Source organism: Streptomyces sp. NPDC103540 (assembly GCF_055584445.1).
This window is the reverse complement of sequence record NZ_JBVJMA010000010.1, coordinates 1-55,255: the sequence shown is the minus strand read 5'-3', so window position 1 is coordinate 55,255 and position 55,255 is coordinate 1. Positions and strand designations below refer to the sequence as shown.

Here is a 55,255-nt window from a genome sequence, read left to right as displayed (position 1 = left end):
CTCCGTCACCCTCGTGCCGACCGCGACCGGCCCCGCCTCGCTGACCCTCCTGGTGATCGGTGAGGACCCCGCCGGCCGACTGACCGTCCCCGAGATCCTCGACGCCGACGGCCACCACCGCATCCGGCTCCGCAGCGCCCGCAACCTCACCGAGGCCGCCCGCCTGCTCACCCCCGACGTGCACTGCGTGCTGCTCGACCTGTCCCCGTCCGGCGGAGGCAACGCGAACGGCCACGCCAACGGCCACGCCAACGGCGGCGGTGACGACGGCGACGACGGGCTGACCACCCTGCGCGAGGTGCTGCGCATCGCCCCGCGCCACGCCGTGCTCGTCCTCACCGCCGAGGCCGACGCCGAACGCGCCGCCGAGGCCGTACGCGTCGGCGCCCAGGACTTCCTCTTCCGCGACGAGCTCGACGGCCGGCTCCTGAGCCGCGCCATCCGCTACGCCGTGGAGAGAAAACGGGCGGACATCGCCCAGTACAAGCTCGCAGAATCGAAACTGCGCGCCCAGGAGAACGCCCGCCTCGAACGCGGCCTGCTCCCGACGCCCCTCCTGGAGGGCTCCGACCTCCGTTTCGCCGCCCGCTACCGCCCCGGCCGCAGCCGGGCCCTGCTCGGCGGGGACTTCTACGACGCCGTCCGCACCCCCGACGGCACCGTCCACGCCATGATCGGCGACGTCTGCGGCCACGGCCCCGACGAGGCCGCCCTCGGCGTCGAGCTGCGCATCGCCTGGCGGGCCCTGACCCTGGCCGGGCTGTGCGGCGACGAACTCCTGGCGACCCTCCAGCAGGTCCTGGAGGTGGAACGTCCCTGCGAGGAGATCTTCGCGACGCTGTGCACCGTCGACATCGCCCCGGACGGCCGTCGCGCCGGCCTGTGCCTGGCCGGCCACCCGGCCCCGCTCATATCCCGGCCGGGCCGCCCCGCACGCCTGCTCCCCTACGAGAACAGCGGCCCGGCGCTCGGACTGCTGCCCCGGGCCCGCTGGCCCCGCCGCCAGGTCGAGCTGGGCGGCACCTGGAGCCTCATGCTCTACACCGACGGCCTCATCGAGGGGCGGATCGGCGAGGGCCGCGAGCGCCTCGGGCAGGACGGCATGATCGAGATGATCAACCGCCACCTGAACGCGGGCCTGAGCGGCGAGGGCCTGCTGGAGGCATCCGTCACCGAGGCCCGCCGCCTCAACGGCGGCGAACTCACCGACGACGTCGCGGTCGTCCTGCTCTCCCGCGCGGCGGGCTGAGCGCGCGAACGCCCCCGGCGCGAACACCCCCGACACGACGGCCCCGACACGACGCCCCGGCGCCGACGCCCCGGCGCGAGCGCCGCCGGCGACCGCCCTCAGCGACCGCCGTTGTAGGGGCCGTAGGGCCCGTCACTGCTGCTGCCGCCCTTGCGGCGGCCTCCGCCCGAGACCTGCTTGAGCGCGGGACGCACGTCCACGAGGAACACGATCGTGGCGACCAGGCCCGCGATCTGCAGGAACAACATCCCGAGGAAGAAGTCGACGACGACCGTGATGCCCAGGATGACCATCCAGAAGGTCTTGGTCTGCTTGTCGGCCGCCCGGAAGGCGTCCTCGCGCGCCATCGCCGCCATCACGAAGGCCACGACGGCGAGCACCAGCATCGCGTAGCCGAGCAACGGGAGCACACCGTTGTTGAACCCCTGCATGAGCATCGTCTCGACCGCCTTCTCGCATCCGCCACGCCTGACTCCACGCTACCGCCGGAGCCGCTCTCCGAAACGACAACGAACCGGACACCATACGGGTGCCCGGCTCGTTCGGCCGTCAATCAGGCCTCCGCGCCGGCCTCCGCGGCCGGCTCGGCGGCCGCCTTCTTCGCCGCGCTCTTGCGCGCGGCGGGCTTCTTCGCGGCCGGCTTCTCCTCGGTCGCGGCGTCCGCCTCGGAGTCGGCGGCGGCCTCGGCCGGGGCCTCCTGCGCCTTCGCGGGCTCGGGCTCGACGACCTCCGCGATGTCCACGATCTCGTCGGCGACCTCGCCGCGCCAGGTGCGGACGGCCTGCTCGCCGTGCTCGGCGACCTTGTCGTAGGTCTCCTTGGCCCGGACGGCGTACTCGGCGGCCACGCCGACGCCGCGCAGCGCCAGGTCCTGGGCGGTCTCGCCCAGCTTCTTCGGGTCGATCGCCCCGAAGACCTCGGCGACCTTGGCGGTGACCGCCTCCTGCGCCTCCTTGGCCTTCTCCTGCACGACCTTCGGGTCGGTGTTCTTCACGGCCTCGATGCGCGCGGGGGCCTCGGCGCGCAGCTGCTCGATGAGCCCGGGCACCTTCTTGGCCTGCTGTACGGCGAGGTCGGCGGTGCCGGCGGCGAAGTAGAGCGGGGTGGGGTCGGTGAGGGTCTTCTTCAGGTCATCGGCGATGGCCATGTGCTGGTCCTCCCGGATCACAGTCGGTTCGTAGGGGGCATCACGGTGTCGCGGGGCCCGGGTCGTCGGTGCCGACGCCGCCGTCGTGGCCGACGTTCCCGCCGTGGCCGACGTTTCCGCCGTGGCCGACGGCTCCGTCGGGCTCGGCGGCCGCGCCGGACCCGGCGGATTCGGCCTCGTTCTCCTTGCGGAACGCGTCGTAGATCTGGAGCAGCACCTGCTTCTGCCGCTCGTTGATCGACGGGTCCGACAGGATCACGGCCCGCGTCTCCACCTCGTCGCGGTCGCGCTCGTCGAGGATCCCGGCCTGCACGTACAGCGTCTCCGCGGAGATCCGCAGCGCCTTGGCCAGCTGCTGGAGGATGTCCGCGCTCGGCTTGCGCAGCCCGCGCTCGATCTGGCTCAGGTACGGATTCGACACCCCCGCCGCGTCGGCCAGCTGCCGCAGCGAGAGCTGGGCCTGTCGACGCTGCTCACGGAGGTACTCGCCGAGGTTTCCGACGTTGAGCGATGCCATGCCCCGATCCTGCCCGAGCCCGCTAACTTTTGCAAGCAGTTGCTTGCAAAAGCTCCCGCCCGCCGCCGTCGCCGTCCCGCCCGCCGTCCCCCGAGCCGCGCCCGTCAGCCCGCCGACCCCTCCCCCAGCACCGTCAGGTCCAGCTCCGCGAGCCGCGACGGATCGCCCAGGACATCGATGGCGACGATCTTCCCGTCCACGACGGTGAACGCCATCACCGACACCGCGCGCCCCTTGCGGACCACGACCACCCCCGCGGCGCCGTTGATCAGCGCCGGGCGGACGTACGGCGCCAGCGAGCCGTACGCGACCGCCTGGCCCCCGACCGTACGGGCGCCCGTGAGCACCACCGAGAGCGGACTGCCGACACCCGCGTCGGAGCGCAGCACCACGTCCGGGTCGAGGACGGAGAGCAGCGCCTCGAAGTGCCCGTCGCGGGCGGCGGCGAAGAACGCGTCCACCGCCTCCCGCTGCCGCGCGAGGTCCGCGTCCGGGGCCGGCGCCTGCCCGGCCACCCGCCGGCGCGCGCGACTGGCGAGCTGCCGGGTGGCCGCCGGGGTCTTCTCCACGAGCGGGGCGATGTCGTCGAACGGCACGGCGAACATGTCGTGCAGGACGAAGGCCAACCGCTCCGCCGGCGCCAGCGACTCCATCACCACCATCAGCGCCAGCCCGACCGAGTCCGCGAGGAGCACCTCCTGCTCGGGGTCGATCCCCCGCACCGAGCCGATGAGGGGCTCCGGGACACGGGCCTCCAGGTGCTCGTCGGACTCCTCGCGCCGCTGCTCGCGCGAGCGCAGCAGGTTCAGGCACACCCGGGCGGTGACCGTCGTCAGCCACCCGCCGAGGTTCTCGATCCCCTCGGCGCCGGTGCGGTCGAGCCGCAGCCACGCCTCCTGGACGGCGTCCTCGGCCTCGGCGAGCGACCCGAGCATCCGGTAGGCCACCGCGCGCAGTCGCCCCCGGTGTTCCTCGAAGCGCTCCGCCGTCATCCCGGACGGCGCGGTCCGGCCCCCCGGCTCCTCCACGTGCCCCACTTCGGCCCCTCCCCCTGTCGACGGCCGGCGTCCGACCGCCTCACGATTGTCCGACGCCCCGTCAACCCCCTTGGCTAGGGCTCCTCTTACGCGCTCAGCGGTGCCCGTCCGATCACGACGGTGGCGTACAGCTCCTCCGACGTCACCGCCCGCACCTCCAGGCCGCCGGCCGTCAGCGCGGAGGCCGTCACCGGCGCCTGCCGGGCGCTGGTCTCGATCAGCAGGTACCCGCCCGGCGCCAGCCAGGCCGCGGCCCGGGCCGCGATCCGCCGGTGCACGTCGAGGCCGTCGGCGCCCCCGTCCAGGGAGACCAGCGGCTCGTGGTCGCGGGCCTCGGGCGGCATGAGCCCGATCTCCTCGGTCGGCACGTACGGGGCGTTGACCACGAGCACCCCGATCCGGCCCCGCAGGTCCGTCGGGAGCGCCGCGTACAGGTCGCCCTCCCACACCGATCCCCCGTACGGGGCCACGTTGCGCCGCGCGTAGGCCAGCGCGCCCGGGTCGATGTCGGCCACGTGCAGTTCGACCCCGCCGGGCACCCCCGCCGCCACGGCCGCGCCGAGGGCGCCGACGCCGCAGCACAGGTCCAGGACGACCGTGCCGGGCACGGCCAGCTCGACGGCCCGTTCCACGAGGAACTCGGTGCGCCGGCGCGGTACGAACGCACCCGCCCCGACCTCCACGCGCAGCCCCGCGAACTCCGCCCAGCCGACGACGTGTTCCAGCGGTTCGCCGGCCACCCGCCGGGCGACCATGCCCTCCAGTCGGCCCTCGTCGGCGGCGGCCTCGACCAACAGGTCGGCCTCCTCCTCGGCGAAGACGCAACCCGCGGCGCGCAGCCGTTCCACCAGCGTTGTCATGTGACTCCGTGTTCCCGATTCCCTCGCGTGCCCGACCGACCCAACGTACTCAACCGGCCCCGCCGGCCGACCCCACCCGCCGCCCGCTCAGAAGACGTCCGGGCACCACGGGCTGCGGGCCGTGCGGAACACCGACTCCGCGAGCGCGAGCGCCCCGGGCCGCACCTGCGTCACCCGGCCCAGCGCGCCCAACCGGACCGCGGACTCCCCGCCCAGGTACAGGGACCCCAGTTCCCTCGCCCCCAGCCGCAGGTCGACCGGGTCCTCCGTACGGGCGCACGTGCCGGCGCCCGCGTCCAGCCGGTAGCGGCCCCCGGCCGGGCCGGCGGGGTCCTCGACCTCCAGCACCAGCACCCCGGGCACGGCGTACGTCCGGGCCTGGAGGGCCCGTACGACGTCCAGCACCCGCACCCACAGGAAGTCGGCGGCGGTCACCAGCCGGGCGGTCCGCGCGTCGGGCAGCAGGCTCGGCAGCAGGTCGTCGGGCGCCCGACGACCGGTGCGGACCTTCAGCACCCAGTCGATGGAGCACAGGAACCGCCACAGCGCCCGCTCGGCGGCCGGGGTGACCGCGATCAGGTCGTTGACCTGGAGGGTGTTCTGCGGGAGCTTCGCGTCCGTCCAGTGGTCGTCGGCCACGTAGCCGACCAGGCCCTCCACCTCACCGGCCGGGTTGCGGTAGACGGCGTGCATCTGCGTCCGGTACGGGCGGTGCGAGACCTCCTCCAGCCCCGTCCGCAGGGACCACCAGCGGGCGTCGCGGTTCACGACCCCGTGCACGGCCGCCCGCAGCCGCTCGTGCAGCGCGGGACCCACCCGGCGCACCTCGGTGACGTCGACCAGGTCGACGCGGCCCTCCCCCGGGCCGAGGAGGGCGCGGTGGCGGTCGAGTCCGGTGCGCGGGACGTCGACCTCCCACTCGTGGTGCGAGGCGGCGGGCCCGAATCCGTAGCGGCCGTAGATCGGGTACTCGGCGGCGATGAGGGTGGACACGACGTCGCCGCGCGCGTGGGCGGCGGCGAGTTCGTCGGCCATCATCCGGCTCAGCAGGCCCTGGCGGCGGTGGGTGGGCAGGACGGTGACGTTCGTGATCGCGCTGGACGCCACGGCGGCCCCGCCGGGGACGGTCAGCTCCTGCGCGAAGGAGCGGAAGGTCGCCACGCAGCGGCCGGTCTCGGTGTCGAATCCGCCCAGGGTGCGGGCCAGGTCCCCGTACTTCGAGCGCGCGGCGACGTCGGACGCGGTGGCCTCGCCGGGGGTCAGGAATCCGGTGTTGACGGTGGTCAACCACGCGGGGAGTTCGGATGCGGCGATCGGCCGGACGTCAGCACTCATGGGGCGCACGCTAACCGTCCGTTCCGCCCGGGTCTCCCGAATTTCCGCCGGCCCGCCGGCCCGCCCGTCCGCCGGCCCGCTCGCCCGCCGGCCCGTCCGTCCGCCCGCTACGCCAGCAGGTCGTCCACCTGCGCCTCGCCCTCCCGGTAGCGGCGGGTGATCTCCGCGCTGGAGTCGTCCGCCATCCGCTGGAGCTGCTGGCGGCGCCGCGAGACCTGCTGCTCGTAGCGGACCAGCCGGCCCATCGCGTCGTGCAGTTCGGCGTCCGTACGGGCGTCCAGGTCGGACAGTTCCACGTCCGAGAGCATCTCCGCCGCCAGCAGCCGGAACTCCTCGTTGTGCGGGGTGCCGAGCGTGACGTGCCGGGCGGAGGCGCTGCGCCGCGACGGGGCGTCGGCGAGGATCTCCGACAGCCGGTCCACCACGGGCGCCTCGGGGTCCGTACGGCGGGCCAGCTCGGCGCGCAGGATGTCGATGCGGCCCTGGAGGAGCCTGCGCACGTAGCTCAGGTCGGCCTCGTCGCGCTGCGCGTCGCGGCGCATCGCCCGCAGCTCCGGCAGTCCGAGCGCGGTGGCCGGGGCCGGGGTCGGGGGCGCGTCGCCCCCGCCGGGGGCGGCCGGGGTGGTCGGCCCCGGCTCGTGGCCCGAGCGCTGCGCGGGCGGGCGCCCGGTGACGCCCGGCGGGTCCGCGGGCGCGTCGGACGGCGCGGGAGCGGCGGGTGAAGCGGGTGCAGGTGCGGAGGTACCAGAAGTGTTCATCGTTGCGTGTCCGTCCCCTCGACCGGTGCTGGGGGCACCGCCTGCGTGCATCGTGCCACTCTCCGTGGTGCCGACGCAGTCCCACTCCACCCGATCGGCCCCGGACGGGTGCACGCCTGGTACACAGGTGGTATGCGAGCAGTGGTGCAGAGGGTGGACGGCGCGAGCGTCGTGGTGGCCGGCGAGACGGTCGGCGAGATCGTCGGCGAGGGACTGTGCGTGCTGGTGGGGGTGACCCACGACGACACCCCGGAGAAGGCGGCGGTGCTGGCGCGCAAGCTGTGGTCCGTGCGGATCCTGGAGGCGGAGAAGTCCTGTAGCGACGTCGACGCGCCGCTGCTGGTGATCTCGCAGTTCACGCTCTACGGGGACGCCCGCAAGGGCCGCCGCCCCACCTGGAACGCCGCCGCGCCCGGACCGGTGGCGGAGCCGCTGGTCGACGAGGTCGTGGCGCAACTGCGGGCGCTGGGCGCGACGGTGGCGACGGGCCGGTTCGGCGCGGACATGCGGGTCTCGCTGACCAACCACGGCCCGTTCACCATCGTCATCGACGTCTGAGACGCCCGGGGCGCGTAGAAGGAGCGTAGAAGGCGCGTAGAAGGCGCGGAGGGGGTGCGTACGGGGCGCAAGGCCGTCCCGTACGCACCCCCCGGCCGTCCTACGGCGCCACGACGACCTCCTGCGCGGCGGCCGTCGTCCCGACCAGCAGCGGGGCGTCCACGGGAACGTTCCGCTTGACGAGCGCGAGCGCGATCGGGCCGAGCTCGTGGTGGCGCACGGCGGTGGTGACGAAGCCCAGCTGCCGCCCCTCCTCGCCGTCGGCGGCGAGGCGTACGGGCGCGCCGTGCGCCGGGAGCAGCACCTCGGAGCCGTCCAGGTGCAGGAAGACGAGCCGGCGCGGGGGCTTCCCCAGGTTGTGGACGCGGGCCACCGTCTCCTGACCGCGGTAGCAGCCCTTCTGGAGGTGGACGGCGGTGCCGATCAGGCCGATCTCGTGCGGGATCGTACGGTGGTCGGTCTCCAGGCCCAGGCGCGGCCGGTGCGCCTCGACGCGCAGGGCCTCGTGGGCGAGGAGTCCGGCGGCGGGACCGTGGGCGGCGGCGAAGGCCTCCAGGTCCGCGCGGGGCAGGAGGACGTCGCGGCCCCAGGGGGTCTCGCGGACGACGAGCTCCTTGTCGAGCTCGGCGATGGACCCGGCCGGGAGGTGCACGACGGCGAAGTCGGCGGTCCGGTCGGCGACTTCGACGCGGTAGAAGAACTTCATCGCCTCCAGGTAGGCGATCAGCTCGTCCTGGGTGCCGGGCTCCACGTGCGCCCACACCGTCTCGCCGTCGTCGACGAGGTAGAGGGCGTGTTCGATGTGCCCGTTCGCCGAGAGGATCAGCGCCTCGGTGGCCTGTCCGGCCGGGAGGTCGGTGACGTGTTGGGTGAGCAGCAGGTGCAGCCAGCTCAACCGGTCGGGTCCGCTGACGGCGACGACGCCCCGGTGCGAGAGGTCGACGAAGCCGCGGCCGGCGGCGAGGGCGCGCTGTTCGCCGTAGAGCTCTCCGTAGTGGGCGGCGACGCCCTCGTCACGGCCTTCGGCCGCTACGGCGCCGGGAAGATGGAGCAAGGGGCTGCTGGTCATGCCACCAAGCGTACGACCCCGCCCGGATCATGACGGGGGCCGTCGTGGACGACCGCCGGAGCGGGGCTCAGGGCGCGGCCGGGCCGGGGTTCGCCTCGGGGGTGGGGGCGGCGGCGCGGCGGCCGGCGGCGCACTCGGCGCACAGGCCGAAGATCGCGAAGTGCTTCATGTCGGTGTCGAAGGCGAAGGTGTCGCGGAGCTTCGCCGTGAACTCGGCCGCGATGTCCAGGTCCGCCTCGATCACCCCGGTGCAGTCGCGGCACACCAGGTGGATGTGGTGGTGCCGGTCGGCGAGGTGGTAGGTGGGGGCCCCGTGCCCGAGGTGGGCGTGCGAGACGAGCCCGAGTTCCTCCAGCAGCTCCAGGGTCCGGTAGACGGTGGAGATGTTCACCCCGGAGGCGGTCTTGCGCACCTCGACGAGGATCTCGTCGGGAGTGGCGTGCTCCAGCGCGTCGACGGCTTCCAGCACCAGCTGCCGCTGCGGTGTCAGCCGGTATCCGCGCTGCCGCAGGTCGCTCTTCCAGTCGGTGGTCACCACCCGGCCAGTGTAAGCGCGGGAAGGGGACCCCGGGCGTGCCCGTGGTCCCCTCGTCGCGGAGCGGGTCGGCTCAGCGGAAGAAGGCGATGCCGTCTTCCGGGAGCTCCGGGAGGTTGCGCGCCATGTCGGCGATCTCCTCCGGGGTGACGACCTTCTTCAGCTGGGCCGACATGTACGGACGCAGCTCGACCTCGGGGGTGGCCTTCTCGCCGACCCACATCAGGTCGCTCTTGACGTAGCCGTAGAGGCGCTTGCCACCGCTGTACGGGCCGGAGGCGGCCGTCCGGGCGACGGCGTCGGTGACCAGGTCGATCTGCGGCTTCTTGTCGGCGAGCTCGCCGTACCAGACCTCGACGACGCCCTGGTCGCGCACCATGACGATCTCGACCTTGCGGTCCTTGTCGATGCGCCAGTAGCCCGACTCGGACTCCAGCGGGCGCACCTTGTTGCCCTCGGCGTCGAGCACCCAGGAGTGGGAGGTGTACTCCAGGAAGTCCCGGCCGTCGTGGCTGAAGACGACTTCCTGGCCGAAGTTGCACTTCTCCTCGCCGGGGAAGTCGAAGACGCCCGCTCCCTCCCACGTACCGAGGAGGAAGGCGAGGGGGACGAGGCCCGGGTTCAGGTCGGACGGGATCTGGATCATGGTTGGCTGCTCAGGCGATCTGTGGGAGGGGTTCCGGGGCGGGCGGTCGGCCGCTTGCTCAGCGCTGACCCTGGTACAGCTTCTTGACGGCCAGGACCGTGAAGGCCATGACGCCGACGCAGACCAGGACCAGCAGGGAGGTGAAGACTGCCTCAAGCACGGGGTGCTCCTCGGAGGATTCGGTGCGGTGTACGGGCCGGTCCCCAAGCCTACTGGCCCGGGGACCGGAGCACTGTGTGAGGTAGCCCGTACCGCCCATCGGCCGGCAACGGGACCCGTCGGCTCAGTGCAGGAGCTGGTCCTGGAGGATCACCGTCTGGTGGAAGGGGACGGGGGCCACCTCGCCCTTGCGGCTCTGGAAGACCACCGCCTGGACGTCGCCGCCCTTGACGCAGCCCGCGACCAGCTGCTCGTCCCCGACGGGCGCGGCCTCGGTGAAGAGGGAGACGTCGGCCAGGTCCGGTGCCTCCTGGGCGTTCTTGGCCTTGCTCCAGGCGCTGTCGCCCTCGATCCGGTTGACCCCGTCGAGGTTCATGTTGATGCCGCAGCCCTCGAAGGTGTCCACGAAGCCGGAGGAGTGGAAACGCAGCAGGTAGACGCGGGTGCGGGTGCCGTCGGGCATGGTCCAGCCGCGGGCGACGATCTCGCGCAGGCCCTCGTCGGTGAACCCCTGCCGCATCTTCGCGCGGACGGTGGACTCGTACTCCTCCAGGAAGGTGTCGACGGACACCTTCTGGTCCTTCTCCAGCTTGAGCCCGGCGTCCGGCGTGGAGCCCTCGGGCGCGGGCAGCAGGAGCTGGAGGAGTCCGGCGTAGTGGACGCCCTCCGGGTTGTCCTTGGCGAAGGGCTGCGCGGCGCCGGGCGGCAGGGTGGGCTTGACGAGCGTCGGGTACGTCCAGCGGCCGTCGTCCCGCGTGGCCAGGCCGGGCAGGTCGGTGCGCTCGGGCTGTACGAGGCCGTACGCGACTCCCGTGCCGACCGCGCCGAAGACGAGCACCGCCGCCGTCCAGCGCAGGAAGGCGAACAGGGCCCGCCGGTCCCTGGGCGCGGCCGGGACGGGCGGCTGCGGGACGGGCGGCGCGGCGGGCGGCTGGGGGACGGGCGGAACCGGCGCCCCGACCGGCGCGGCGGGCGGCTGCGGGACGGTCCCGGGGCCGGCCGGGGTGGTGTTCTGCTCGGTCACACGGACTCCCCGGGGGACTTCAGGTGGGTCAGCTGGTTCTTGAGGAACTGCATGGCGTCCTGGGTGGACATCGGCTTGGGCCCGTAGGCACGGAAGTCGACCATCACGTCACCCTCGACGGCCACGCAGTCGATCGACTCGATCGACTCCTTCTTCTCCTCGCCCAGGGCGATGATGGAGCACTTGGCGTCGGGGAAGCCGTCCACCTTGGGAGCGTCGCGCCCCTCCCCGATGATCCCGATGACCTTCTTGGTGATCTCGGAGAACTTGCCCAGGGCCTGCGGGTCCGCCTGCATGATGCGGACCTCCGTGACCATCCGACCGCCGCCGCGCGTGTAGCTGCGCCCGGCGAGCCCCTTGAGCTTCAGCTCGGCCAGCGCCTCGTCGCGCTTCTTGCGTTCGGCGCCGGACAGCCCCTTGCGGGCGTCCTTGAAGCCCTGGACGGCGCTCTCGCCGGAGACGAAGAAGTTGTTGCCGTCGCCGGCGAGGTCCGGGCCGAGGGCGTAGGCGTCGGGGACCGGGAGGAGCTTGCCCGAGAGGGCGTTGGCGGGGACGGGCGCGGGCGGTTCGGGCGTCGGGGCCTCGTCGTCGCGGGCGCTCCAGTAGCGGGTGGTCGCGGTCCGGTCGGCGCCTTCGAGCGCGCCGACGGCCGCGGCGCCGCCGCCCGCGAGGACGGCGACGGCCACGCCGGCCGCGATGAGGGCCGGTGCCCTGCGCCGCCCCGCGCCGGCCGGCGCCGGGGCCGCCTCGGGAGCCGATGCCGGAGCCGATGCCGGGGCCGGAGCCGCGACGGGCGCCGGGGCGGGCGCCGTCGCCGCGGCGGGCGCCGCGTCCGGGGACTGCGGGAGGTCTTCGCGGGGCTCGGTCACAGTCGCTCCAGCTGTCGCTTGGCCAGGTCGACGACATCGCTCTGCGTGATCTTGCCGCGTCCGTCGTAGTAGCCGATGTCCATGACGATGTCGCCGCGGCGGGCGATGGCCCGGGCCCCGCGCACGGGGTAGTAGCCGGGCTTCTCGTGCACCTCGGAGTCCACCCACACGTGGCCCAGGTCCGAGGGCAGGCCGGGGATGGCCACGCCGGGGTTGCCGGCGTACTTCTTCTCGGGCATGTACTGCGAGTGCCCGAGCTGGAAGTCCTCCGCGCCGGAGCGGTCGTTGAACTGGAGCAGCCGGACCTGGACGACGACCCGGTCGTTCTCCGTCCACACCGCGGAGGCGACCCGCCGGATCCCGCTCTCGGCCAGCTCGGGCAGGGCGAACTGCGGCTCCTCGAAGAAGTCCGCGGCGAAGTCGTCGAGGGAGTCGTAACCCCGGCCCTCGGCCTTCGCTCCGTCCGGCACCGGAAGCAGGAGTTCGGCGAGGTCGTCGTCCGTCTTGTGGTGACGGTTGGCGTTGATCGACTTGTTCGTCGTGGCGTCGTCCGGTGCGAGCGCCTTCGGCGTGACGAGCCCCTGCTGCGCCAGCGGCGGCAGCGGAGTGGGCTCGCGGTGGTACTGGACGGCGTAGCCGGTCACCGTGCCGGCGAGGACGCCGAGCACGAGGGCGCCGGCGATGAGGAGCGTCGTACGCCCCTTGCGGCGCGGCGGCGCGGAATTCACCGTGTCGGGATCCACCGCATCGGGATTCACCGCGCCGGGATTCACCGGCGGAAATTCCGGAGTGTCCGATTCCGAACCCTTCTCGGCCGCATTCGACGGCTCGGGAACGGTCTGTTCTTGTTCCAAAGGAGGTCCCCCACAGGCCTGCGCGTCGGGTTCCGTTCACCCGCGCACACGCAAGACACCTTCACCTACGGAGGAGTTGTAAGCATTCTTATTACGTTCTTATATAGGCGGGTCGTCTTTTCCCGGACGCCGCTTTCCGTCCAGTTCGTCCCACCACTCATCGGACTTCGGATCGCCCGAGGGATCGTCCCACCAGCGGTCTTCCGGTCCCCGCCGGTTCGCGACCATCGCGGCGACGGGCGGGATGACCATGGCGACGACGCACAGGGCCACGGCCGCCTCCACCGAGAACAGGCGCACGAAGGACCAGGCGGAGACGAAGAGGAACAGGCATCCGCCCATGAGCAGGAAGTAGGCGCGCCGGCGCCTGGCGTACATGCTTCCAGCGTAGGTCCGGACGCGGACGGCGCGAAGGGCCGCACCCCGATCCAGTGGCGTCCAACCCCCGGGGGTGCGGCCCTTCGGCCGTTCTGCGTGCGGTGGCTCAGACCGCGATGGCCACGTCCGTCACGCCGCCGGCCTCGGCGACCACGACGGCGCGGTCGGCCTGGGCACCGGGGACGAGCGCGCGCAGCGTCCAGGAGCCGGTAGCCGCGTAGAAGCGGAACTGGCCCGTCGCCGAGGTCGGGACCTCGGCGGTGAACTCGCCGGTCGAGTCCAGCAGGCGGACGTAACCGCTGATGGGCTCGCCGTCCTTGGTCACCTGACCCTGGATCGCGGTCTCACCGGGCTTCAGCGTCGCGAGGTCGGGCCCGCCGATCTGTGCTCCACACATGTTCTCTGTCCTGTCCTAGAGAGTTGCTACGAGGGCGTCGCGTGCCCGGGACTACTTGTTGGGGCCGAGCTCGATCGGCACGCCGACCAGCGAGCCGTACTCGGTCCACGAACCGTCGTAGTTCTTGACGTTCTCCTGGCCCAGGAGCTCGTGCAGCACGAACCAGGTGAGCGCGGAGCGCTCACCGATGCGGCAGTAGGCGATGGTGTCCTTGGTGTCCAGGTCGACGCCCTCGGCCTGGTAAAGGGCCGTCAGCTCGTCGTCGGACTTGAAGGTGCCGTCGTCGTTGGCGTTCTTCGACCACGGGATGTTGCGGGCGCTCGGCACGTGGCCGGGGCGCTGCGACTGCTCCTGCGGGAGGTGCGCCGGGGCGAGCAGCTTGCCGGAGAACTCGTCGGGCGAGCGGACGTCGACCAGGTTCTGGACGTTGATCGCGGCCACGACGTCGTCGCGGAAGGCACGGATCGAGGTGTCCTGCGGCTTGGCCTTGTACGCGGTGGCCGGGCGGTTCGGGACGTCCTTGCCGTCGACCAGGTCGCGGGAGTCGAGCTCCCACTTCTTGCGGCCGCCGTCGAGCAGGCGGACGTCCTGGTGGCCGTAGAGCTTGAAGTACCAGTAGGCGTAGGACGCGAACCAGTTGTTGTTGCCGCCGTAGAGGACGACGGTGTCGTCGTTGGAGATGCCCTTGGCGGAGAGGAGCTTCTCGAAGCCCTCCTGGTCCACGAAGTCGCGGCGGACCGGGTCCTGGAGGTCGGTCTTCCAGTCGATCCGGACGGCGTTGGTGATGTGGTTCTTGTCGTACGCGGACGTGTCCTCGTCCACCTCGACGATGACGACGTCGGCGTCGTTCAGGTGGGCCTCGACCCAGTCGGCGTCTACGAGGACGTCGCTGCGGCTCATGGTGTTCTCCTCCGGGGCAGTGTGCGGCGGGCTGTGCTGGTGCTGCGCTGCGGGGCTTGATGGTGCGGGGTGCGTGCGCGCCTTGGCGGACGTCGCGCCGGGCCGTTCGCGGGGAGGCGTCGGGGGCGGGAGGAAGGTGCGGTCGGTGCGATCACGCGGGATGAAGGGCCGAGGCCGTCGATCCGGCCGGTGGAGCGGAAGGCTCACACCTCACATGGAGCGACAGAGCATGGCGGCGACGCGACACAGGTCTACTGCCCGCCGCTTCGTGAGGTCCGCCTGCTGATGCTTCATAGGCATGGATCGTAGGGAGGAATCGGCCGCCCTGTCACCGGTGTGTCATATTTCGAGACCGGATCGTCCGGATAGTGGGATGAGAAAGCCCCGGACGGCCGCCTGGCGGCCTTCCGGGGCTGTTCGAGTGGCCCGTTCATCTGCGGATCGGACCGAGTCGTCTCACGATCCGGCCAGGGACACGTCCGTACCGCTCAGGGTGAGGTGCACACCCGACTCGTCCGAGGTCAGCGCCGAGAGCTGGAGACCGGCCGGCAGCCCCTGGTCGAGGCGCCGGTCGAAGTCGGTCCGCTTGCGGACGGCGGCCTCGATGCCCGGCAGCCCCTCGCCCGGGACGGAGTCGGCCCGCACCCGGACCGTCTTGCCGCCGCCCTTGGTGTCGACGAGGGTGACCGTCGACACCACGCTCTTGGTGACGGTCTTGCCGAGGAAGTCCAGCGTCGAGGTCACCTTGACCTTGCCCGGCGCCCCGCCGTAGGTCAGCGTGGCGTCGCTCTGCGAGGCCTTGGTGAGGTCCTCGTAGGAGATCAGCGCCTTGCCCTCGGCGCGGCGGGCGGTGCCGCCCGTGTAGTCCCCGTTCAGCTTCACCTCGTGGAAGCCGGCCTCCAGCCGCGTCAGGCGCGTCTTGCGACCGTCCGCCTGGGCCTCCACGCCCTCCAGCTTCAGGTCGACCCGCTCCAGGTCGTGGCTGAGCGCCTGGGTGAGGAAGGGGAACCCGTGGATCTCCACCTCGGCGCTGCCCAACCCCTGCCGGGACTGGATCTTCTCGGCGAGCCGACCCTCGGCGTAGCCGACCGCCCAGCGGTCCACCCCCACGAACAGGGCGCCCAGCACCACTCCGATGATCACGACGACGCGCAGAAACCGCACGTGCCCCTCCCCCTTGCTAGTCGGTACTGCGTTCTAGTGGACCATGCCCGGGTGTCGGGGCCCTGTCAGGTCGGCGTACGTACGGGCGGGCGGGGGTGCGGGCGGGGGTGCGGGCGGGTCGGGGCGCGGGCGGGCCGCCGGCGATCAGACCACCACCCGCCCGATCAGGTAGACGGCGGGAGCGGCGACGGCCAGCGGCAGCGCGACACCGGCCGTCATGTGCACGAACTTCGACGGGTAGTCGTACGCCGCCACGCGCAGGCCGACCAGCGCGCACACGCCGGCGGCCAGCCCAAGCAGCGCTCCGCCCGCGCCGACCCCGGTCAGCCCGCCGACCGCGATGCCCGAACCGGCCGCGGCGGCCAGCGAGACCGCCACCGAGGCGGGGGTGGGCAGCGGCAGGGCCCGGGTGAACACGGCGACCGCGACGGCGACCGCGCCCACGGTGACGGCCTTCGTGTCGGCGGCCAGGAAGCCCGCGCACACGATCGCCAGGGCCGCCGAGGCGACCGAGGCCATCAGCCCGTACATCCGCTCGTCGGGGTCGGCGTGGCTGCGCAGCTGGAGCACCAGCGTGAGCAGCACCCAGGCGCCGAGGGTGCCGATGATCGCGCCGGGCCCGTACGTGTCGTCCACCGCGAGGACCGCCGCGTCGGCGACGAGCGCGCCGGCGAAGGCGAGGGCGATGCCCTGGCGGGCGGGCCACATGCCGTTGAGGCGGAACCAGCCGGCCGCGGTGAGGCCCTGGAGGGCGATCAGCGGCAGCAGGAGCGCGTACTGGCCGAAGAACGCGGCCAGGGCCATCAGCAGGCCCAGGGCGGCGGTCAGTATGGCCGACTGCGGACCCGGGTCGATGATCGGCGAGCGGCCCTCGGCGCGGGCCTGCGCGGGGTCGACGGCGCGCAGCGTGTTGCCGCCCAGGGTGGGCGGCGAGTACGCGTCGGGACCGGCGGCGGGGGCCGGCTCGGTGTCCCGTACGGGCGGCAGGTAGGCGGTCCGCTCGGCGGCGGGGCCGTCGTCCACGACCGGCGGCAGGTAGGCGGTCCGTTCGGCGGCGGGCTCGGTGTCCCGCACCGGCGGCAGGTACGCCGTCTCGGCGGCGGCGCCGTCGGGCGCCGGGACCACGGGGGACGGGTACGCCGGCTGCTCGGCCGGGAGGTCCCGTACGGGCGGCAGGTACGCCGTCTCGGCGGCGGCCGAGGCCTGCGGGGCCTCCTCGCGGAACCAGCCGTCCGGTGCCATCGGCTGAGGCTGCTGGGGCTGCTGCGGCTGCCGCGCGTGGCGGGGCTGCTGCTCCCGCACCGGCGGCAGGTAGGCGGTCTCGGCCGCGGCGTCGTCCCGTACGGGCGGCAGGTACGCGGTCTCGGCGCCCGCGCCCGTGGCGTCGGCCTGCGGCCACGGAGCGGCGGCCTGAGGCCACCCGGACTGCTGCACCGGCTGGGGCTGTACCGGCTGCTGCGGGGCCTGCTGCTGCGGCGCCGCGTCGCGGAACCAGCCCTCCGGTGCCATCGGCTGGGGCTGCTGATGCTGCTGCTGGTGCTGGTGGTGCTGTTGGTGCGCCTGCACGGGCGGCAGGTACGCGGTCTCGGCGCCCGCGCCCGTGGCGTCGGCCTGCGGCCACCCGTACTGCTGCACCGGCTGCTGCTGCACCGGCTGCTGCGGGGCCTGCTGCTGCGGGGCCTCGTCGCGGAACCAGCCCTCGGGCGCCGGCGCGGCGGCCTGCCCCGGGACGGCGCCCAGCGGCGGCTGCACCGGCTGGTAGCCGGTGTCCCAGGTGTCGGACGACCAGGTCTGCGTGGAGTAGGGGTCCTGCGGCGGCTGCGGCTGCCCCTGCTGCTGGTGTTGCTGCTGCTGGTGTTGCTGCCGCTGCTGCTGTTGCTGTTCTTCGGGAGTGCTCATCGGTTCCCGCTCACCCGCCCGCGAACGGCGGGAGCACCTCGACGGTGCCCCCCTCGGTCAGCAGGACGGCGTCGTGGGCGCGCTTGCCCACGGGCTCGTCGTTCACCAGGAAGGAGCAGCGCTGCAGGACCCGGGTGAGCTCCCCCGGGTGGGCTTCCCGCACGGCGTCGAGCGCCTCGGCCAGTGTGCGCGCCGAGTACGGCTCCTCCGCAGTCTTGGCCGCGGCTTTGGCCGCCGCCCAGTAGCGGATGGTTCCGGTTGCCACTGCAGCTCCTATCAGTCGGCTCTCTACCGGCCTCCATGATGACCCCTCCGGGGCTCCACCCCGGTGTGCGTCCACGCGCCCCTCGTGCGCCCGGCGGGGCCCGCCGTACCGGTCGGCGGGCCGCCGATGTGGTGAAACCGGGGCATACGCGGGGCCCGGGCGTGGCACGGACCACAGAACGCGGCCCCCTGAGCCCTCGGCCCGCGAAGGACCGGTGGGCTATTCTGGCGGCGTAGAGGATCCGGGCAACGTAGCCCCCGGGTCCTTTTGTGCTTTCAGCACGTTGAACGGACCGAGAACAGTGGCGCTCCTCCGGCCCCAGGGCGCGGGGCGGGGCGGGGCGCCAGGCAGTCGTACGAAGCAGTACCACGCAAGTCCTCGACGGGACCGAGGAGGAACCGACGTGATGGACCCGCGAACCGCGCAGGCGCACGACCACCCGACCCGGGCAGGTGGTCGGGCATGAGCTCCCTCCTGCTTCTGACCAATGCCCTCCAGCCCTCGACCGAGGTGCTGCCCGCGCTCGGGCTGCTCCTCCACAACGTCCGGGTCGCGCCCGCCGAGGGCCCGGCCCTCGTGGACACCCCGGGCGCCGACGTGATCCTCGTCGACGGCCGCCGCGACCTGCCGCAGGTGCGCTCGCTGTGCCAGCTGCTGCGCTCCACCGGGCCGGGCTGTCCGCTGATCCTCGTCGTCACCGAGGGCGGCCTCGCGGCCGTCACCGCCGACTGGGGCATCGACGACGTCCTGCTGGACACCGCCGGGCCGGCCGAGGTCGAGGCGCGGCTGCGCCTGGCGACCGGGCGCCGCCAGCTCGGCTCGGACGACTCCCCGATGGAGATCCGCAACGGCGACCTGTCGGTCGACGAGGCGACGTACAGCGCGAAGCTGAAGGGGCGGGTCCTGGACCTGACCTTCAAGGAGTTCGAGCTGCTGAAGTACCTCGCCCAGCACCCGGGCCGGGTCTTCACCCGCGCCCAGCTCCTCCAGGAGGTGTGGGGCTACGACTACTTCGGCGGCACCCGGACGGTCGACGTGCACGTACGGAGGCTGCGCGCCAAGCTCGGCCCCGAGCACGAGTCGCTGATCGGCACGGTCCGCAACGTCGGCTACCGCTTCGTCACCCCGGAGAAGGTGGAGCGCGCGGCCGCGGAGGCGGCCGAGCGGGCGGCCTCCGACCGGGGCTCCGGGTCGCCGGCGGGCCTCCCCCGGATGGAGGAAGGCGCTGTGAGCATCCACTCGGCAAAACACCCTGCCCAGAGGTAGGTCACCCCGCGTAGACTGCCGCGCGTGGCCAAGGTGACGCGGGATGACGTTGCACGACTTGCGGGTACGTCTACCGCCGTCGTGAGCTACGTCATCAACAACGGACCCCGGCCGGTCGCCCCGGCCACGCGCGAGCGTGTACTCGCCGCGATCAAGGACCTGGGCTACCGCCCGGACCGGGTCGCGCAGGCGATGGCGTCACGCCGCACGGACCTCATAGGCATGATCGTCCCCGATGCCCGTCAGCCGTTCTTCGCGGAGATGGCGCACGCGGTCGAGCAGGCCGCCGCCGAGCGCGGGAAGATGGTCCTCGTCGGGAACTCCGACTACCGCGACGAGCGCGAGGTCCACTACCTGCGGGCCTTCCTCGGGATGCGGGTGTCCGGACTGATCCTCGTCAGCCAGGGCATGAGCGAGCGGGCCGCCTCCGAGATCGAGGCGTGGGACGCGCGGATCGTGCTGCTGCACGAGCGGCCCGAGGCCATCGACGACGTGGCCGTCGTCACGGACGACATCGGCGGTGCCCAGCTCGCCACCCGCCACCTCCTGGAGCACGGGCACGCGTACGTGGCCTGCATCGGCGGCGTCGAGAACACCCCGTCCGTCGGCGACCCGGTCGCCGACCACGTCGAGGGCTGGCGGCGGGCCATGCTGGAGGCCGGGCGCTCGATCGAGGGCCGGCTCATCGAGGCCCCGTACAACCGCTACGACGCGTACAAGGTCGCCCTGGAGGTCCTGGCCCGGCCGGACCGCCCGACGGCGATCTTCTGCGCGACGGACGACCAGGCCATCGGCGTGCTCCGGGCCGCCCGCGAGCTGCGCATCGACGTCCCCGAGCAGCTGGCGGTGGCCGGCTTCGACGACGTCAAGGAAGCCGCGCTGACCGACCCGCCGCTGACGACGATCGCCTCCGACCGGCCCGCGATGGCCCGCGCGGCCGTGGACCTCGTCCTGGACGACGCCCTGCGCGTGGCGGGCTCGCGCCGCGAGCGCCTCAAGCAGTTCCCCTCGGCCCTGGTCATCCGCCGCTCCTGCGGCTGCCGCTGAGCACCCCGGTCGGTCATTCCCCGACGCAGCCGTGCGGTGGGCACAGGACCACGGCGCCGGCGCCCGGTACGGCTTCCATGCGGGTCCGGAGCAGTTCGCGCCGCGCCTCGGTGAGGGCGTCGGGGAACTCGACGGTGAGGTACGACCGGTTCGCGCGGGTGTAGGCGTCCACGTACAGGGCTCCGGCCTCGTGCAGCTGTGTCCTTCGACCGTCGAGGTCCGCGTGGGCGAAGCGGGCGGGATCGAGCGGGGCCTCGTAGGAGCGGCGGGCCGGAGGCGGTTCGGGCCCGGACACGGGGGCGAGGGCCCCGACCAGGCCGAGGACGCCGAGCCCGATCAGGACGAGCGTCCCGCCGACCACCGCGCAGGTCCAGCGGGCTCCGGGTCGGTGGCGGGGATCGGCGTGGGCCGCGACGAGCAGCGCCACCGCGGAGGGCAGGAAGAGGAACAGGCCCAGGACCGCGCCGACCGTCGCCCAGGGCAGCAGCAGGCCGCCGACGACGAGGCAGGCGCGCGCGAAGCTCAGGGCGTCCGCGCGCAGCCACAGCGGGACGCCGACGAGCAGGGCGGTCACGAAGTAGAGCGGGCCGAGGGCGGAGAACAGGCCGATCAGCAGGGCGGGCGCCTGGACGACGACCGCCGCCACGGCCCACCGCCAGGCCCACCGGCCGGCCCTCGGGGCCTCGGGCGCGGGTGCGCCGTCCGTCCTCGTCTCGTCGGCCACGGCCGCACCCCCCCCTTGAACGCGTTCAATTGAACACGTTCAAGTTAGCACGCGCGAGCCCTCCCGCCCAGGGCCTTATATCGGGCATACGCGGTTCTGTCGGGCTTCTCAGCGGGGACTCAGGAAGCTCTCATGAACCGGCGCCAGAGTCGGGGACATGACCGAGAGCTTCCGCCGCGAAGGCGACCCGCAGGAGAACCGCCCCGACCGGAACGCGCCCTTCGGCGAGGACTGGCAGCGCGGGCGCGACCGGTTGGCCCACGACGCCGGGGTCGGCCCCGCGGCCGGCGCCTACCCGCCGCCGCCCGCCCACCCGCCGACCGTCCCGCCCGCCCCGCCCGGTTGGTACGAGGCACACCAGCCCCCGGTCATCCAGGGCGAGACCGTCCCCCGACCCGCCGGCGGCGCGGGCGGCGGCGCGGACGGCACCGGCTGGGCGAGCCGGGACGGCGTCGGCGGTCCCGCGCACGCCGCCCCCGCCCGCGCCAAGCGGCCCGTGGCGCTCATCGCCGCCGTGGCCCTGGCCGCCGCCCTCGTCGGCGGCGGCACCGCCGCGGCCGTCCAGCAGTTCCTCGCCCCGCACGGCGGCGGCATCGGCGGGATCAACGGCACCAACGCCTCGCAGTCCAACACCGGCACCGTCTCGGGGGTCTCCGAGCAGGTCAGCCCGTCCGTGGTGCGCATCGACACCCGCACCTCCGGCGGTCAGGGCACCGGCTCCGGCATCGTGCTCACCGCCGACGGGGAGATCGTCACCAACAACCACGTGGTGAGCGGCGCCGCCGAGATCCAGGTGACCATGAGCGACGGCAAGAAGTACGCCGCCGAGCTCGTCGGCACCGACCCCGCCAAGGACCTGGCGCTGATCAAGCTCCAGGGCGCGAGCGGCCTCAAGCCCGCGACCCTCGGCGACTCCGACCGGCTCAAGGTCGGCGACCAGGTCGTCGCCATCGGCTCCCCCGACCGCCTCACCGGCACCGTCACCAGCGGCATCGTCTCGGCCCTGAACCGCGACGTGAACGTCCCGAAGTCCGAGAACCCCCAGCAGCAGCGCCGGCAGCAGGGCGACGGCGGCTGGCCGTTCTCCTTCGACGGCCGCCAGTTCAACGGCGACACCGGCTCGAACACCACCTCGTACAAGGCCATCCAGACGGACGCCTCCCTCAACCCGGGCAACTCCGGCGGCGCCCTGGTCAACATGGCCGGCGAGATCGTCGGAATGCCCTCCGCGATCTACTCCCCCGCCGCCGACGGCGCGAGCGCCGGCAGCGTCGGCCTCGGTTTCGCCATCCCGGTCAACACCATCAAGGCCGACCTCGACTCCCTGCGCGGCGGCGGCCCCGGCGGCGCCGGCTCCTCCGACGGCTCCTCCGCCGGCTCCGGCTCGGGCTACGGCGGCGGCACGGCGAACGGCTTCGGCACCTCCTTCTGACACCCTGGGAGGTGCCCTCGCACGCTCCGACCGGCTCCGACCACCACCCCCGGGGGGACTGAACCCATGACCGAAGGCGACCAGCAGCGCATCCTCGTCGTCGACGACGAGCCCGCCGTCCGCGAGGCCCTGCGCCGCAGCCTCGCCTTCGAGGGGTACGGGACCCGGACCGCCGTCGACGGGCTCGACGCCCTCGACCAGGAACGGGAGTACGCCCCCGACCTGATCGTCCTGGACATCCAGATGCCCCGGATGGACGGCCTGACGGCGGCCCGCCGGCTGCGCGCGGCCGGCAGCGTCACCCCGATCCTGATGCTGACCGCCCGCGACACCGTCGGCGACCGCGTCACCGGCCTCGACGCCGGCGCCGACGACTACCTCGTCAAGCCCTTCGAGCTGGACGAGCTGTTCGCCCGCGTCCGCGCCCTCCTGCGCCGCAGCTCCTACGCCGCCCCCGCCGCCGGAACCGCGCACGACGCCGACACCCTCACCTTCGGCGACCTGCGCATGGACCTCACCACGCGCGAGGTCACCCGGGGCGGGCGGGCCGTGGAGCTGACCCGCACCGAGTTCACCCTGCTGGAGATGTTCCTCGCGCACCCCCGCCAGGTGCTGACCCGCGAGCAGATCCTCAAGACGGTCTGGGGCTTCGACTTCGAGCCCAGCTCCAACTCCCTGGACGTCTACGTGATGTACCTGCGCCGCAAGACCGAGGCCGGCGGCGAGCCCCGGCTCGTCCACACCGTGCGCGGGGTCGGCTACGTCCTGCGCCAGGGCGACGGCGGGCCCGAGTGAGCCCCCTCGCCAGATTCCGCGCCCTGCCGCTGCGCTCGCGCCTCGCGCTGCTGGTGGCGGTGGCGGTGGCGGTGGCCGTGGCCGCCGTGGCGGGGGTGTCCTGGGTGATGGTCCGCACCCAGCTGCGCGACCAGCTCGACCAGTCGCTGCGCGCCACCAACCCCAACGAGCAGGTGCTGCGCACCCTGCGCGAGGGCTGCGTGACCCGGCCGACGGCCCAGCCCCCCGAGGGCATCGCCGACAACCTGAACGCCACCGTGCAGATCGTCGGCGCCGACGGCACCCACTGCTGGACGAGCGGCCGCACCGACCTGCCGGTCACCCCGGGCGACCGGCAGGTCGCGGCCGGACTGCGCGACTGGGTGCTCTACGACGCGACGACCGCCGACGGCACCGAGATGCGGGTCTACACCAAGGGGGCCCGCGTCTCGGGCGGCGCCGTCTTCGCGATCTCCATCGCCAAGCCCCTCGCCGACATCGACAAGCCGCTGTCCACCCTGGCCTGGGTGTTGCTGCTGGTCTCCGGCGTCGGCGTGGTCGGCGCCGGCGCGGCCGGCCTGTGGGTGGCCCGCACCGGTCTGAAGCCCGTCGACGAACTCACCGACGTCGTGGAGCACATCGCCCGCACCGAGGACCTCACCGTCCGCATCCCCGAGAACGGCGACGACGAGATCGCCCGCCTGTCGCGGTCCTTCAACTCGATGACCGCGGCCCTGGCCTCCTCCCAGGAACGCCAGGCCCAGCTGATCGCGGACGCCGGGCACGAGCTGCGCACCCCGCTCACCTCGCTGCGCACGAACATCGAACTGCTGGCGCGCAGCGAGGAGACCGGGCGGGCCATTCCGCCCGAGGACCGCAAGGAGCTGCTGGCCTCGGTCACCGCCCAGATGACGGAACTGGCCTCGCTGATCGGCGACCTCCAGGAGCTGTCGCGGCCGGACGCCGCCCCGCACGCGCCGCTGGGCGTGGTGGCCCTGCACGAGATCGCCGCGTCCGCGCTCTCCCGGGCCCGGCTGCGCGGTCCCGAGCTGACCTTCGGCTCCGAGCTGGAGCCCTGGTACGTCCGGGGTGAGGCGGCGGCGCTGGAACGGGCCGTGGTCAACGTCCTGGACAACGCCGTGAAGTTCAGCCCGTCGGGCGGCGCGGTGGAGGTGCGACTGCACGCGGGCGAGCTGACCGTGCGCGACCACGGACAGGGCGTCCCCGCCGAGGACCTCCCGCACGTCTTCGAACGCTTCTGGCGCTCCCCCTCGGCCCGCGCCCTGCCCGGCAGCGGGCTGGGCCTGTCGATCGTGGCCCGTACGGCCCACCGCGCCGGCGGCACCGTGGCCCTGCGGGCGCCGGCCGACGGCGGGGCCGGCACCGAGGCGGTGCTGAGCCTGCCCGGCGCCCCGACCCCGCCGCCGGCCGCGCCGGCTCCGGGCGGCGCCGGCTGGTCAGTTGTGCCGGATGAGTGAGGCCACCAGCCCCGAGCGGGTGTTGGGGAAGTCCATGGGGACGATGCCGAGGCCGGTGCGACCGGCGAGTTCGCCGCCGTCGACGAAGCCGTGGACCTGCGGGTTCAGCCGGTCGGAGTTCCAGCGCGGGGGCATGTAGGCGGCGGTGCTGACGTAGTTCACGAACAGCCTGCCGGGCTGCTGGACGGCCTTGCGGAAGTGGTTCTCGATCCGGCCGCGCTTGGCGAAGGGCTCGGTGTTGTAGTCGTCCTGGATGTCGTAGACGTCGCCGTCGCCGTAGCGCAGGCCGGGCAGGCCGGCGTTGTCGGCGAGCAGGACGACCTTGCCGCGGGCCCGCCCCAGGGTGGGCAGCGTGTCGGCGATGTGGAAGAGGGGCCGCCAGCCGCGCCGGTCGAGGTAGTCGTCGAAGACCGCGCGGAAGGCGGCGTCGCTCTCGGAGGAGTACTCCTGCTTCACGCGCATCAACACCGTCTCGGACGGGCGCGCGGCGAGGAAGTCCCGGCAGGCCACGAGGACGTCCCCGAACATCAGGTCCTGGAAGAACGCGGCGTGGTGGATGGCGAAGGACCCGCCGGTGGAGCGGCAGCGGACGTCGAGGAAGCGGATCCCGGAGTCGAGCTGCGCGGCGATCGAGGTGTTCTGGCAGGCGACGTACAGTCCGCCCTTGGTCGCTCCCGAGTCGTGGGTGCCGGGGATGGTCATACGGGTCAGGGCGGTGGAGTCGGCGAGGCCGGCCATCCAGTCCCGGGTGTCGAGGGTCCGCGCGGAGGCCGGGGCCGCCGTCGCCACACCGGTCAGCAGGCCCGCGCCCGCGGCCGTCGCCCCGATCAGAAAGGCCCGTCGGTCCATCGCCATGCCCCGCCCCTTCGCCGTCCTGGTGTCGGACGGATTATGGCCCGCGGGACCCGGCTTTACTACCCGTCGGTAGACAGCGGTTTGTCGAGCAACTCGGCCATGCGGCGCAGGCCTTGGGCCAGCGAGGCGCCGTCCGGGGCCTGTTCGGGATCGGTCAGGGCCTGCACCATCACCCCGCTCAGCAGGGCCAGGTGGACCGACCCGAGACCGCGTACGTCCTCCTCGGTGACGTCCTCCTCGGCCACGCCCGCCAGTTGCGCGGCCACCATCCGGCGGGAGCGGCGCTGGCCCTCGGCGAGGACGGCGAGCAGCCCGGGCGAGGACTGGGCGTGGACGAAGGCCTCCACGGAGGCGATCCACAGCCAGCGGGTGTCGCCGAAGTCGTGGATCTTGCGGTCCCACATGTCGGCGTAGCGCGCCTCGGTGCTGTCGCCCCGTCCCGTCAGGCGGGCCGGGGCGCCGGCCGCCCAGTCGTCCATGGCGGCGAAGAGGGCCTGGTTGAGCAGGGCCTCCCGGGATCCGTAGTGGTAGCCGATCGCGGCCATGCTCACGCCGGCCGCCGAGGCGATGTCGCGCACGGTGGTGCGCAGGTAGCCCTTCTCCTCCAGGCAGCGGCGCGCCCCGGCCAGCAGGTCCTCACGATTTCCCATCCCCGGATCGTAGCCGCGCCGGGCTCGGCACAGAGGCTCCGGCCACCCTCTTGGGCAAGCGCGCAATACAAACGTATTGCGCGCTTGCCCAAATCGCGGCAGACTCGGACCCGTCACCACGGAACACGGCACGGCACGGCACGGCACGCCACGCCACGGTCGCTGCCACGGCCACACGGAGGAGAGCGGACCCATGCGCCACACGCTGACCATCGACGACCGCACACTGTCCTACCTGGACTTCGGCGGCTCCGGCCGCCCGCTCCTCGCCCTCCACGGAGGTCTCTCCGAAGGCGCCGCCTACGCCGGCCTGGCCGGCGCCCTCGGCGACGGGTGGCGGGTCATCGCCCCCGACCAGCGCGGCCACGGCGACTCCGACCGCGCCCCGCACTACCGCACCGAGGGCTACGTCGCCGACGCCGTCGCCCTCCTCGACCACCTCGGCCTCGACGCCCCCGTCGTCGTCCTCGGCTTCTCCCTCGGCGGCCTCACCGCCGTCCACCTCGCGGCCGAACACCCCGACCGGGTCGCCGCCCTCGTCAACGCCGACTCCTCCGTCGAGGTGCCCCGCGCCGAGGCCGGGGCCCCCGCCGTGCCCGCGGGCTTCGAGTTCCTGACCGGCATGCGCTACACCGCCGCCACCCGCGAGGAACTCCTGGAGGCCGCCGGGCCGATCGGGGCCCGGTTCGTCGGCCCCGCCCTGCGCCCGCTGCCCGACGGAACCGGCTGGCGGCTCCCGTACCACCCCGAGGACGCGCTCGCCTCCATCGCCGGCGCCCGCGGCGACCACTGGGACGCCTGGCTCGCCGGCACCTGCCCCACCGCCCTGATCCACGCCACCCGGAGCACCGCCCTCCCGCGGGCCACCGCCGACGCCATGACCACCCGCCGCCCGGGAACCGCGTACATCCCCGTCGAGGGCGACCACTTCGTGCCCTTCACCCGCCCCGACGCCTTCCACGAGGCCGTGCGGACGTTCCTCGCAGGCCTCTGAACCGGCCTCCGAACCGGCCTCCGAACCGGCGGCGGGCCCCGCGCCACGGGGGTGCGCGGGACGCCGAAAGCCCGAGGGGGCGGCGGGCCACAGGCCCACCGCCCCCTCGGGGTCACTCCGCGCCGTGCGCCCTGCGCCGTGCGCGTCCGCGTCCTACTTGACGACCGTGATCCGGTCCGCCGCCGGCGGGGCGATCGGGTCCGCCGCCGAGGACTTCGCCAGCAGGGCGTTGAAGGCGTCCAGGTCGGACACGCCCACCAGCTTGTTCTTGTGCTCCTTCAGCACGGTGAACCCGTCACCGCCGCCCGCGAGGAACTCGTTCATCGCGACCCGGTAGGTCTTGCCCGCCTCGATGGGCGCGCCGTTCAGCCGCACCGAGTCCACGACGATCCGGTCCGCGCCCGCCTTCGTCAGGTCCAGGGTGTACGTGAATCCCTTGGAGACCTGGAGGATCTTCGGGCTCGGACCGTTGACCGTGCCGCTGACCTGCTGCTGGAGCGCGGTGATGAGCTGCGCGCCCGTCAGGTCCACCACGTTCACCAGGTTGTTGAACGGCTGCACCGTGTACGACTCGCCGTACGTCACCACGCCGTCGCCCTCGTCACCGGCCGCCTTGTAGGCGAGGTCGGCACGGATGCCGCCCGGGTTCATGAGCGCCAGCTGCGCGCCGCCCTTGTCGGCGGCGGCCGTGGCCTCCAGCTGGGCGTCGGCGATCAGGTCTCCGAGCGGCTTCTCCGGGGCGTCCAGACCGCGGCCCGCGATGTCACCGGAGATGTATCCCATCGGACGGTTGGCGACCGGGGCCGCCAGCGTCTTCCACCGGTCGATCAGCTCGGTCATGTCGGCGGCCTTCGGCAGGTCGCGACCGACGAGCCGGTTGACCGGCTTCGGGGAGGCGACCGGCGTACGGACGATGTCCTTGGTCTGCCGGTCGTAGGTCAGCGTGGTGTCCGTGAACAGCCGGCCGTACGAGGCGGCCGAGGTGACCGTGCGCGGGTTGCCCGCCGGGTCGGGGATGTTGCACGAGTACGCCTGGTGCGTGTGGCCCGTCACCAGCGCGTCGACCTTCGCGTCGACGTTCTTGGCGATGTCGACGATCGCACCGGAGATCCCGGCGCCCGCGCCCGGCACGTCGCAGTCGTAGTTGTAGGCGCCGCTCGCGGGCAGACCGCCCTCGTGGATCAGCGCGACGATCGACTTGACGCCCTGCTTGTTCAGCTCGGCGGCGTACTTGTTGATCGTCTCGACCTCGTCGCCGAACTTCAGGCCCTTGACGCCCTCGGCGGTCACGACGTCCGGAGTGCCCTCCAGGGTGACGCCGATGAAGCCGATCTTCACGTCCCCCTTCTTCCAGACGAAGGTGGGCGACATCATCGGACGCTTGGTCTTCTCGTCCGTCACGTTCGCCGCGAGGTACTGGAATTCCGATCCGGTGAAGGTCTTGCCGTACTCGAAACAACCCTCGACCGGGTGGCAGCCGCCGTACGCCATCCGGCGCAGCTCGGCCCGACCCTCGTCGAACTCGTGGTTGCCGACGCTGCTGACGTCCAGCTTCAGCTTGTTGAGCGCCTCGACGGTCGGCTCGTCGTGGAAGAGACCGGACAGCATCGGGCTGCCGCCGATCATGTCACCGGCCGCGGCGGTGACGGAGTACTCGTGGCCCTTGCGGGCCTCGCGCAGGGCGGTGGCGAGGTACTCGACCCCGCCCGCCGGTATGGCCTTGGTGGTGCCGTCCGCCTGGCGTTCGGTCACGGTGCCGGAGGAGCCCTGGGGGGCCTCCAGCGTGCCGTGGAAGTCGTTGAACGAAAGCATCTGCACGTCGACGGTACGGCCCTTGGCCGCACCGCCACCACTCGCGGCTCCCGCCGGCAGGGCGGCGGCCACCATCGCTCCGGCCCCCGCCGTGAGGGCGAGGGCGGTGAGGGTGAACCGGCGGGCCGTGCGGGGCCGTTGTGGTGTCGCTGACATGTGGTCCCCTTTGTGGACAGCGAGACAACTAGGGAGGTCGGCCGAAGCCTATGGTCAACGCGCGTAGCACGACAGGGGGTAGGGGGTTGCGAGCTGGTTACGCGCACGCGTCGGACGGCGTGTCCCCCGTCACGCGGCACGACCCGGGGCCTCGGCCGTAGGCTCGGGGACATGACTGACGCAGCAGCGGCCCTGGAGCCGGGACGGCAGATCGAGACCCTCGACGAACTGACGGAGGAACAGGCCGGAGCCGTACTGGAACTGATCCACGAGGCGGCCCGCACCGACGGCACCACCGCCGTCTCCGAACAGGGCCGCCTCCAGCTGCGCGGCGGCCCCCGCGAGGGCATCCGCCACTTCCTCGTCACCGCCGACGACCGACTCGTCGCGTACGGACAACTGGAGGACACCGACCCGGTGGAGGCCCCCGCCGCCGAGCTCGTCGTCCATCCGGCGCTGCGCGGACGCGGCCACGGCCGCGCCCTGGGCGCCGCACTGCTGAACGCCTCCGGGAAGCGGATCCGGGTGTGGGCCCACGGCGGCAAGTCCGCCGCCCGCCACCTGGCCCAGGTCCTCGGCCTCACCCTCTTCCGCGAACTGCGCCAACTGCGCCGCCCGCTGGGCCCCGACTCGGCCCCGCTGCCCGAGCCGACCCCGCCCGCCGGCGTCAGCGTGCGCACCTTCGTCCCCGGCCGGGACGACACCGCCTGGCTCGCCGCGAACGCCGCCGCCTTCGCCCACCACCCCGAGCAGGGCTCGCTCACGCAGCGGGACCTGAACGACCGGATCGCGCAGCCGTGGTTCGACCCGAAGGGGTTCTTCCTCGCGGAACGGGACGGCGAACTGGTCGGCTTCCACTGGACGAAGGTCCACGCGGAGGAACGGCTCGGCGAGGTCTACGTCGTCGGCGTCCTCCCCGGCGCCCAGGGCGGCGGCCTCGGCAAGGCCCTCACCGCGATCGGCCTGCGCCACCTGGCCGCCGAGGGCCTCCCGACGGCGATGCTCTACGTCGACGCCGACAACCCGGCGGCCCTCGCCGTCTACGAGGGCCTCGGCTTCACCACCCACGAGGTCGACCTGATGTACCGCACCGAAAGCTGACCCCCGACCCCGCCCCGGCCCCCACCGCCACCCGAGACGCGGGGGCCGGGGGCGCGGCCCCGCCTCCTCAGCCCCGCCGGCGTTCGATGCGCGGGGGCCCTGGGGCGCGGCCCCCGAAGCGGGGTGCCGGGGGCGCGGCCCCCGCGCACGGGGTCCGGGGCGCAGCCCCGGGGAACGGAGGAAGGGCGGGGCGGGGAGCACGCCCCGCGCAGCGGCCCCCACCCGCACCACCGCCCCGCAGGGCCCCGTACCCACCCGCCCGGCCAGGGCAAAGGCAGGGCCCACCCCCCGATCGGCCGAACCGTGCGCCAGGCGGACCCTGGAAGCCATTCGCCATTAACCGGGCATTCAGCAACGCTTGCCAGTCTCCCGACATGCGCCCCCGACTCCGCCTGACGGCCGACACTTCCGACGCGCCTGTCCTCCCGCGTGCGCGGAAGAATGGAGTCATGAGCCACCAGCCCAGCGCAGGCCCCACCGAGGTCCCCGCCCAGCACCCGTCTCACACCACCACCACCGGCACCGGCGGCACCACTGGCACAGGAACCGGCACCGGCACCCCGCCCCCCGCCACCGCCCGGTCGAAGGCGCGCCTCGGCTCCATAGCCGCCCACCGCCCCCACGTGGACCTCGATCCGGACCTCGACGCCGACCTGGACGTCTACGAGGACAAGGACGAGACCGGCGAGCTGCCCGCCGGCCGCTTCCTGGACCGCGAGCGCAGCTGGCTGGCCTTCAACGAACGCGTCCTCGAACTCGCCGAGGACCCCGCGACCCCGCTCCTCGAACGCGCGAACTTCCTCGCGATCTTCGCGAGCAACCTCGACGAGTTCTTCATGGTCCGCGTCGCCGGCCTCAAGCGCCGCATCGCGACCGGCGTCGCCACCCGTTCGGCCTCCGGCCTCCAGCCCCGCGAGGTGCTGGACCTCATCTGGACCCGCTCCCGCGAGCTCATGGCCCGGCACGCCGCCTGCTACCAGCAGGACATCGCCCCGCAGCTCGCCGACGAGGGCATCCACCTCATCCGCTGGCCCGACCTCACCGAGAAGGAGCAGGCCCGCCTCTTCACCCTGTTCCGCAACCAGATCTTCCCGGTGCTGACACCGCTGGCCGTGGACCCCGCGCACCCCTTCCCGTACATCTCCGGCCTCTCCCTGAACCTGGCCGTCGTCGTGCGCAACCCCGTCAGCGGCCACCGCCACTTCGCCCGGGTCAAGGTCCCCCCGCTCCTGTCCCGCTTCCTGGAGGCCTCCCCGCAGCGCTACGTCCCCCTGGAGGACGTGATCGCCGCGCACCTGGAGGAGCTGTTCCCCGGCATGGAGGTGCTCGCGCACCACATGTTCCGCGTGACCCGCAACGAGGACCTGGAGGTCGAGGAGGACGACGCCGAGAACCTCCTCCAGGCCCTGGAGAAGGAACTCATGCGGCGCCGCTTCGGCCCGCCCGTCCGCCTGGAGGTCGAGGAGTCCATCGACCCCGGCGTACTGGACCTCCTCGTCCAGGAGCTGAACGTCAGCGCCGCCGAGGTGTACCCGCTGCCCGGCCCGCTCGACCTGACCGCCCTCTTCGGGATCTCCTCCCTCGACCGGCCCGAGCTGAAGTACCCGAAGTTCGTCGCCGGCACCCACCGCGACCTCGCCGAGGTGGAGTCCGCCTCGGCGCCCGACATCTTCGCCGCCCTGCGCGAGCGCGACGTGCTGCTGCACCACCCGTACGACTCCTTCTCCACGTCCGTGCAGGCCTTCCTGGAGCAGGCCGCCGCCGACCCGGACGTCCTCGCGATCAAGCAGACGCTGTACCGCACCTCCGGCGACTCCCCGATCGTCGACGCCCTGATCGACGCCGCCGAGTCCGGCAAGCAGGTCCTCGTCCTCGTCGAGATCAAGGCCCGCTTCGACGAGCAGGCCAACATCAAGTGGGCGCGCAAGCTGGAGGAGTCCGGCTGCCACGTCGTCTACGGCCTGGTCGGCCTCAAGACGCACTGCAAGCTCTCCCTCGTCGTCCGCCAGGAGGGCGACACCCTGCGCCGCTACAGCCACGTCGGCACCGGCAACTACCACCCCAAGACCGCCCGGCTCTACGAGGACCTCGGCCTGCTCACCGCCGACCCCCAGGTCGGCGCGGACCTCTCCGACCTCTTCAACCGGCTGTCCGGCTACTCCCGGCGCGAGACCTACCGCCGGCTGCTGACCGCCCCGAAGTCCCTGCGCGACGGGCTCGTCTCGCGCATCGACAAGGAGGCCGACCACCACCGGGCGGGCCGCCCGGCGTACGTCCGCCTCAAGATGAACTCGATCGTCGACGAGGCCCTGATCGACTCCCTCTACCGGGCCTCCCAGGCCGGCGTCCCCGTCGACATCTGGGTGCGCGGCATCTGCGCCGTGCGCCCCGGTGTCACCGGACTGTCGGAGAACATCAGGGTCCGCTCGATCCTCGGCCGCTTCCTCGAACACTCCCGGGTCTTCGCCTTCGGCAACGGCGGCGAACCCGAGGTGTGGATCGGCAGCGCCGACATGATGCACCGCAACCTCGACCGCCGCATCGAGGCACTGGTCCGGGTCACCGACCCGGCCCACCGCGCGGCCCTGGACCGGATGCTGGAGACCGGCATGTCCGACGCCACCTCCTCCTGGCACCTGGGCCCGGACGGCGAATGGACCCGGCACAGCACCGACGCCGAGGGCCAGCCGCTGCGGCACGTACAGGAGATGCTCATTGACGCCCGGAGGCGCCGGCGTGGCTCAGCCAAACCATGACCCGACCGCAGGAGACGTGCTCGGCGTCTACCTGCGCTCCCAGGCCACCGTCTTCCTGCGCTCGCTGCGCCTGCGCGAAGCGGGCGCGGCGGGCGGGTCGGACCCCTCGGACGGCGGTGAGGCGGGGCGCGGCCTGCGGGGGGCCGCGCGCCGCATCGCCGCCTCCCTGAGCACGTTCCGGGTGGTGACCGATTCGGCGTGGGCCGACTCCCTGCGCACGGAACTCGTCTGGCTCTCGTCGACCCTGGCCGACGAGCACGCGTACGCCGCCCGGCAGGCGCGGCTCCTGGAGGCCCTGCAACGCCTCTCCGGCAGCCCCGAGGTGCCCGTGCCGCGCGGCACGGTGGGCTCCCCCGGAGCGCTGACGGTGGGCTCCGCCCGGGCGGGCGCGCTGCTGGAGCGCCGGCTCACCCTGGCCCGTACGCGGGCCCACTCGGCGACCCTGCACGCGCTCGGCTCCGCCCGCTTCCACGCGGTGGCCGACGCGGTGGCCTTACTGGCCTCGGAGGTGCCGCTCGACCCGGTCGCGGCGCGGGGCCGGGTGGGAGAGGTCCTGGTGCCGCTGGCGGGCGTCACCGAGACCCGGCTCGACGCGGCCGTGTCCGCGCTGCCCGTCGCCGACGCCGACGCCGCGACCCCGTACGCCACGCACGAGGACGGCGCCTGGCACGAGGTACGCCGCCTGCTGCGGGTCCACCGGTACGCGCGGGAGACCCTCGGCGAGGACGTGGCCCGCCTCGCCGAGGCCGGCCGGGCCCTGGACCGCCACCGCGACGCCTCCGAGGCCGCCACCGCCTCCGCGGCGGCGGCCCGCACCCCGCGCATCGCCCCGGCGACGGCCTACGCGCTCGGCGTCCTGCACGCAGACCAGCGCCACGCGGTCGAGGCGGCCCGCCGGAGCTTCCACACCCTGTGGCACCCCCTCCCCACCCCGAGCTGACCCGCCCGGCCCGCCCGGCCCTCCCGGCAGGGCCCGCCCGCCCGGCAGGGCCCCTGCCCCCGCCCCGCCCCGCCCCGCCCCGGAACCGTCGAGTTCCGGCCATTCCCCCTGCCCGCCCCACCACCGGCCGGGCGAAGGTCACGGCGGGATAACGGGAGCACAACGCCCGATTACGTCCGGGTACAAACCCCCCCCATCCGCACCGGCCCGCCCGCCACGGTTCACCATCCGTTAACCGACCACCGTCGACCGCTTCACCTGTTCTGCCTAATTTCGGTAGCGCAGGGAGCGAGCCGCCCGCGAAACCACGGCGCCCGCACCACGCGACCCGTAGTCCTCTTCGCACGCCGCCCCGACACAGAAAGCGGCCGGCGGCTCCTCGGAAGGAACACCCGAAAGTGAAGCTTCAGCGCAAGAACCGGCTTCGTGCCTCCGCCCTCGGGGCCCTCGTCGTGTCCGGCGCCCTGGTCCTCACGGCGTGCGGCTCGGACGACAACACGAAGACCGGTGCCGACGGCACCGCGCCGAAGGCGTCCGCCGCGGCCCCGGGCGACATCAAGTGCGACGGCGCCAAGGGCAAGCTCCTCGCCTCCGGCTCCTCCGCGCAGAAGAACGCGGTCGACCTGTGGGTGAAGAACTACATGGCCGCCTGCTCCGGCGTCGAGGTGAACTACAAGTCCTCCTCCTCCGGCGAGGGCATCGTCGCCTTCAACCAGGGCACGGTCGGTTTCGCGGGCTCGGACTCGGCGCTGAAGCCCGAGCAGGTCGAGGAGTCGAAGAAGATCTGCACCGGCGGCCAGGGCATCAACCTGCCGATGGTCGGCGGCCCCATCGCGCTCGGCTTCAACGTCTCGGGTGTCGACAAGCTGAACCTCGACGCCGCCACGATCGCCAACATCTTCAACGACAAGATCAAGAAGTGGGACGACGAGGCGATCAAGAAGCTGAACCCCGGCGTCACGCTCCCCTCCACCGCCATCCAGGCCTTCCACCGCTCCGAGGACTCCGGCACCACCGAGAACCTCGGCAAGTACCTCAAGGCCACCGCCGGTGACGCCTGGCCGTACGAGGCCGCGAAGAAGTGGCCGGCGCAGGGCGGTCTCGGCGCCTCCGGCTCCGCGGGTGTCGCCACCCAGGTCAAGCAGGTCGACGGCGCGATCGGCTACTTCGAGCTCTCCTACGCCTCGGCGCAGAACATCAAGACCGTCGACGTGAACACCGGCGCGGCCGCCCCGGTCAAGGCCACCGGCGAGAACGCCTCCAAGGCCATCGCCGCCGCCAAGATCGCCGGCACCGGCTCCGACCTGGCCCTGAAGCTCGACTACTCGACCAAGGCCGACGGCGCGTACCCGATCGTCCTCGTCACCTACGAGGTCGTCTGCGACAAGGGCAACAAGGCCGAGACCCTCGGCACCGTGAAGTCCTTCCTGGAGTACACCGCCTCCGACTCGGGCCAGAAGCTCCTCACGGACAACGGCTACGCGCCGATCCCGGCCGAGATCAACACCAAGGTCCGCGAAGCCATCAAGTCGCTGTCCTGACCCTGAACCCCGAGGCCAGGCCCGCCCCCCGTCCGGGGCGGGCCGGTCCCGGGACCTTCCCCCTCCACCCCGGGGGAATCCGGTGCACCGCCGCCAGGGGGCTCGCCCCCCACACAGACCGGAAAGAACATGGCTTCCACCACACCCACCCAGATAGACACGCCTCCGCCTGTCGCAGCGAGCGGAAGGTCCACCGGCCGCGCCGGTGACAAGATCTTCGCGGGACTCTCCAAGGGTTCCGGCATCCTGCTCCTGGTGATCATGGCGTCGATCGCCGTCTTCCTGACCTACCGGGCCTCGATCGCCCTGTCGAAGAACGAGGGCAACTTCCTCACCACCTTCGACTGGAACGCGTCGGCCAACCCTCCCGTCTTCGGCATCGCCGTCCTCCTCTTCGGCACCGTCGTCAGCTCGATCATCGCGATGGCCATCGCGGTTCCGATCGCCGTCGGCATCGCCCTGTTCATCTCGCACTACGCGCCCCGCAAGCTGGCCGCGCCCCTCGCCTACGTCGTCGACCTGCTGGCCGCCGTGCCGTCGATCATCTACGGCATCTGGGGCGCCCTCTTCCTGGTGCCGCAGCTGAACGGCCTGAACCTCTGGCTCGACGAGTACCTCGGCTGGACGTACGTCTTCGACCGCACCCAGGTGAGCGTCGCCCGCTCCCTGTTCACCGTCGGCATCCTCCTCGCGATCATGATCCTGCCGATCGTGACCAGCGTCAGCCGCGAGGTCTTCCTCCAGGTCCCGCGCATGAACGAGGAGGCCGCCCTGGCCCTCGGCGCGACCCGCTGGGAGGTCATCCGGATGTCGGTGCTGCCCTTCGGCCGCTCCGGCGTCATCTCCGCCTCGATGCTCGGCCTCGGCCGCGCCCTGGGCGAGACCATGGCCGTGGCCACCGTGCTGTCCCCGAGCTTCCTGATCTCGCTGCACATCCTCAACCCGGGTGGCGGAACCTTCGCGCAGAACATCGCCGCGAAGTTCGACGAGGCCAACGAGTTCGGCCGTGACGCGCTCATCGCCTCCGGCCTGGTGCTCTTCCTCCTGACCCTGCTGGTCAACGGCGCCGCCCGGCTGATCATCGCCCGTCGCAAGGACTTCTCGGGGGCGAACGCCTGATGAGCCACACCATCCAGGACCAGCGCCCCGCAGGGGCCCACAAGTCCGCGGCCCCCGCCGGCCTCACCCGGGGCGGCCTGCCCCGCTGGGCACCGGCCGGCATCGCCGCCGCCTCCGTCGTCCTCGGCATCGCCGTCGGCCTCGTCTTCGACCTCGACAGCAAGGTCCAGTGGGGCCTGATCGCGGCCCTCCTCTTCGTCGCGATCACCTACACCGCGAGCTCGATCGTCGAGAACCGCCGCCAGGCCAAGGACCGCGTCGCGACCTCCGTCGTCTGGGTCTGCTTCGTCCTCGCCGTCATCCCGCTGCTCTCGCTGCTCGGCACCACCGTCAGCCGCGGCATGAAGGTCCTCGACGGGAACTTCCTCGGCCACTCGATGAACGGCGTGACCAGCTTCGAGGCGGGCGGCGGCGTCTACCACGCACTGCTCGGCACCATCGAGCAGGTCGCCCTGGCCACCCTGATCGCGGCCCCCATCGGCCTGCTGACCGCCGTCTACCTGGTGGAGTACGGCAAGGGCTCGCTCGCCAAGGCCGTCACGTTCTTCGTCGACGTCATGACCGGCATCCCCTCCATCGTGGCCGGCCTGTTCATCCTGACCACGTGGAACCTGATGCTCGGCTTCGGCCCCTCCGGCTTCGCCGGCGCGCTGGCCCTGTCGATCCTGATGATGCCGGTCGTCGTCCGCTCCACCGAGGAGATGCTCAAGCTCGTCCCGAACGAGCTGCGCGAGGCCGCCTTGGCCCTCGGCGTCCCGAAGTGGCGCGTGATCCTCAAGGTGGTCCTCCCCACCGCCATCGGCGGCATCTCCACCGGTGTCATGCTGGCCGTGGCCCGCATCGCCGGCGAGACCGCCCCGATCATGCTCCTGGTCTTCGGATCGCAGCTGATCAACGGCAACCCCTTCGAAGGCGCCCAGTCCTCGCTCCCCCTCTACATCTGGGAGCAGTACAAGGTCGGCAGTGACGCCTCCTACGACCGGGCGTGGGCCGCGGCCCTCGTCCTGATCGCCTTCGTCATGATCCTCAATCTGGTGGCCCGCGGCATCGCCCGCTGGAAGGCCCCGAAGACCGGTCGCTGAAGCGACCACCCGAAAGCGAAGTGACCCTCATGGCGAAGCGAATCGACGTCAGCGGACTGTCCGCCTTCTACGGCAACCACAAGGCCATCGACGACATCTCGATGACCGTGGAACCCCGCTCGGTGACGGCCTTCATCGGCCCCTCCGGCTGCGGCAAGTCCACCTTCCTGCGCACCCTGAACCGCATGCACGAGGTCACCCCCGGTGGCCGCGTCGAGGGCAAGGTGCTGCTGGACGACGAGAACCTGTACGGCTCCAACGTCGACCCGGTCGCGGTCCGCCGCACCGTCGGCATGGTCTTCCAGCGCCCGAACCCCTTCCCCACCATGTCGATCTTCGACAACGTGGCGGCCGGCCTGCGTCTGAACGGCAACTTCAAGAAGTCCGAGCTGGGCGACATCGTGGAGCGCTCCCTCCAGGGCGCCAACCTCTGGAACGAGGTCAAGGACCGCCTGAACAAGCCGGGCTCCGGCCTCTCCGGCGGCCAGCAGCAGCGCCTGTGCATCGCCCGCGCCATCGCGGTCGAGCCGCAGGTCCTGCTGATGGACGAGCCCTGCTCGGCCCTCGACCCGATCTCCACCCTCGCCATCGAGGACCTGATCGGCGAGCTGAAGGAGCGCTTCACGATCGTCATCGTGACGCACAACATGCAGCAGGCCGCCCGCGTCTCCGACCGCACCGCGTTCTTCAACCTCGCGGCGGTCGGCCAGCCCGGCAAGCTCGTCGAGATCGACGACACGGACCGCATCTTCTCCAACCCGTCCGTCCAGGCGACCGAGGACTACATCTCGGGCCGCTTCGGCTAAAGGGCATGGAGTGAACGTCCTGCGGTGCTGCATGGCGGTGCCACCGCATGGCGAATGAAAAAGGGCCGGCTCCCCCTGGGTGGGGGGAGCCGGCCCGCTTTCGTCCGTGACGCTAGACGAAGGCCAGGTTCACGATCCAGAAGCACACCGCCGCCACCAGGGCGGCCGCCGGCATGGTGATGAACCAGCCGAGGATGATGTTCTTGGCGACGCCCCAGCGGACCGCGTTGACCCGCTTCGTCGCACCCACGCCCATGATCGCCGAGGTGATCACGTGGGTGGTGGAGATCGGCGCGTGGAAGAGGAACGCCGAGCCGAACATGATCGAGGCGCCCGTCGTCTCCGCGGCGAAGCCCTGCGGCGGGTCCAGCTCGATGATCTTGCGGCCGAGCGTGCGCATGATGCGCCAGCCGCCCGCGTAGGTGCCCAGCGACAGCATCACGGCACAGGCGATCTTGACCCAGGTCGGGATCGCGTCGCCGGCGTCGTGCACGTCGGCGATGACCAGGGCCATCACCACGATGCCCATCGTCTTCTGCGCGTCCTGAAGGCCGTGACCGAGGGCCATGCCCGCCGCCGAGACCGTCTGGGCGATGCGGAAGCCGCGCTTGGCCTTGTGCGGGTTGGCGCGACGGAACATCCACAGGATGGCCACCATCACCAGGTAGCCGACCACGAGGCCGACCACCGGCGAGACGAACATCGGGATGACGACCTTCTCGACCACACCGGTCCAGATGACCTCGGTACCGCCGGCCAGCGCCGCGCCCACCATGCCGCCGAACAGGGCGTGCGAGGAGGACGAGGGAAGACCGAAGTACCAGGTGATCAGGTTCCAGACGATCGCGCCGATCAGGGCGGCGAAGAGGATCCACATCCCCTTGTTGCCGTGGGGGGTCTCGATGAGGCCCTCACTGACCGTCTTCGCCACGCCGCTGCCCAGGAAGGCACCGGCGAGGTTCATCACCGCGGCCATCGCCAGGGCGGCGCGCGGGGTCAGCGCCCGCGTCGAGACCGAGGTCGCGATCGCGTTCGCCGAGTCGTGGAAACCGTTCGTATAGGTAAAACCGAGCGCGACACCGATGGTCACGACCAGAGCGAAGGTGTCCACGAGGTTCAGGACTCCTTGACCGCGATGGTCTCCACCGTGTTCGCGACGTGCTCGAACGCGTCGGCCGCCTCTTCGAGCACGTCGACGATCTGCTTGAGCTTCAGCACCTCGATGGCGTCGTACTTGCCGTTGAAGAGCTGGGCGAGAAGCTTCCGGTGGATCTGGTCCGCCTGGTTCTCGAGGCGGTTGACCTCGATCCAGTACTCGGTCAGGTTCTCCATGGTCCGCAGGTGGGGCATGGCCTCGGCGGTCAGCTCGGCCGCCCGCGCCAGGACCTCGATCTGCTGCTCGACTCCCTTGGGGAGCTCCTCCACGTTGTAGAGGACGACCAGGTCGACGGCCTCCTCCATGAAGTCCATGATGTCGTCGAGCGACGACGCCAGGCTGTAGATGTCCTCGCGGTCGAACGGCGTGATGAAGGAGGAGTTCAGCTGGTGGAAGATCGCGTGCGTCGCGTCGTCCCCCGCGTGCTCCGCCGCCCGCATCCGTTCCGCGATCTCGGCCCGGGCGGAAGGTTCCGCTCCGAGCAGTTCCATCAGGAGCTTGGAGCCCGTGACGATGTTGTCCGCGGATGCGGCGAACATGTCGTAGAAGCTCGTCTCCCTGGGGGTCAGACGAAATCGCACGTGAGGTCCTCGGGGTGCATTGGATTCGGTCAGGCTGATGCTAGGCGCATCCCCCGGCCACGGCTAACCGGCCGTTCCCCAGTGTCCTCCATCAGGCACAGTGGGCGGCACGGACCCCTGTCCCTCCGGCCAGGGCGAAGTACCCTATACCCATCAGGGGTATGGGTCCCCGATGCCGGACCACGGGAGGACGCATGACGACCATCGAGGCCGAAGGCTCCGGAGCCGTCCACGGCTATCACCACCAGAAGGACGAGCACCTCAAACGACTGCGCCGGATCGAGGGGCAGATCCGCGGCCTCCAGCGGCTCGTCGACGAGGACGTCTACTGCATCGACATACTCACGCAGGTCTCGGCGAGCACGAAGGCGCTCCAGTCCTTCGCCCTCCAGCTACTGGAGGAACACCTGCGCCACTGCGTCGCGGACGCGGCGGTCAAGGGCGGCACCGAGATCGACGCCAAGGTCGAAGAGGCCACGAAGGCCATCGCCCGCCTCCTGCGCACCTGAACCGCGCCCGCAGCGCACCCGAACCGCACCCGAACCGCACCTTCGAGCGGGCCGCCCCGCCGCGGTGGGCCCACCACGGCGGGCTACAGGCAGATGCCGAGCAGGACCTCGTCGATCCGGTCCTGGCTGAGCCGTTCCTCCGCCGCGGCGGAGGCGGCGATGATCAGTTCACCGCACAGCTCGATCTCGGCGAGCGCCACGTGGTCCTGCACCGTCGTACCGCCTGCGGGAGTCACGCGCGTCACCTCTCTCTACCGCCCGCGCCCGTCGGCGCCCGGCTCCTCAGCCTAGGGAGCGGGGCTCGCGTCGCGCATGACACGGATGGACCATTTCCGGATACCGGGCCCATGACCCGATCGCACCGCCCCGACCGGCCGTCGCGACTATTCGGCGATCTTGCCCGCGTAAATGTCCCCGCTTGGGGGCAATACGACGGCGACCGGTGTCCCGAACCCGTACAGCAGCGTGGTCGACGAGACATCGATCACGCCATTCTTGACGTACGTGAATCGGTGCCTGACCTTGCGCAACCGTCCCTCCTCGTCGAGGTAGGCGTCGAAGGGCACGCTGTCCTTGCTGAACCCTTTCGCCGCCGCCTCCAGCGCTCCCTTCACCCCGGGCGAGGCGCTCCGGGCGGCCTGCCCGATGTCCGTCGTCCCCCGGTAGTGCCGCACCTTCGTGCCCGAGACCTCGGTCTCGCCCACGTACGTCACCTCCCGCGCGGCCCGCAGCAGCTCGGCGGCGGCGATCGGGTCGGTGGCGCCGCCGGTGACGAGGTTGCCGTCGGCGAGGGAGGCCGTGTCGAGGCGGACCCACTTGTCGTCGGGGACCCCGGCGCCCCGGTTCTTCATGTAGAGCGCGCCGGGGACGAGGAGCTCGGTGATGGGCCGGTGCTCGGCCTTGCCGGTCACGTCGGCGGGCAGCATCACCAGCAGCTGCCCCATCCGCTTCCTGAAGTCGACGCCGCCCTCGCCGCGGATGGTGACCCGGGTGCCGCCGGTGGCCATCTCCATCGCCGTACGGGTCCGCGCGCTGCCGGTGGCGGTGAGCGCGTCGGCGGCCCCGCGGACCACCGCGGCCGGGTCCCGTTCCGGCCGGTCGTCGCCGGCGCCCGTACGGGGGCCCGTACCGGTTCCGCCGGCCACCCCGCAGCCGCCGAGGGCCGCCACGGCGACCGCGACGCCGACCGCGAGCACCGCCCCGGCCACCCGCCTCGTACGTCCTCGCCGCCACCCGTGCTGGTGCACCACCATCGCCTGCCAACCCCCAACGCGTGACCGCTGCTTGCCCGAGGCCCCCACCCGCTCCGGTTAACGAGGCCTGGGGTTTCCCGTCACGGGGCATCGGGTACGGAAGCCCATTCCGGGCCGGGTCGAACCCCGGTACCTTGGGGGTGTGGAATCCCACGCGAAGGCCGATCAGGCCGCTCCGTTTACCGATGTCCCGGCCCCGCGCCACCCCGCGCTGACCGCGTCTTCGGACACCGTTCACCGCACCGACACCGCCGAGCGCGGCTCCTTCTGCCTGGCCGTGTGCGACTGCGGCTGGAAGGGCCCGGCCCGCCGCTCGCGCGACCTGGCCCGCAGGGACGCCACCCGCCACACGGACGGCTGACCCGCCGGCCCCGTACCCCGTTCGGTCGCCCCGGCTGGCCGCGGCGCGCGGGACCCGTTGCCCTGGACTCATGCCAGGAACCGCACCCCGCCTCGCGGCCCTCCTCTGGGCCCTGCTGATCGCGCTCACCCCGGCCGCGGCGGCCTGGGCCCGCCCCGTGGGCACGGCGGACGGACCGGGCGACGTGGCGCTGGCCATCGGGGTCACCACCGCGGCCGCCGTGGCCACCGGCCTGTGGCTGCGCTCCCGCTACCGCCGCGAGGAGCCCGGGCGTCCGGGCCCGGGCCCGGACGGCGAGGAGGACCCGGCCGGAAGCGGTGACGGCGGCGCGGACGGCCGCGGGGGCGTCGGACGGTGAGGTCCCGGCCGCGCCCGGCGGCGGTCCGCCTGTGCTTCGGCGCGGCGGGCCTGTGCCTGCTGGTGGCGCTGCTGCTGTCGGTGTGGGACGCGCACGCCGGCCGGTGACCCGTCGGCGCGCCGGCGGTCAGGCCGCGAGGTCGCTCTCCGCCGGTCGCTGCGCCAGCTCCACCGGCCGGGCCAGCACCCGCCCCTCGGCCCGTACGAGCCGCCCCGCGCGCGGCGAGCGCGCCACCGCCCGCACCAGCGGGCTCAGCAGGGCCATCGCGGGCGGGGCCAGCAGCAGCACCACGGCGGTGCCGAGCGCGAAGCCGCCGATGACGTCGGTCGGGTAGTGCACGCCGAGGTACACGCGGCACAGCCCCTCGGCGAGCGCGAGACCGATGCCGACGAGCCCGAGCCGACGGTTCGCCAGGAACACGCCGATGCCGAGCGCCATCGTCAGGGTGGCGTGGTCGCTGACGAAGGACCAGCCCGCGCCCGGCCCGGTGGCGCCGGCGAGGACGTCGAGCCCGTCGTGCTGCGCGAACGGGCGCGGCCGGGCCACGAACTCCCGTAGCGGCACGTTGACGAGGAGCGCGACGGCGGCGGCGAGGGGGGCCCACACCAGGGAGGCGAAGGCCTCGGCGGCCGTCGACTCGTCCTGCCGTCGGGCGCCGTGCCAGCACCACAGCAGGAGCAGGACGAGGGCGAGGGGGATGCCGTAGCCGCCGACGAAGGCCACGCCCCTGTCGAACCAGTCGGGCGCCCGGTGGGCGAGGCCGTTGATCCTGTACAGCAGGCTGACATCCACATTCGGCCCACCGGTTGTGAGTCCAGCCATGCGACGCGGCCCCTTGCTTGCCTAGGTCCCCTGTGGACGCACGCCTGTGTGCGCCCCTTCAACCCCCGCCGATCAGCCCCCGTGTTCATGGAACGCCCGTTCTGGCGGCTCCGTTCCACTCATCACCGAATGATCACTCCAACGTTATCCAAGAGAGACACGTCGTCGCAGCTCAAGGCCTTCGCTTCACGGAGAGTCGCTAGGGGGCGGGAGTGGACCCCGGACGCTCCGGAAGCGCCTCCGCACCGTCCTTCGTGACGCGGGTGGCCCCGAAGTAGTCGGGGGTGTCGATCTTGTCGAAGCGGATGACCGCGCCGGTGTACGGGGCGTTGATCATGTAGCCTCCGCCGACGTACAGCCCGACGTGCCGGATTTCCCGCGAGTTCGTCAGATCATCGGAGAAGAAGACCAGGTCGCCGGGCAGGAGTTCGGCGCGCGAGGGATGGGAGCCCGCGTTGTACTGGTCGTTGGCCACGCGCGGCAGCTCGATCCCCACCGTCTCGTACGCCGCCTTCGTCAACCCCGAGCAGTCGAACCGCCCGTCCTGGTCGGGCGTCCCGTTGCCACCCCACAGGTACGGGGTGCCGAGCTGCTTCTGCGCGAAGTAGATGGCCCCGGCCGCCTGCTGGGACGGCGCCACCCGCCCGACCGGCCGCTCGAAGCTCTTGGCCAGGGTGGTGATGGCCTTCACGTACCCCTGCGTCTCCTTGTACGGGGGCACCCCGCCGTACTTGATCACCGCGTACGCGCCCGCGTTGTAGGCCGCCAGCATGTTGGACGTCGGATCGCCCGGCACGCTCGCCACGTCCTTGGCCAGGGTGCAGTCGTACGAAGCCGCCGAGGGGATGGCGTCGTTGGGGTCCCAGATGTCCCGGTCGCCGTCCCCGTCCCCGTCGACCCCGTGGCCCGCCCACGTACCCGGGATGAACTGCGCGATCCCGCGGGCGTCCGCCGGACTGACGGCGCTCGGGTTCCAGCCGCTCTCCGAGTACAGCTGGGCCGCCAGCAGCGCCGGGGTGATCGCCGGGCAGAGGGTCCCCCACTTCTGCACCAGCGCCTGGTACTTCCCGGGCACGGCCCCCTTGGCGAGGCCCAGCGGCCGTCCACCGCCCGCGGCCCCCGCGAGGCCGGCCGCGGCCGAATAGGTACCGACCACCAGCAGGAGGAGGAAGCTCAGCGCCACCCCGATCCCGATCCCGCCCGTTTTCCAGTATCTGCGCACCCGTCAACCCTCCCCCATGGCCGTCGCTTTCATTTGCGAATCGCCGGTGACGCCGGTCCTACTACCCCACTTGGAAGCCCCCGCACGCCGCGCCGGAGCACCGCGCGGGGTCACGCCCGAGGCACGGGAGGACCGGCCCGGCGCAGACCCGCACCCCGCGGGGTCACCGGCGCGCGAAGCCGAACCGCCGGCGCGCGCGCCACGGCGCGGGCGCCCCTCCCGAGCATCACCCCGCGGCGCTTCCCCGTCGAGCCTCCCACACGGACCGCCTTCCCCGGCACGGGGGTTGGCGCTCAGCGCGGGGCCACGAACAGGCTCTGCGCGATCCGCCCGATCGGCCCCTTCTCGTCGTGCGCGCGGGCGTCCACCAGCCCGATCCCGCCCGGATCCACACTCGTACGGGACTCCACGCAGACCCACTCCCCCACCGGGTGCCGGTGCAGGTGGACGGTCAGGTCGCCGTTGAGGAAGACGAAGCCGCCGTAGTCCAGGGTCGCGCTGATCCCGTTCGCCGAGTCCGCCGCCACCAGCACCCGGTCCAGGGGCCGGATCTCCTCCCCCGCCACCAGCGGCACCCGCATCCGCATCCAGCAGGTGCCCGGCCCCGGCTCGGTGAAGCCGCCCCGGACGAAACGGGCCTCCACCGCCGTGTGGTACCCCCGCTCCCAGGGCACCGGGAAGAACGGCGCCGACGCCGCCCACCCCGGCGGCGCCACCAGCGGCCCCTGCGCCACCTCCGGCACCGGCTCGTCCGCGACCCGGATCCGCAGCGCCCGGGCGAGCATCACCGGCCCGGAGGCCCCCTCGGGCGTCAGCGCCGCCTCGACGAGCTCGGTGCCCCGACCCGACCGGAGCACGCTCGTGGTGATCTCCAGCCGCCCGATCGGCACCGGCCGCACCACCTCGTACGTGATCCGGGCCGTCCGCAGCTCCGTACGCCCGCCCGGCCGCTCCTCGACCGCACGCCCCAACAGCGCCGCCGGCGGCCCGGCGTGCTGCGCACGGGGGTCCCAGGGCCCGCGCGTGGCCTCGCCGGCCAGGAAGCGGCCCGCGTCGAGCCGCTCGTAGAACCCGTCGAACCCGTCCTCAGCGTCCATGCGCCCGCACGCTACCGGCAGGTAACGCCGCTCGCCGGCCCCGTACGCCGCGCCCCGCGCCCCCGCGCCCCGCTCAGCGGGCGAAGCCCAACCCGACGCCCAGACCCACCAGCACCGACCCGATCGCCCGGTTCAGCGCCTTCTGCGCCTTCAGCATCCGCTCGCGCAGGCGCGTGTTCGAGAAGAACAGCGCCACCGCCGCGAACCACCCCAGGTGCGCCGCCGCCATGAACAGCCCGTAGCCGACCTGCCGCCACGCCGACGTGTCCGGCTCGACGACCTGCGTGAACGTCGACACCACGAACAGCGTCGTCTTCGGGTTCAGCACGTTGGTCAGGAACCCGGAGCGCAAGGCCCCCAGCCGGCTGAGATCGGGCTTCGAGTCGAGGTCCACCGTCAGGTCCGCCCGCGCCCGGAAGGTCCGGATCCCGATCCACACCAGGTACGCCGCCCCCGCCAGCTTGATCGCCGTGAACAGCGCGGTCGAGGAGGCGATCAGCAGCCCGACCCCCAGCATCGTGTACGACACGTGCACCAGCACCCCCGCCGCGACCCCGGCGGCCGCGAACAGGCCGGTGGGACGACCGTAGAGGTAACTGTTGCGGACGACCATGGCGAAGTCCGCGCCCGGACTGATCACGGCGAGGAGGGTGATGACGGCAACTGCGATCACTTCTGTCATGTACCGGACTCTGCCTGGCCCGCTCCCCGTCGATCAAGACCCACCGACCGGGGACAATGAACCCGTGTCCACCTCGCCGGCCCCCCTGCCCCTGCCCGTCCTCCAGGCCGACTGCACCGCCTGCTTCGCCCTGTGCTGCGTCGCCCTGCCCTTCGCCAAGTCCACCGACTTCGCGGTGGACAAGTCCGCCGGAACCCCCTGCGGCAACCTCCGCGAGGACTTCCGCTGCGGCATCCACACCCGCCTGCGGGACTCGGGCTTCCAGGGCTGCACCGTCTTCGACTGCTTCGGCGCGGGACAGCAGATCTCCCAGGTCACCTTCGAGGGCCGCGACTGGCGCGCGCACCCCGACACCCGGGCCGAGATGTTCGAGGCCTTCCCCGTCATGCGCGGGCTCCACGAGCTGCTCTTCTACACCTCCGAGGCGCTCGCCCTCCCCGCCGCCGCCCCCGTCCACGCCGACCTGCGCGCCGCCCTGGCCAAGACCGAGGCCCTGACCCGGGCCGACGCCGCGACCCTCGTCGCCCTCGACGTCCCGGCCCTGCGCCAGGAGGTCAACGCCCTGCTCCTGAGGGCGAGCGAACTCGTACGCGCCAAGTCGCCGGGCCGCAGGAAGAACCACCGCGGGGCCGACCTCATGGGAGCCCGCCTCTCCGGCGCCGACCTGCGGGGCGCCAACCTGCGCGGCGCCTACCTGATCGCCGCCGACCTGCGCCGCGCCGACCTGCGCGGAGCCGACCTCATCGGCGCCGACCTGCGCGACGCGAACCTGCGCGGCGCCGACCTGCGCGACGCCCTCTTCCTCACCCAGGCCCAGCTGAACGCCGCCCGCGGCGACACCGCCACCCGCGTCCCCACCACCCTGACCCGCCCCGCGCACTGGGCGGCGTAACCCTCCCCACCCGTACGCCCCTCACGCATCAACGCGCCCCCGTACGCCTTCGAGCCCCCGCACCACCCAACCGAACGGCACTACAGAACGACTGACGGAACGTCGTACGAATGTCAGCGGTTCGGCGCAACGCGACGCGCCCCCACTGCGCCGAACGGCCGCCCCTCACACGGCCCCGCGCACGCCGAGCCGACAATCATTGCCCGGGGTCACCCACCGTGATACACAGAGTGACCAGGTCAGGGCGTGCGGGAGGGGCGCGCGCCGGGAGATCGGGTAAAGAGAGCCGCCAAGTCGACGACGGGCGCGGTTTCATCAGCGAAGATAGTGCGTGACCCCTGCCGTCGGGCACGGGCTACCGGAACTACCCATACAGGGGCGGTGAGTTACATGATCCTGGCAGCCGAAAAGGGCGACATCACCACCATCATCGGCGGAATCGCCCCGAACTGGGGGCCGTTCGGCAGTCTCGGCAACGAAGCGAAGATCATGATCGAAGTGGTCATGGCCGTCGCGATCCTCCTCTGCCTCGGCATCGCCATCTGGGGCGCCGCCAAGCAGCGCATCGGCGCGACCGCCCTGCGCGACACCTTCAGCGCGGAACAGGGCAAGGGCCTGATCGTGGCCGGCCTGACGGGCGTCTTCATCATCGGCTCGCTCGGCACACTCTTCACGATCGTCTACGGAATGGCCGTCTAGCCGAACCACCGGGCCCGGCCGCACCCTGATGAGGAATCACCACACCGCGTCTGAGCGGACACGAGCGCTACCGTCGAACGACGCGGAGGGGGCGGACAGGCAGTGAGCAACGACGACCAGTACGGCGACGTGGGCGGCACCGGCCAGACCCGCACCCGCCTCCCGGACTACCCCGCCGACCCCTACTCCACCCCCCGCCGCACCCCCCGCCCCACCCGCGGCCTGGTCACGGTGGTCGGCGTGGTCGTCCTCCTCATCGCCGCCATCGCCTTCGCGAACCGCTCCGGCGACACCCCGGACACCTCCACCGCGAACAAGCCCCCGGAAACCTCCCCCACGGCCCCGACGGGCACCCCCCCGGTCACCACCAAGGCCGCGGGTATCCCGAAGAACTTCGCCCACGACGAACAGGGCGCCCAATCGGCGGCGGCGAACTACGCGGTCGCCCTGGGCTCGGACGGCATGCTGAAGAAGGACGTCCGCCACGCCCTCATGGACGGCATCTACACCCCACAGGCGGCCGCCCAACGCAAGCCGGCTCAGGACGCCGCCTACTCGACGGCCTTCCTCGCCTCCCTCGGCCTGGACCCGAACGGCAACGCCCCACAGGGCAGCACCTTCGTCACCCGAGCCGTCCCGGTCGGCACCCGCGTCGAGAGCTACAGCCCCACCAGCGCCAAGATCGCCGTCTGGTACACGGGCCTGATCGGCATGTCGGGGACCAAGTCCACCACCCCCGTGCGCACCACCTGGCAGACCTGGACCTTCGAGCTGTCCTGGGTCGGAGAAGACTGGAAGGTCACTGCGGACAGCCAGCAGAACGGCCCCGCTCCGGTCCCCGGAGACGTAGCCGCTTCCGTGTCCGACGACATCAGCAAGGCCGTGCAGGAGTTCGGAGGGTTCACCTATGCCCGGTAGCCGTCGTCCCCTCCGCATCGCGGGCACCTTCCTCGCCGTCCAGACGGCCTTGGTGCTCCTGTCCGCCCGGGCCTACGCAGCGCCCACGCCCACGCCCACTCCGTCAGGCGGCCCGTCCCCGTCCGGCAGCCCCGCGAAGGACAACCGCTGCGAGGGCGTGTTCGGGCCCGTCAAGGAAAACTGCGAGCGCCAGGCAGGCAACAACCCTCCCTCCGGCACCGGTCTCTCCCCGGACAGCCCCACCGACGCCATCAACCCCCTCTCCTCCCTCGCCAAGGGCTGCGCCGACGCCGCCGCCTGGATCGTCGGCAAACTCAGCGAAGCCGTCAAAAGCACCGCCAACGTCGACTTCACCAACCCCGCCTTCCTCCAGCAGTACGCCGTCGTCTTCGCCGCCTCCACCATCCTCACCCTCGTCCTCTGGCTCCTCGCCGTCACGAAGCGCGCCATCCGCGGCGTCCCCCTCGCCACCGCCCTCTCCGAAGCCATCGGCTTCCTCTGGCTGACCGTCCTGGCCTCCGCCTTCACCCCCCTGATCCTCTACACCGTCGTCTCCGCCACCGACGGCGTCACCGAGGTCATCGCCTCCGCCACCGGCAACCAGACCGACGTCTTCTTCGGCTCCTTCGCCGAAGCCCTCAAAAAGGGCGAGGACATCGGCGGCGGCCCGATCATGCTGATCGTCGTCGCCCTCGTCACCGTCCTCGCCGCCGGCGTGCTCTGGCTGGAGCTCGTCATCCGCGCCGCCCTCCTCTACGTCGGCGCCCTCCTCGGCACCGTCGTCTACGCCGGACTCGTCGACCGCAACATGTGGGGCCACGTCCGCCGCTGGGCGGGCATCATGATCGCCGTCATCCTCGTGAAGCCGGTCATCGTCGTCGTCCTCGGCCTCGCCGGCGCCCTCTCCGGCGACAAGGGCCCCAACGCCTTCTCCGCCGTCGTCTCCGGCCTCGCCATCATCCTCCTGGCGATCTTCGCCTCCGCCGCCATCTACCGCTTCGTCCCCGGCTTCGGCGACGAGATCGCCTCCGCCCGCTCCAACCGCTCCAAGGCCACCGACGGCGCCCAGGCCGCCGCCGTCATCAGCTCCCCCGCCTCCCTCGTCTCCCAGGGCATCAAGACCCACAGCAGCCGCGGCGGCGGAGGCGGCGCCCACCGCGCCGGCGGCTCGGGCGGCGGCGACGCCAACCAGATCTCCGGAGGCATGGCCGCCCACAGCAGCCGGGGCGGCTCGGGCGGCGGCTCCCTCCCCGCCCCCCCACCTCCGCCCCGCACCGGCTCCAGCACGAGGACCACCGGCAACACAGGAAACACAGGAGGTGACGGGCGTTGACGACCCAGTCCCACCAGCTCCACCCGGTCGCGCCCCGCCGCACGTATCTCATCGGCCGCGCCCGGCCGAACGCGATCGTCGGCAAGAACCGCGAAACCGGCGAGATCGCACTGATCATCGCCGGCGCGTTCTTCGGCATGATGAGCGGACTGCTCGTCCCCGACCTCACCCTGCGCATCGTCGCACTCGTCGGCTTCCCCCTCCTCGCCCTCGCGGCCGTGTACGTCCCCTACCGGGGCCGCACCTTCTACCGCTGGTTCGAGATCAGCCGCAGCTACAAGCGCACCCTGCGCCGCGGCACCACCTACCGCTCCTCCGCCATGGAGGCCGGCACCCGCGCCGCCGACGGCCGCGAGGTCGAGGTCGGCCCGCCCCCCGGCATCGGCCGCATCAACTGGCTCGCCGCCCCCTTCGGCCCCGACGAGATCGCCGTACTCCTCCACGCGGACCGCCGCACCGTCACCGCCGCCATCGAGATCGAGGGCCCCGGCGTCGGCCTGCGCGACAGCGAGGACCAGGAAGCCCTCGTCGACCGCTTCGGCACCCTCCTCAAGCACGTCGCCAACGGCGACGGCTTCGTCACCCGCCTCCAGATGCTCGCCCGCACCCTCCCGGCCGACCCCGACGCCCACGCGAAGGACGTCGCCCAACGCGGCGACACCCACGCCCCCGTCTGGCTGCGCGACTCCTACGACCAACTCCAGTCGATGGTGTCCACCTCCTCCGAGCAGCACCGCGCCTACCTCGTCGCCTGCATGCACTACACGCGCGAACTCGCCGCCGAGGCCCAGACCATCGCCCGCGCCGCCACACCCCACAAGGGCCGCAAGCTCGACCGCGACGCCGGCCTCGCCATCGTCATGGCCCGCGAGCTCACCGACATCTGCGCCCGCCTCGCCGAAGCCGACATCCGCGTCCGCCAACCCCTCGGCCAGGGCCGCCTCGCCTCCCTCGTGCACTCCATGTACGACCCCGACCACCCCATCGACCACATCCAGGCCATGACCAAGCGCAACGCCTGGCCCGCCGAACTGGACGCCGTCGAACCCACCTACCTCCAGGCCAAGACCCGCGAGTCCTCCACCCGCGCCCCCTGGTGCCACGCCACCGCCTGGGTCAAGGAATGGCCCATGACCCCCGTCGGCGTGAACTTCCTCGCCCCGCTCCTCGTCCACACCCCCGACGTCATCCGCACGGTCGCCGTCACCATGGACCTGGAACCCACGGAGATCGCCATCGAGCGCATGCTCACGGAGAAGACGAACGACGAGGCCGACGCCTCCCGCGCCGCCAAGATGAACCGCACCGTCGACCCCCGCGACATCGCCGCCCACGGCCGGCTCGACCAGAGGGGTGAAGATCTCGCCAGCGGCGCTGCCGGGGTCAACCTCGTCGGGTACATCACGGTGTCCTCGCGTTCACCCGAAGCCCTCGCCCGCGACAAGCGCACCATCCGCGCCTCCGCCGGCAAGTCCTACCTGAAGCTCGAATGGTGCGACCGCGAGCACCACCGCGCCTTCGTCAACACCCTGCCGTTCGCCACCGGCATCCGACGCTAGCTGGAGGGAACGGCCGCCCCATGCGAGATCCCATGTCCGCCCTGACGGACGCCTTCACCAGCTTCCTGTTCGGCAAGGTCGAGACCACCCGCCTGCCCGTACGCACCTCCACCGGCCAGGCGCAGGCCGTCTACCTGCCCACCGCGGCCCCCGGCCTCGGCGACTCCGGCGTCATCATCGGCCGCGAGGTCTACAGCGGCAAGGGCTACATCTACGACCCCTTCCAGCTGTACGGCCAGCAACTCCCGGCCCCCCACTGGCTGGTCCTCGGCGAGTCCGGCAACGGCAAGTCCGCCCTGGAGAAGACGTACGTCCTGCGCCAGCTCCGCTTCCGCGACCGCCAGGTCGTCGTCCTCGACGCCCAGGGCGAGGACGGCGTCGGCGAATGGAACCTCATCGCCCAGCAGCTGGGGATAACCCCCATCCGCCTGGACCCCATCGCCGCCAACGACGCCGGGATCCGCCTCAACCCCCTCGACCCGGCGATCACCACGACCGGCCAGCTCGCGCTGCTGCGCACCATCATCGAAGTCGCGATGGGCCACGGCCTCGACGAGCGCTCCGGCTTCGCCCTGAAGGTCGCCCACGCCTACGTCGTCGACACCATCCGCGACCGCCAACCCGTCCTCACCGACATCGTCGAACAACTGCGCCACCCCGAAGCCGAATCCGCCGAGGCCATGAACGTCGACATAGACGACGTCCGGGCCTGGGGCCTCGACGTCGCGCTCGTCCTCGACCGCCTCGTCGACGGCGACCTGCGCGGCATGTTCGACGGCCCCACGACCGTCGGCATCGACCTCGACGCCCCACTGATCGTCTTCGACCTCTCCCACATCGACCGCAACTCCATCGCCATGCCCATCCTCATGGCGATCGTCGGCGTGTGGCTGGAACACACCTGGATCCGCCCCGACCGCAAGAAGCGCATCTTCCTCGTCGAAGAGGCCTGGCACATCATCAACAGCCCCTTCGTCGCCCAGCTGTTCCAGCGCCTCCTGAAGTTCGGCCGCCGCCTCGGCCTGTCCTTCGTCGCCGTCGTCCACCACCTCTCCGACGTGGTCGACGGCGCCGCCGCCCGCGAGGCCGCCGCCATCCTCAAAATGGCGTCCACCCGCACGATCTACGCCCAGAAGGCGGACGAGGCCCGCGCCACCGGCCGCGTCCTCGGCCTGCCCCGCTGGGCCGTCGAGATCATCCCGACCCTCACCCCCGGCATCGCCGTCTGGGACGTCAACGGCAACGTCCAGGTGGTCAAACACCTGATCACCGAAGCCGAACGCCCCCTCGTCTACACCGACCGCGCGATGACGGAGTCCAGCCAACAGCTCCCCGACGAACTGCTGGCCGCCGAACTCGAAGCGGAGGAAAGAGCCCTGCTCATCGAACGCCACCGCCACGGCGGCCCCGGCTCGGCGACCACGGTGGCCTGACCATGTCCCACACCGACCGTACGCAGCCCCCCGCGCGCGGCGGCGGCGTCCCCGACGGGCTCTTGGTCGGCCTCCTGGCCTTCCTCATCGGGCTCGCCGTCCTGATCTGGTCGGCCACCGGCCTGTCCGCCCTCTTCGCGAAGGGCGCCTGGCCGCAGACGGTCACCTTCACCCGCACCCCGGGGGCCGCCCGCTCCCTGATAGCGCAACCCCAGAACCTCGCGGCGGCCTGGCCGGACACCGACCCGAACTCCCTCTCCGGCTGGGGGCTGTTCTGGGGCCTGCTCATCGGCCAACTCCTGATCGTCCTGGTGCTGACGATCTTCGTCATCGGCGTCATCGCCCGTACGAAGGCCCGCCGCACCCGCCCACACCCCGAGCCCCCCACCCCGGCCCCACTCCCCCACCCCACACCCACACCCACACCCGCGGCCAAGACCCCCACCGCGACAACCCCACCCCCCACCCACACACCCACCCACACACCCACACCCACACCCACACCCACGGACGAGGCCTACCGCTACGGCTTCGGCTACGCCCCCACCCGCCCGACCCCGCCCACCCCCACGACGCTCAGCACCCTCACCACCCAGACCCCGCAGCGGATCGGCTACGCACCCCCCGCCGAACGCCACCACCTCGCCGCGCGCGCCATCGCCGCCGCCGAGGGCGCGGCCCTGGTGGTGACCTCCTCCCCCGCCCTCTGGGCGGAGACGAAGGACGCCCGCGCCAAACTCGGCCCGGTCCTCCTCTACGACCCCTCGCACCTGTGCGACACCCCGGCCCGCATGCACTGGAACCCCGCCGAGGGGTGCGCCGACCGCGACACCGCCGCCGCCCGCGCCACCGCCCTGCTGGCCCCCGTACGCCCCTCGGCCCGCCTCGACAGCGCCGTCGCGGACACCGCGGAAACCCTCCTGCGCAGCTGGCTCCAGGCCGTCGCCGTCGACGGCCTCCCCTTCAAGCAGCTCGCCCGCTGGGCCCAGGGCAACGGCTCCCAGGAGCCCGTACGCATCCTGCGCACCCACCCGCAGGCCGCCCCCGGCGCCGCCGGCGAGCTGGAGAGCGCCCTCACCGCCCACCCCGAGCGCCGCGAACAGGCCCAGTACCTGACGGCCCGCGCCCTGTCCTGCCTGACCTCGATCCACATCCGCGAGGCCTGCAACCCGCACCGGACGGACGCCCTGACCCTCGCTTCGTTCATCGCCGAAGGGGGCACCCTCTACGTGGTGGGCGAACCCCTCGAAGACCCCCGCACCCACCCGGGAGCGATGCCCCTCCTCACCGCGCTCGCCGCGGACGTGGTCGAGCACGGCCGCCGCATGGCCGCGCGGTCATCCCCCGGCCGGCTCGACCCACCACTGACGCTGGTCCTGGAGGACATCGCGGCCGTGGCACCGGTCCCCCAGCTCCCGGACCTCCTCCAGGACGAGACCCTGCCCCTCCTGGCCCTGTGCCGCAGCCGCGAACAGGCCCGCACCCGCTGGCCGCACGCGACCTTCGCCTGAGCCCCCTTCCCGCCCCTACCCGCGGGGCCGGTCGAGGACGTACTCGTGCTCGTGCTTCCCGGTCCCGCCCTCCAGCTCCACCACGCGCCCGCTCGCCGCGAACCCGAAGCGCCGGTAGAAGGCGGCCGCCCGCGCGTTGTCCTCGTGCACGAAGAGCCGTACGCGTTCCAACGCCGGCCCCTCCAGCGCCCAGGCCCACTCCACCCCGGCCGCGAACAGGGCCTCGGTCAGCCCCGTCCCCCGCTGCTCCGGCCGCACGAACACGCCCACGACATGCCCCTGACCCCGCTCGACCCGATCCCCGAAGAAGTCGACGGTGCCCGCCTCCTCGACGAGGACGGTCACGGAGCCGACCCACCGTCCGTCGGGCGCTTCCGCGATGAACTGCCGGGCCCCACGGCCCTCGGCACCCCCCGCCGTCCGCTCCTGCCAGAACCCGTCGGGCTGCGCGGAGGCCCGCTCGAAGGTGTCCAGGAACGCCACCGGCGCCGCGGGATCCCTCAGCGCGTCCAACCGCAATTCCTTGACCTGCTGCCACTCCTCGGCCCGTACGGCCCGCACCACGTAGTCACTCATAACCATGGATCCTAGCCGGCCCCCACCGACCCTTACCGACCCCTGAACGCAGAAAAGCCCCGCACCATAAGGTGCGGGGCTTTCCCACAATGATTGTTCGGCGGCGTCCTACTCTCCCACAGGGTCCCCCCTGCAGTACC

58 protein-coding genes (1 of these 58 cut by a window edge) are annotated in these 55,255 nt (G+C 72.4%); 25 read left to right on the top strand and 33 right to left on the bottom strand.

Annotated features, from left to right (window positions below; translation table 11 throughout):
- Positions 1-1,249 carry the 3' portion of a PP2C family protein-serine/threonine phosphatase gene (locus tag ACZ6ZI_RS24045; protein WP_469524084.1) on the top strand. 62 nt of this gene lie to the left of the window's left edge, so only the last 1,249 of its 1,311 coding nucleotides appear in the window; its start codon lies beyond the left edge, outside the window; the stop codon is at positions 1,247-1,249.
- Positions 1,250-1,347: 98 nt separating this feature from the next.
- Here ACZ6ZI_RS24045 and ACZ6ZI_RS24040 read toward each other — a convergent pair whose 3' ends face one another.
- From ACZ6ZI_RS24040 to ACZ6ZI_RS24010, 7 genes are all read right to left on the bottom strand, one after another.
- Positions 1,348-1,686 (bottom strand): DUF2516 family protein, encoded by a 339-nt coding sequence (locus ACZ6ZI_RS24040; RefSeq protein ID WP_469524082.1) that lies wholly within the window; start codon positions 1,684-1,686, stop codon positions 1,348-1,350.
- Between the two features lie 116 nt (positions 1,687-1,802).
- Positions 1,803-2,396, bottom strand: coding sequence for a hypothetical protein (locus ACZ6ZI_RS24035; RefSeq protein ID WP_469524081.1), 594 nt, complete (start codon positions 2,394-2,396; stop codon positions 1,803-1,805).
- 40 nt (positions 2,397-2,436) lie between these two features.
- Complete coding sequence (locus tag ACZ6ZI_RS24030) at positions 2,437-2,913, bottom strand: helix-turn-helix domain-containing protein (protein ID WP_469524080.1); 477 nt, start codon at positions 2,911-2,913, stop codon at positions 2,437-2,439.
- A gap of 104 nt (positions 2,914-3,017) precedes the next feature.
- The gene (locus ACZ6ZI_RS24025; protein WP_469524450.1) at positions 3,018-3,905 is read right to left on the bottom strand and encodes a sigma-70 family RNA polymerase sigma factor; all 888 of its coding nucleotides are present in this window, start codon (positions 3,903-3,905) and stop codon (positions 3,018-3,020) included.
- 131 nt (positions 3,906-4,036) lie between these two features.
- Positions 4,037-4,810 (bottom strand): putative protein N(5)-glutamine methyltransferase, encoded by a 774-nt coding sequence (locus ACZ6ZI_RS24020; RefSeq protein WP_469524078.1) that lies wholly within the window; start codon positions 4,808-4,810, stop codon positions 4,037-4,039.
- 87 nt (positions 4,811-4,897) lie between these two features.
- On the bottom strand, positions 4,898-6,145 hold the full coding sequence (locus ACZ6ZI_RS24015) for a GNAT family N-acetyltransferase (RefSeq protein ID WP_469524077.1): 1,248 nt from the start codon (positions 6,143-6,145) through the stop codon (positions 4,898-4,900).
- 107 nt (positions 6,146-6,252) lie between these two features.
- Positions 6,253-6,903 carry an RsiG family protein gene (locus ACZ6ZI_RS24010; protein ID WP_469524076.1) on the bottom strand — a complete coding sequence of 217 codons (651 nt, stop codon included), beginning with the start codon at positions 6,901-6,903 and terminating at the stop codon, positions 6,253-6,255.
- A gap of 132 nt (positions 6,904-7,035) precedes the next feature.
- Between ACZ6ZI_RS24010 and dtd the strand changes: the two genes are divergently transcribed.
- Complete coding sequence (gene dtd / locus ACZ6ZI_RS24005; protein ID WP_042801357.1) at positions 7,036-7,461, top strand: D-aminoacyl-tRNA deacylase; 426 nt, start codon at positions 7,036-7,038, stop codon at positions 7,459-7,461.
- Between the two features lie 100 nt (positions 7,462-7,561).
- Here dtd and ygfZ read toward each other — a convergent pair whose 3' ends face one another.
- From ygfZ to ACZ6ZI_RS23940, 13 genes are all read right to left on the bottom strand, one after another.
- Positions 7,562-8,530: a CAF17-like 4Fe-4S cluster assembly/insertion protein YgfZ gene (gene ygfZ / locus ACZ6ZI_RS24000; protein WP_363055559.1), complete on the bottom strand. Its 969-nt coding sequence runs from the start codon at positions 8,528-8,530 to the stop codon at positions 7,562-7,564.
- A 67-nt stretch (positions 8,531-8,597) separates the two neighbouring features.
- Positions 8,598-9,068, bottom strand: coding sequence for a Fur family transcriptional regulator (locus ACZ6ZI_RS23995; RefSeq protein WP_469524072.1), 471 nt, complete (start codon positions 9,066-9,068; stop codon positions 8,598-8,600).
- Positions 9,069-9,138: 70 nt separating this feature from the next.
- Positions 9,139-9,711 (bottom strand): heme-binding beta-barrel domain-containing protein, encoded by a 573-nt coding sequence (locus tag ACZ6ZI_RS23990; protein WP_249767065.1) that lies wholly within the window; start codon positions 9,709-9,711, stop codon positions 9,139-9,141.
- A gap of 283 nt (positions 9,712-9,994) precedes the next feature.
- Positions 9,995-10,894 (bottom strand): hypothetical protein, encoded by a 900-nt coding sequence (locus ACZ6ZI_RS23985; protein ID WP_469524071.1) that lies wholly within the window; start codon positions 10,892-10,894, stop codon positions 9,995-9,997.
- The gene (locus ACZ6ZI_RS23980) at positions 10,891-11,763 is read right to left on the bottom strand and encodes a hypothetical protein (protein WP_469524070.1); all 873 of its coding nucleotides are present in this window, start codon (positions 11,761-11,763) and stop codon (positions 10,891-10,893) included. Before ACZ6ZI_RS23980 ends, ACZ6ZI_RS23985 begins: the two co-directional genes overlap by 4 nt.
- Positions 11,760-12,491: a hypothetical protein gene (locus ACZ6ZI_RS23975; protein WP_363055563.1), complete on the bottom strand. Its 732-nt coding sequence runs from the start codon at positions 12,489-12,491 to the stop codon at positions 11,760-11,762. Before ACZ6ZI_RS23975 ends, ACZ6ZI_RS23980 begins: the two co-directional genes overlap by 4 nt.
- Before the next feature lie 225 nt (positions 12,492-12,716).
- Positions 12,717-12,995: a DUF3099 domain-containing protein gene (locus tag ACZ6ZI_RS23970; protein ID WP_363055564.1), complete on the bottom strand. Its 279-nt coding sequence runs from the start codon at positions 12,993-12,995 to the stop codon at positions 12,717-12,719.
- A 106-nt stretch (positions 12,996-13,101) separates the two neighbouring features.
- On the bottom strand, positions 13,102-13,392 hold the full coding sequence (locus ACZ6ZI_RS23965) for a DUF1416 domain-containing protein (RefSeq protein ID WP_007265476.1): 291 nt from the start codon (positions 13,390-13,392) through the stop codon (positions 13,102-13,104).
- 51 nt (positions 13,393-13,443) lie between these two features.
- Positions 13,444-14,292 carry a sulfurtransferase gene (locus ACZ6ZI_RS23960; protein ID WP_469524066.1) on the bottom strand — a complete coding sequence of 283 codons (849 nt, stop codon included), beginning with the start codon at positions 14,290-14,292 and terminating at the stop codon, positions 13,444-13,446.
- 210 nt (positions 14,293-14,502) lie between these two features.
- Positions 14,503-14,586 carry a putative leader peptide gene (locus ACZ6ZI_RS23955; protein ID WP_350206375.1) on the bottom strand — a complete coding sequence of 28 codons (84 nt, stop codon included), beginning with the start codon at positions 14,584-14,586 and terminating at the stop codon, positions 14,503-14,505.
- A 162-nt stretch (positions 14,587-14,748) separates the two neighbouring features.
- Positions 14,749-15,456: an LmeA family phospholipid-binding protein gene (locus ACZ6ZI_RS23950; RefSeq protein WP_363055566.1), complete on the bottom strand. Its 708-nt coding sequence runs from the start codon at positions 15,454-15,456 to the stop codon at positions 14,749-14,751.
- A gap of 144 nt (positions 15,457-15,600) precedes the next feature.
- Positions 15,601-17,355, bottom strand: coding sequence for a hypothetical protein (locus ACZ6ZI_RS23945; RefSeq protein ID WP_469524064.1), 1,755 nt, complete (start codon positions 17,353-17,355; stop codon positions 15,601-15,603).
- Between the two features lie 10 nt (positions 17,356-17,365).
- Entirely contained in the window at positions 17,366-17,620 is a 255-nt protein-coding gene (locus tag ACZ6ZI_RS23940) for a MoaD/ThiS family protein (protein ID WP_363055568.1), read from the bottom strand.
- Positions 17,621-18,082: 462 nt separating this feature from the next.
- Here ACZ6ZI_RS23940 and ACZ6ZI_RS23935 point away from each other — a divergent pair, with 462 nt between their 5' ends.
- A complete protein-coding gene (locus ACZ6ZI_RS23935) occupies positions 18,083-18,886 on the top strand; it encodes a response regulator transcription factor (protein WP_469524061.1) in 804 nt (267 codons plus the stop codon).
- A 24-nt stretch (positions 18,887-18,910) separates the two neighbouring features.
- Entirely contained in the window at positions 18,911-19,933 is a 1,023-nt protein-coding gene (locus ACZ6ZI_RS23930; RefSeq protein WP_469524060.1) for a LacI family DNA-binding transcriptional regulator, read from the top strand.
- 13 nt (positions 19,934-19,946) lie between these two features.
- Here the strand turns inward: ACZ6ZI_RS23930 and ACZ6ZI_RS23925 are convergent, their stop codons facing one another.
- The gene (locus tag ACZ6ZI_RS23925; protein ID WP_469524058.1) at positions 19,947-20,657 is read right to left on the bottom strand and encodes a hypothetical protein; all 711 of its coding nucleotides are present in this window, start codon (positions 20,655-20,657) and stop codon (positions 19,947-19,949) included.
- Positions 20,658-20,814: 157 nt separating this feature from the next.
- On the opposite strand from ACZ6ZI_RS23925, the gene ACZ6ZI_RS23920 reads away from it, so the two are divergent.
- The 3 genes from ACZ6ZI_RS23920 to ACZ6ZI_RS23910 all read left to right on the top strand — a co-directional run bounded on the left by ACZ6ZI_RS23920 (position 20,815) and on the right by ACZ6ZI_RS23910 (position 24,341).
- Complete coding sequence (locus ACZ6ZI_RS23920; RefSeq protein ID WP_469524056.1) at positions 20,815-22,089, top strand: S1C family serine protease; 1,275 nt, start codon at positions 20,815-20,817, stop codon at positions 22,087-22,089.
- 66 nt (positions 22,090-22,155) lie between these two features.
- On the top strand, positions 22,156-22,884 hold the full coding sequence (locus ACZ6ZI_RS23915) for a response regulator transcription factor (protein WP_363055572.1): 729 nt from the start codon (positions 22,156-22,158) through the stop codon (positions 22,882-22,884).
- Positions 22,881-24,341 carry a sensor histidine kinase gene (locus tag ACZ6ZI_RS23910; RefSeq protein ID WP_469524054.1) on the top strand — a complete coding sequence of 487 codons (1,461 nt, stop codon included), beginning with the start codon at positions 22,881-22,883 and terminating at the stop codon, positions 24,339-24,341. The genes ACZ6ZI_RS23915 and ACZ6ZI_RS23910 overlap by 4 nt, the downstream gene beginning before the upstream one ends.
- Here the strand turns inward: ACZ6ZI_RS23910 and ACZ6ZI_RS23905 are convergent.
- Complete coding sequence (locus ACZ6ZI_RS23905; RefSeq protein WP_469524448.1) at positions 24,321-25,190, bottom strand: phosphatidylinositol-specific phospholipase C; 870 nt, start codon at positions 25,188-25,190, stop codon at positions 24,321-24,323. The two genes, ACZ6ZI_RS23910 and ACZ6ZI_RS23905, sit on opposite strands and share 21 nt — an antisense overlap.
- A gap of 65 nt (positions 25,191-25,255) precedes the next feature.
- Complete coding sequence (locus ACZ6ZI_RS23900; RefSeq protein WP_469524052.1) at positions 25,256-25,846, bottom strand: TetR/AcrR family transcriptional regulator; 591 nt, start codon at positions 25,844-25,846, stop codon at positions 25,256-25,258.
- A 193-nt stretch (positions 25,847-26,039) separates the two neighbouring features.
- Here ACZ6ZI_RS23900 and ACZ6ZI_RS23895 point away from each other — a divergent pair, with 193 nt between their 5' ends.
- Complete coding sequence (locus ACZ6ZI_RS23895; RefSeq protein WP_469524050.1) at positions 26,040-26,840, top strand: alpha/beta fold hydrolase; 801 nt, start codon at positions 26,040-26,042, stop codon at positions 26,838-26,840.
- A gap of 153 nt (positions 26,841-26,993) precedes the next feature.
- On the opposite strand, the gene ACZ6ZI_RS23890 is transcribed toward ACZ6ZI_RS23895, so the two are convergent.
- Positions 26,994-28,808, bottom strand: a complete 1,815-nt coding sequence (locus tag ACZ6ZI_RS23890) for a bifunctional metallophosphatase/5'-nucleotidase (protein ID WP_469524048.1) — start codon at positions 28,806-28,808, stop codon at positions 26,994-26,996.
- 171 nt (positions 28,809-28,979) lie between these two features.
- Here ACZ6ZI_RS23890 and mshD point away from each other — a divergent pair, with 171 nt between their 5' ends.
- From mshD to pstB, 7 genes are all read left to right on the top strand, one after another.
- Positions 28,980-29,909 carry a mycothiol synthase gene (gene mshD, locus ACZ6ZI_RS23885; RefSeq protein WP_469524046.1) on the top strand — a complete coding sequence of 310 codons (930 nt, stop codon included), beginning with the start codon at positions 28,980-28,982 and terminating at the stop codon, positions 29,907-29,909.
- Between the two features lie 449 nt (positions 29,910-30,358).
- Entirely contained in the window at positions 30,359-32,665 is a 2,307-nt protein-coding gene (locus tag ACZ6ZI_RS23880; RefSeq protein ID WP_469524044.1) for an RNA degradosome polyphosphate kinase, read from the top strand.
- Positions 32,646-33,605, top strand: a complete 960-nt coding sequence (locus ACZ6ZI_RS23875) for a CHAD domain-containing protein (RefSeq protein ID WP_469524042.1) — start codon at positions 32,646-32,648, stop codon at positions 33,603-33,605. The genes ACZ6ZI_RS23880 and ACZ6ZI_RS23875 overlap by 20 nt, the downstream gene beginning before the upstream one ends.
- 398 nt (positions 33,606-34,003) lie before the next feature.
- Positions 34,004-35,146, top strand: coding sequence for a phosphate ABC transporter substrate-binding protein PstS (gene pstS, locus ACZ6ZI_RS23870; protein ID WP_363055580.1), 1,143 nt, complete (start codon positions 34,004-34,006; stop codon positions 35,144-35,146).
- A gap of 129 nt (positions 35,147-35,275) precedes the next feature.
- Positions 35,276-36,265, top strand: a complete 990-nt coding sequence (gene pstC / locus ACZ6ZI_RS23865; protein WP_363055581.1) for a phosphate ABC transporter permease subunit PstC — start codon at positions 35,276-35,278, stop codon at positions 36,263-36,265.
- Entirely contained in the window at positions 36,265-37,347 is a 1,083-nt protein-coding gene (gene pstA / locus ACZ6ZI_RS23860) for a phosphate ABC transporter permease PstA (protein WP_469524040.1), read from the top strand. The genes pstC and pstA overlap by 1 nt, the downstream gene beginning before the upstream one ends.
- A gap of 29 nt (positions 37,348-37,376) precedes the next feature.
- Entirely contained in the window at positions 37,377-38,153 is a 777-nt protein-coding gene (gene pstB, locus ACZ6ZI_RS23855) for a phosphate ABC transporter ATP-binding protein PstB (RefSeq protein ID WP_363055583.1), read from the top strand.
- 112 nt (positions 38,154-38,265) lie between these two features.
- Here pstB and ACZ6ZI_RS23850 read toward each other — a convergent pair whose 3' ends face one another.
- Positions 38,266-39,264: an inorganic phosphate transporter gene (locus ACZ6ZI_RS23850; RefSeq protein WP_363055584.1), complete on the bottom strand. Its 999-nt coding sequence runs from the start codon at positions 39,262-39,264 to the stop codon at positions 38,266-38,268.
- A gap of 5 nt (positions 39,265-39,269) precedes the next feature.
- Positions 39,270-39,890, bottom strand: coding sequence for a DUF47 domain-containing protein (locus ACZ6ZI_RS23845; RefSeq protein ID WP_363055585.1), 621 nt, complete (start codon positions 39,888-39,890; stop codon positions 39,270-39,272).
- 194 nt (positions 39,891-40,084) lie between these two features.
- On the opposite strand from ACZ6ZI_RS23845, the gene ACZ6ZI_RS23840 reads away from it, so the two are divergent.
- Entirely contained in the window at positions 40,085-40,399 is a 315-nt protein-coding gene (locus ACZ6ZI_RS23840; protein ID WP_030009310.1) for a metal-sensitive transcriptional regulator, read from the top strand.
- Positions 40,400-40,482: 83 nt separating this feature from the next.
- Here ACZ6ZI_RS23840 and ACZ6ZI_RS23835 read toward each other — a convergent pair whose 3' ends face one another.
- Positions 40,483-40,635, bottom strand: a complete 153-nt coding sequence (locus ACZ6ZI_RS23835) for a hypothetical protein (RefSeq protein ID WP_363055615.1) — start codon at positions 40,633-40,635, stop codon at positions 40,483-40,485.
- A gap of 147 nt (positions 40,636-40,782) precedes the next feature.
- The gene (locus ACZ6ZI_RS23830; protein ID WP_469524036.1) at positions 40,783-41,652 is read right to left on the bottom strand and encodes an SCO4651 family lipoprotein; all 870 of its coding nucleotides are present in this window, start codon (positions 41,650-41,652) and stop codon (positions 40,783-40,785) included.
- 142 nt (positions 41,653-41,794) lie between these two features.
- Here ACZ6ZI_RS23830 and ACZ6ZI_RS23825 point away from each other — a divergent pair, with 142 nt between their 5' ends.
- Both ACZ6ZI_RS23825 and ACZ6ZI_RS23820 read left to right on the top strand, forming a co-directional pair.
- Positions 41,795-42,013 (top strand): hypothetical protein, encoded by a 219-nt coding sequence (locus ACZ6ZI_RS23825; RefSeq protein WP_469524034.1) that lies wholly within the window; start codon positions 41,795-41,797, stop codon positions 42,011-42,013.
- A gap of 70 nt (positions 42,014-42,083) precedes the next feature.
- Positions 42,084-42,371, top strand: a complete 288-nt coding sequence (locus tag ACZ6ZI_RS23820; RefSeq protein WP_469524033.1) for a hypothetical protein — start codon at positions 42,084-42,086, stop codon at positions 42,369-42,371.
- Positions 42,372-42,497: 126 nt separating this feature from the next.
- Here ACZ6ZI_RS23820 and ACZ6ZI_RS23815 read toward each other — a convergent pair whose 3' ends face one another.
- From ACZ6ZI_RS23815 to ACZ6ZI_RS23800, 4 genes are all read right to left on the bottom strand, one after another.
- Positions 42,498-43,193: a phosphatase PAP2 family protein gene (locus tag ACZ6ZI_RS23815; protein WP_469524031.1), complete on the bottom strand. Its 696-nt coding sequence runs from the start codon at positions 43,191-43,193 to the stop codon at positions 42,498-42,500.
- A 199-nt stretch (positions 43,194-43,392) separates the two neighbouring features.
- Positions 43,393-44,415 (bottom strand): C40 family peptidase, encoded by a 1,023-nt coding sequence (locus ACZ6ZI_RS23810; protein WP_469524029.1) that lies wholly within the window; start codon positions 44,413-44,415, stop codon positions 43,393-43,395.
- A 293-nt stretch (positions 44,416-44,708) separates the two neighbouring features.
- Positions 44,709-45,512 carry a thioesterase family protein gene (locus ACZ6ZI_RS23805; protein ID WP_469524027.1) on the bottom strand — a complete coding sequence of 268 codons (804 nt, stop codon included), beginning with the start codon at positions 45,510-45,512 and terminating at the stop codon, positions 44,709-44,711.
- 73 nt (positions 45,513-45,585) lie between these two features.
- Complete coding sequence (locus tag ACZ6ZI_RS23800; RefSeq protein ID WP_363055592.1) at positions 45,586-46,194, bottom strand: LysE family translocator; 609 nt, start codon at positions 46,192-46,194, stop codon at positions 45,586-45,588.
- A 64-nt stretch (positions 46,195-46,258) separates the two neighbouring features.
- Here ACZ6ZI_RS23800 and ACZ6ZI_RS23795 point away from each other — a divergent pair, with 64 nt between their 5' ends.
- From ACZ6ZI_RS23795 to ACZ6ZI_RS23765, 7 genes are all read left to right on the top strand, one after another.
- Complete coding sequence (locus ACZ6ZI_RS23795) at positions 46,259-47,086, top strand: pentapeptide repeat-containing protein (protein WP_469524025.1); 828 nt, start codon at positions 46,259-46,261, stop codon at positions 47,084-47,086.
- A gap of 390 nt (positions 47,087-47,476) precedes the next feature.
- A complete protein-coding gene (locus tag ACZ6ZI_RS23790) occupies positions 47,477-47,785 on the top strand; it encodes a hypothetical protein (RefSeq protein WP_031145169.1) in 309 nt (102 codons plus the stop codon).
- Positions 47,786-47,887: 102 nt separating this feature from the next.
- Positions 47,888-48,703, top strand: a complete 816-nt coding sequence (locus ACZ6ZI_RS23785; RefSeq protein WP_469524023.1) for a DUF8175 domain-containg protein — start codon at positions 47,888-47,890, stop codon at positions 48,701-48,703.
- On the top strand, positions 48,693-50,036 hold the full coding sequence (locus ACZ6ZI_RS23780) for a hypothetical protein (protein WP_469524021.1): 1,344 nt from the start codon (positions 48,693-48,695) through the stop codon (positions 50,034-50,036). The genes ACZ6ZI_RS23785 and ACZ6ZI_RS23780 overlap by 11 nt, the downstream gene beginning before the upstream one ends.
- Positions 50,033-51,595 carry an SCO6880 family protein gene (locus tag ACZ6ZI_RS23775; RefSeq protein WP_363055596.1) on the top strand — a complete coding sequence of 521 codons (1,563 nt, stop codon included), beginning with the start codon at positions 50,033-50,035 and terminating at the stop codon, positions 51,593-51,595. Before ACZ6ZI_RS23780 ends, ACZ6ZI_RS23775 begins: the two co-directional genes overlap by 4 nt.
- A gap of 20 nt (positions 51,596-51,615) precedes the next feature.
- Complete coding sequence (locus ACZ6ZI_RS23770) at positions 51,616-53,028, top strand: ATP-binding protein (protein WP_363055597.1); 1,413 nt, start codon at positions 51,616-51,618, stop codon at positions 53,026-53,028.
- Positions 53,029-53,030: 2 nt separating this feature from the next.
- Positions 53,031-54,539, top strand: coding sequence for a type VI secretion protein (locus ACZ6ZI_RS23765; RefSeq protein WP_469524020.1), 1,509 nt, complete (start codon positions 53,031-53,033; stop codon positions 54,537-54,539).
- A 15-nt stretch (positions 54,540-54,554) separates the two neighbouring features.
- On the opposite strand, the gene ACZ6ZI_RS23760 is transcribed toward ACZ6ZI_RS23765, so the two are convergent.
- Entirely contained in the window at positions 54,555-55,115 is a 561-nt protein-coding gene (locus ACZ6ZI_RS23760) for a GNAT family N-acetyltransferase (RefSeq protein WP_469524018.1), read from the bottom strand.
- Positions 55,116-55,255 lie beyond the last annotated feature (140 nt).

Bases quoted from the DNA above. Each gene is read 5' to 3' on its own strand.
- ACZ6ZI_RS24040 (WP_469524082.1), bottom strand. From the start codon at position 1,686: ATGCTCATGCAGGGGTTCAACAACGGTGTGCTCCCGTTGCTCGGCTAC.
- ACZ6ZI_RS24035 (WP_469524081.1), bottom strand. From the start codon at position 2,396: ATGGCCATCGCCGATGACCTGAAGAAGACCCTCACCGACCCCACCCCG.
- ACZ6ZI_RS24030 (WP_469524080.1), bottom strand. From the start codon at position 2,913: ATGGCATCGCTCAACGTCGGAAACCTCGGCGAGTACCTCCGTGAGCAG.
- ACZ6ZI_RS24025 (WP_469524450.1), bottom strand. From the start codon at position 3,905: ATGACGGCGGAGCGCTTCGAGGAACACCGGGGGCGACTGCGCGCGGTG.
- ACZ6ZI_RS24020 (WP_469524078.1), bottom strand. From the start codon at position 4,810: ATGACAACGCTGGTGGAACGGCTGCGCGCCGCGGGTTGCGTCTTCGCC.
- ACZ6ZI_RS24015 (WP_469524077.1), bottom strand. From the start codon at position 6,145: ATGAGTGCTGACGTCCGGCCGATCGCCGCATCCGAACTCCCCGCGTGG.
- ACZ6ZI_RS24010 (WP_469524076.1), bottom strand. From the start codon at position 6,903: ATGAACACTTCTGGTACCTCCGCACCTGCACCCGCTTCACCCGCCGCT.
- dtd (WP_042801357.1), top strand. From the start codon at position 7,036: ATGCGAGCAGTGGTGCAGAGGGTGGACGGCGCGAGCGTCGTGGTGGCC.
- ygfZ (WP_363055559.1), bottom strand. From the start codon at position 8,530: ATGACCAGCAGCCCCTTGCTCCATCTTCCCGGCGCCGTAGCGGCCGAA.
- ACZ6ZI_RS23990 (WP_249767065.1), bottom strand. From the start codon at position 9,711: ATGATCCAGATCCCGTCCGACCTGAACCCGGGCCTCGTCCCCCTCGCC.
- ACZ6ZI_RS23970 (WP_363055564.1), bottom strand. From the start codon at position 12,995: ATGTACGCCAGGCGCCGGCGCGCCTACTTCCTGCTCATGGGCGGATGC.
- ACZ6ZI_RS23965 (WP_007265476.1), bottom strand. From the start codon at position 13,392: ATGTGTGGAGCACAGATCGGCGGGCCCGACCTCGCGACGCTGAAGCCC.
- ACZ6ZI_RS23960 (WP_469524066.1), bottom strand. From the start codon at position 14,292: ATGAGCCGCAGCGACGTCCTCGTAGACGCCGACTGGGTCGAGGCCCAC.
- ACZ6ZI_RS23955 (WP_350206375.1), bottom strand. From the start codon at position 14,586: ATGAAGCATCAGCAGGCGGACCTCACGAAGCGGCGGGCAGTAGACCTG.
- ACZ6ZI_RS23945 (WP_469524064.1), bottom strand. From the start codon at position 17,355: ATGAGCACTCCCGAAGAACAGCAACAGCAGCAGCGGCAGCAACACCAG.
- ACZ6ZI_RS23935 (WP_469524061.1), top strand. From the start codon at position 18,083: ATGAGCTCCCTCCTGCTTCTGACCAATGCCCTCCAGCCCTCGACCGAG.
- ACZ6ZI_RS23920 (WP_469524056.1), top strand. From the start codon at position 20,815: ATGACCGAGAGCTTCCGCCGCGAAGGCGACCCGCAGGAGAACCGCCCC.
- ACZ6ZI_RS23915 (WP_363055572.1), top strand. From the start codon at position 22,156: ATGACCGAAGGCGACCAGCAGCGCATCCTCGTCGTCGACGACGAGCCC.
- ACZ6ZI_RS23905 (WP_469524448.1), bottom strand. From the start codon at position 25,190: ATGGACCGACGGGCCTTTCTGATCGGGGCGACGGCCGCGGGCGCGGGC.
- ACZ6ZI_RS23900 (WP_469524052.1), bottom strand. From the start codon at position 25,846: ATGGGAAATCGTGAGGACCTGCTGGCCGGGGCGCGCCGCTGCCTGGAG.
- ACZ6ZI_RS23895 (WP_469524050.1), top strand. From the start codon at position 26,040: ATGCGCCACACGCTGACCATCGACGACCGCACACTGTCCTACCTGGAC.
- ACZ6ZI_RS23890 (WP_469524048.1), bottom strand. From the start codon at position 28,808: ATGTCAGCGACACCACAACGGCCCCGCACGGCCCGCCGGTTCACCCTC.
- mshD (WP_469524046.1), top strand. From the start codon at position 28,980: ATGACTGACGCAGCAGCGGCCCTGGAGCCGGGACGGCAGATCGAGACC.
- ACZ6ZI_RS23880 (WP_469524044.1), top strand. From the start codon at position 30,359: ATGAGCCACCAGCCCAGCGCAGGCCCCACCGAGGTCCCCGCCCAGCAC.
- pstC (WP_363055581.1), top strand. From the start codon at position 35,276: ATGGCTTCCACCACACCCACCCAGATAGACACGCCTCCGCCTGTCGCA.
- pstA (WP_469524040.1), top strand. From the start codon at position 36,265: ATGAGCCACACCATCCAGGACCAGCGCCCCGCAGGGGCCCACAAGTCC.
- pstB (WP_363055583.1), top strand. From the start codon at position 37,377: ATGGCGAAGCGAATCGACGTCAGCGGACTGTCCGCCTTCTACGGCAAC.
- ACZ6ZI_RS23840 (WP_030009310.1), top strand. From the start codon at position 40,085: ATGACGACCATCGAGGCCGAAGGCTCCGGAGCCGTCCACGGCTATCAC.
- ACZ6ZI_RS23830 (WP_469524036.1), bottom strand. From the start codon at position 41,652: ATGGTGGTGCACCAGCACGGGTGGCGGCGAGGACGTACGAGGCGGGTG.
- ACZ6ZI_RS23820 (WP_469524033.1), top strand. From the start codon at position 42,084: ATGCCAGGAACCGCACCCCGCCTCGCGGCCCTCCTCTGGGCCCTGCTG.
- ACZ6ZI_RS23815 (WP_469524031.1), bottom strand. From the start codon at position 43,193: ATGGCTGGACTCACAACCGGTGGGCCGAATGTGGATGTCAGCCTGCTG.
- ACZ6ZI_RS23805 (WP_469524027.1), bottom strand. From the start codon at position 45,512: ATGGACGCTGAGGACGGGTTCGACGGGTTCTACGAGCGGCTCGACGCG.
- ACZ6ZI_RS23800 (WP_363055592.1), bottom strand. From the start codon at position 46,194: ATGACAGAAGTGATCGCAGTTGCCGTCATCACCCTCCTCGCCGTGATC.
- ACZ6ZI_RS23790 (WP_031145169.1), top strand. From the start codon at position 47,477: ATGATCCTGGCAGCCGAAAAGGGCGACATCACCACCATCATCGGCGGA.
- ACZ6ZI_RS23780 (WP_469524021.1), top strand. From the start codon at position 48,693: ATGCCCGGTAGCCGTCGTCCCCTCCGCATCGCGGGCACCTTCCTCGCC.
- ACZ6ZI_RS23770 (WP_363055597.1), top strand. From the start codon at position 51,616: ATGCGAGATCCCATGTCCGCCCTGACGGACGCCTTCACCAGCTTCCTG.
- ACZ6ZI_RS23765 (WP_469524020.1), top strand. From the start codon at position 53,031: ATGTCCCACACCGACCGTACGCAGCCCCCCGCGCGCGGCGGCGGCGTC.
- ACZ6ZI_RS23760 (WP_469524018.1), bottom strand. From the start codon at position 55,115: ATGAGTGACTACGTGGTGCGGGCCGTACGGGCCGAGGAGTGGCAGCAG.